This window comes from Tropicibacter oceani (genome assembly GCF_029958925.1).
GTDB lineage: Bacteria > Pseudomonadota > Alphaproteobacteria > Rhodobacterales > Rhodobacteraceae > Pacificoceanicola > Pacificoceanicola oceani.
Genome location: NZ_CP124616.1, coordinates 961,570 through 1,016,284, shown reverse-complemented (window position 1 = coordinate 1,016,284; position 54,715 = coordinate 961,570). Strand labels below are relative to the sequence as shown.

At 64.5% G+C, this 54,715-nt stretch carries 60 protein-coding genes, 1 tRNA gene and 1 pseudogene (2 of these 62 running past the window's edge); 30 read left to right on the top strand and 32 right to left on the bottom strand.

The features are described 5' to 3' along the window. Window positions 1-260, bottom strand: the start of a protein-coding gene (locus QF118_RS04830) for an alpha/beta fold hydrolase (protein WP_282301511.1). 562 nt of this gene lie to the left of the window's left edge; only the first 260 of its 822 coding nucleotides appear in the window; its start codon is at window positions 258-260; its stop codon lies off the left edge, out of view. Beyond that, window positions 260-937: a haloacid dehalogenase type II gene (locus tag QF118_RS04825; RefSeq protein WP_282301510.1), complete on the bottom strand. Its 678-nt coding sequence runs from the start codon at window positions 935-937 to the stop codon at window positions 260-262. Before QF118_RS04825 ends, QF118_RS04830 begins: the two co-directional genes overlap by 1 nt. Before the next feature lie 186 nt (window positions 938-1,123). Between QF118_RS04825 and QF118_RS04820 the strand changes: the two genes are divergently transcribed. Beyond that, the gene (locus QF118_RS04820; protein WP_282301509.1) at window positions 1,124-1,552 is read left to right on the top strand and encodes an FKBP-type peptidyl-prolyl cis-trans isomerase; all 429 of its coding nucleotides are present in this window, start codon (window positions 1,124-1,126) and stop codon (window positions 1,550-1,552) included. A 62-nt stretch (window positions 1,553-1,614) separates the two neighbouring features. Here QF118_RS04820 and QF118_RS04815 read toward each other — a convergent pair whose 3' ends face one another. Then, entirely contained in the window at window positions 1,615-2,877 is a 1,263-nt protein-coding gene (locus QF118_RS04815) for a SulP family inorganic anion transporter (protein WP_282301508.1), read from the bottom strand. Between the two features lie 108 nt (window positions 2,878-2,985). On the opposite strand from QF118_RS04815, the gene pcaD reads away from it, so the two are divergent. The 7 genes from pcaD to QF118_RS04780 all read left to right on the top strand — a co-directional run bounded on the left by pcaD (window position 2,986) and on the right by QF118_RS04780 (window position 10,211). Continuing rightward, a complete protein-coding gene (pcaD, locus tag QF118_RS04810) occupies window positions 2,986-3,771 on the top strand; it encodes a 3-oxoadipate enol-lactonase (protein WP_282301507.1) in 786 nt (261 codons plus the stop codon). 5 nt (window positions 3,772-3,776) lie between these two features. Further along, window positions 3,777-4,487 carry an alpha/beta fold hydrolase gene (locus QF118_RS04805; RefSeq protein WP_282301506.1) on the top strand — a complete coding sequence of 237 codons (711 nt, stop codon included), beginning with the start codon at window positions 3,777-3,779 and terminating at the stop codon, window positions 4,485-4,487. Between the two features lie 27 nt (window positions 4,488-4,514). After that, the gene (locus tag QF118_RS04800; RefSeq protein ID WP_282301505.1) at window positions 4,515-5,840 is read left to right on the top strand and encodes a lyase family protein; all 1,326 of its coding nucleotides are present in this window, start codon (window positions 4,515-4,517) and stop codon (window positions 5,838-5,840) included. Window positions 5,841-5,941: 101 nt separating this feature from the next. Continuing rightward, the gene (locus tag QF118_RS04795; protein WP_282301504.1) at window positions 5,942-7,027 is read left to right on the top strand and encodes a Zn-dependent alcohol dehydrogenase; all 1,086 of its coding nucleotides are present in this window, start codon (window positions 5,942-5,944) and stop codon (window positions 7,025-7,027) included. Between the two features lie 145 nt (window positions 7,028-7,172). After that, a complete protein-coding gene (locus QF118_RS04790) occupies window positions 7,173-8,405 on the top strand; it encodes a mandelate racemase/muconate lactonizing enzyme family protein (RefSeq protein ID WP_282301503.1) in 1,233 nt (410 codons plus the stop codon). A gap of 98 nt (window positions 8,406-8,503) precedes the next feature. Continuing rightward, complete coding sequence (locus QF118_RS04785; RefSeq protein ID WP_282302409.1) at window positions 8,504-8,803, top strand: ArsR/SmtB family transcription factor; 300 nt, start codon at window positions 8,504-8,506, stop codon at window positions 8,801-8,803. Beyond that, on the top strand, window positions 8,787-10,211 hold the full coding sequence (locus QF118_RS04780) for an amidase (protein WP_282301502.1): 1,425 nt from the start codon (window positions 8,787-8,789) through the stop codon (window positions 10,209-10,211). Before QF118_RS04785 ends, QF118_RS04780 begins: the two co-directional genes overlap by 17 nt. Window positions 10,212-10,213: 2 nt before the next feature. Here the strand turns inward: QF118_RS04780 and rlmH are convergent, their stop codons facing one another. The 4 genes from rlmH to deoC all read right to left on the bottom strand — a co-directional run bounded on the left by rlmH (window position 10,214) and on the right by deoC (window position 14,725). Further along, window positions 10,214-10,684 (bottom strand): 23S rRNA (pseudouridine(1915)-N(3))-methyltransferase RlmH, encoded by a 471-nt coding sequence (rlmH, locus tag QF118_RS04775; protein ID WP_282301501.1) that lies wholly within the window; start codon window positions 10,682-10,684, stop codon window positions 10,214-10,216. Continuing rightward, the gene (gene rsfS, locus QF118_RS04770; RefSeq protein ID WP_282301500.1) at window positions 10,685-11,059 is read right to left on the bottom strand and encodes a ribosome silencing factor; all 375 of its coding nucleotides are present in this window, start codon (window positions 11,057-11,059) and stop codon (window positions 10,685-10,687) included. It lies immediately after the preceding gene. Between the two features lie 299 nt (window positions 11,060-11,358). Then, entirely contained in the window at window positions 11,359-13,695 is a 2,337-nt protein-coding gene (locus QF118_RS04765) for an aldehyde dehydrogenase family protein (RefSeq protein ID WP_282301499.1), read from the bottom strand. Window positions 13,696-13,729: 34 nt separating this feature from the next. Then, complete coding sequence (deoC, locus tag QF118_RS04760; protein ID WP_282301498.1) at window positions 13,730-14,725, bottom strand: deoxyribose-phosphate aldolase; 996 nt, start codon at window positions 14,723-14,725, stop codon at window positions 13,730-13,732. Between the two features lie 175 nt (window positions 14,726-14,900). On the opposite strand from deoC, the gene QF118_RS04755 reads away from it, so the two are divergent. The 6 genes and pseudogenes from QF118_RS04755 (at window position 14,901) to QF118_RS04730 (ending at window position 22,003) form a co-directional block, all read left to right on the top strand. Next, on the top strand, window positions 14,901-15,896 hold the full coding sequence (locus QF118_RS04755; RefSeq protein WP_394357073.1) for a metal ABC transporter solute-binding protein, Zn/Mn family: 996 nt from the start codon (window positions 14,901-14,903) through the stop codon (window positions 15,894-15,896). A gap of 1 nt (window position 15,897) precedes the next feature. Continuing rightward, on the top strand, window positions 15,898-16,668 hold the full coding sequence (locus tag QF118_RS04750; RefSeq protein ID WP_282302407.1) for a metal ABC transporter ATP-binding protein: 771 nt from the start codon (window positions 15,898-15,900) through the stop codon (window positions 16,666-16,668). A 2-nt stretch (window positions 16,669-16,670) separates the two neighbouring features. Beyond that, window positions 16,671-17,570, top strand: a pseudogene (locus tag QF118_RS04745) (metal ABC transporter permease); the annotation flags it as partial. A gap of 17 nt (window positions 17,571-17,587) precedes the next feature. After that, the gene (locus tag QF118_RS04740) at window positions 17,588-18,493 is read left to right on the top strand and encodes a metal ABC transporter permease (protein ID WP_282301497.1); all 906 of its coding nucleotides are present in this window, start codon (window positions 17,588-17,590) and stop codon (window positions 18,491-18,493) included. A gap of 129 nt (window positions 18,494-18,622) precedes the next feature. Next, window positions 18,623-21,571, top strand: a complete 2,949-nt coding sequence (locus QF118_RS04735) for an error-prone DNA polymerase (protein WP_282301496.1) — start codon at window positions 18,623-18,625, stop codon at window positions 21,569-21,571. An 87-nt stretch (window positions 21,572-21,658) separates the two neighbouring features. Continuing rightward, the gene (locus tag QF118_RS04730) at window positions 21,659-22,003 is read left to right on the top strand and encodes an antibiotic biosynthesis monooxygenase family protein (protein WP_282301495.1); all 345 of its coding nucleotides are present in this window, start codon (window positions 21,659-21,661) and stop codon (window positions 22,001-22,003) included. Window positions 22,004-22,095: 92 nt separating this feature from the next. Here the strand turns inward: QF118_RS04730 and QF118_RS04725 are convergent, their stop codons facing one another. The 5 genes from QF118_RS04725 to QF118_RS04705 all read right to left on the bottom strand — a co-directional run bounded on the left by QF118_RS04725 (window position 22,096) and on the right by QF118_RS04705 (window position 25,743). Next, entirely contained in the window at window positions 22,096-23,280 is a 1,185-nt protein-coding gene (locus QF118_RS04725) for an amino acid aminotransferase (protein ID WP_282301494.1), read from the bottom strand. Window positions 23,281-23,283: 3 nt separating this feature from the next. After that, complete coding sequence (gene sseA, locus QF118_RS04720; RefSeq protein WP_282302406.1) at window positions 23,284-24,135, bottom strand: 3-mercaptopyruvate sulfurtransferase; 852 nt, start codon at window positions 24,133-24,135, stop codon at window positions 23,284-23,286. Between the two features lie 112 nt (window positions 24,136-24,247). Then, window positions 24,248-24,538, bottom strand: a complete 291-nt coding sequence (locus QF118_RS04715) for a hypothetical protein (protein ID WP_282301493.1) — start codon at window positions 24,536-24,538, stop codon at window positions 24,248-24,250. Between the two features lie 96 nt (window positions 24,539-24,634). After that, window positions 24,635-25,111, bottom strand: a complete 477-nt coding sequence (smpB, locus tag QF118_RS04710; RefSeq protein WP_282302405.1) for an SsrA-binding protein SmpB — start codon at window positions 25,109-25,111, stop codon at window positions 24,635-24,637. 140 nt (window positions 25,112-25,251) lie between these two features. After that, complete coding sequence (locus QF118_RS04705; protein ID WP_282301492.1) at window positions 25,252-25,743, bottom strand: hypothetical protein; 492 nt, start codon at window positions 25,741-25,743, stop codon at window positions 25,252-25,254. Between the two features lie 175 nt (window positions 25,744-25,918). Between QF118_RS04705 and QF118_RS04700 the strand changes: the two genes are divergently transcribed. Both QF118_RS04700 and QF118_RS04695 read left to right on the top strand, forming a co-directional pair. Next, window positions 25,919-26,212, top strand: coding sequence for a hypothetical protein (locus tag QF118_RS04700; RefSeq protein WP_282301491.1), 294 nt, complete (start codon window positions 25,919-25,921; stop codon window positions 26,210-26,212). Further along, complete coding sequence (locus tag QF118_RS04695; protein ID WP_282301490.1) at window positions 26,184-26,888, top strand: winged helix-turn-helix domain-containing protein; 705 nt, start codon at window positions 26,184-26,186, stop codon at window positions 26,886-26,888. Before QF118_RS04700 ends, QF118_RS04695 begins: the two co-directional genes overlap by 29 nt. 2 nt (window positions 26,889-26,890) lie before the next feature. Here the strand turns inward: QF118_RS04695 and QF118_RS04690 are convergent, their stop codons facing one another. Further along, a complete protein-coding gene (locus QF118_RS04690) occupies window positions 26,891-28,090 on the bottom strand; it encodes a winged helix-turn-helix domain-containing protein (RefSeq protein ID WP_282301489.1) in 1,200 nt (399 codons plus the stop codon). Window position 28,091: 1 nt separating this feature from the next. Further along, the gene (locus QF118_RS04685) at window positions 28,092-29,117 is read right to left on the bottom strand and encodes a LacI family DNA-binding transcriptional regulator (protein ID WP_282301488.1); all 1,026 of its coding nucleotides are present in this window, start codon (window positions 29,115-29,117) and stop codon (window positions 28,092-28,094) included. 109 nt (window positions 29,118-29,226) lie between these two features. Between QF118_RS04685 and QF118_RS04680 the strand changes: the two genes are divergently transcribed. From QF118_RS04680 to QF118_RS04670, 3 genes are all read left to right on the top strand, one after another. After that, window positions 29,227-29,303 (top strand) — tRNA-Arg (locus QF118_RS04680). Window positions 29,304-29,420: 117 nt separating this feature from the next. Further along, complete coding sequence (locus QF118_RS04675) at window positions 29,421-30,116, top strand: DUF1045 domain-containing protein (RefSeq protein WP_282301487.1); 696 nt, start codon at window positions 29,421-29,423, stop codon at window positions 30,114-30,116. A gap of 274 nt (window positions 30,117-30,390) precedes the next feature. Further along, window positions 30,391-30,612, top strand: a complete 222-nt coding sequence (locus QF118_RS04670) for a DUF1127 domain-containing protein (RefSeq protein ID WP_282301486.1) — start codon at window positions 30,391-30,393, stop codon at window positions 30,610-30,612. A gap of 161 nt (window positions 30,613-30,773) precedes the next feature. On the opposite strand, the gene rpsD is transcribed toward QF118_RS04670, so the two are convergent. After that, on the bottom strand, window positions 30,774-31,394 hold the full coding sequence (gene rpsD / locus QF118_RS04665) for a 30S ribosomal protein S4 (protein ID WP_282301485.1): 621 nt from the start codon (window positions 31,392-31,394) through the stop codon (window positions 30,774-30,776). A 326-nt stretch (window positions 31,395-31,720) separates the two neighbouring features. Between rpsD and QF118_RS04660 the strand changes: the two genes are divergently transcribed. The 5 genes from QF118_RS04660 (at window position 31,721) to gcvA (ending at window position 37,004) form a co-directional block, all read left to right on the top strand. Next, the gene (locus tag QF118_RS04660) at window positions 31,721-32,467 is read left to right on the top strand and encodes an EAL domain-containing protein (RefSeq protein WP_282301484.1); all 747 of its coding nucleotides are present in this window, start codon (window positions 31,721-31,723) and stop codon (window positions 32,465-32,467) included. Window positions 32,468-32,607: 140 nt separating this feature from the next. Then, the gene (locus tag QF118_RS04655; protein WP_282301483.1) at window positions 32,608-33,783 is read left to right on the top strand and encodes an acetyl-CoA C-acetyltransferase; all 1,176 of its coding nucleotides are present in this window, start codon (window positions 32,608-32,610) and stop codon (window positions 33,781-33,783) included. Window positions 33,784-33,937: 154 nt separating this feature from the next. After that, a complete protein-coding gene (gene phbB, locus QF118_RS04650) occupies window positions 33,938-34,660 on the top strand; it encodes an acetoacetyl-CoA reductase (protein WP_282301482.1) in 723 nt (240 codons plus the stop codon). A 151-nt stretch (window positions 34,661-34,811) separates the two neighbouring features. Next, window positions 34,812-35,744 carry a VOC family protein gene (locus QF118_RS04645; protein WP_282301481.1) on the top strand — a complete coding sequence of 311 codons (933 nt, stop codon included), beginning with the start codon at window positions 34,812-34,814 and terminating at the stop codon, window positions 35,742-35,744. A 321-nt stretch (window positions 35,745-36,065) separates the two neighbouring features. Beyond that, window positions 36,066-37,004 carry a transcriptional regulator GcvA gene (gcvA, locus tag QF118_RS04640; protein WP_282301480.1) on the top strand — a complete coding sequence of 313 codons (939 nt, stop codon included), beginning with the start codon at window positions 36,066-36,068 and terminating at the stop codon, window positions 37,002-37,004. A gap of 59 nt (window positions 37,005-37,063) precedes the next feature. Here gcvA and QF118_RS04635 read toward each other — a convergent pair whose 3' ends face one another. From QF118_RS04635 to QF118_RS04625, 3 genes are all read right to left on the bottom strand, one after another. Next, window positions 37,064-37,240, bottom strand: a complete 177-nt coding sequence (locus QF118_RS04635; RefSeq protein WP_282301479.1) for a YdcH family protein — start codon at window positions 37,238-37,240, stop codon at window positions 37,064-37,066. A gap of 117 nt (window positions 37,241-37,357) precedes the next feature. Further along, complete coding sequence (locus QF118_RS04630) at window positions 37,358-38,128, bottom strand: tRNA1(Val) (adenine(37)-N6)-methyltransferase (protein ID WP_282301478.1); 771 nt, start codon at window positions 38,126-38,128, stop codon at window positions 37,358-37,360. Next, complete coding sequence (locus tag QF118_RS04625) at window positions 38,118-38,333, bottom strand: putative signal transducing protein (RefSeq protein ID WP_282301477.1); 216 nt, start codon at window positions 38,331-38,333, stop codon at window positions 38,118-38,120. The genes QF118_RS04630 and QF118_RS04625 overlap by 11 nt, the downstream gene beginning before the upstream one ends. A gap of 54 nt (window positions 38,334-38,387) precedes the next feature. On the opposite strand from QF118_RS04625, the gene QF118_RS04620 reads away from it, so the two are divergent. Beyond that, window positions 38,388-39,386, top strand: a complete 999-nt coding sequence (locus QF118_RS04620) for a polyprenyl synthetase family protein (protein WP_282301476.1) — start codon at window positions 38,388-38,390, stop codon at window positions 39,384-39,386. Window positions 39,387-39,412: 26 nt separating this feature from the next. Here QF118_RS04620 and QF118_RS04615 read toward each other — a convergent pair whose 3' ends face one another. From QF118_RS04615 to QF118_RS04600, 4 genes are all read right to left on the bottom strand, one after another. Further along, a complete protein-coding gene (locus QF118_RS04615) occupies window positions 39,413-40,237 on the bottom strand; it encodes a 4-(cytidine 5'-diphospho)-2-C-methyl-D-erythritol kinase (protein WP_282301475.1) in 825 nt (274 codons plus the stop codon). Then, on the bottom strand, window positions 40,221-41,927 hold the full coding sequence (locus QF118_RS04610; RefSeq protein WP_282301474.1) for a tetratricopeptide repeat protein: 1,707 nt from the start codon (window positions 41,925-41,927) through the stop codon (window positions 40,221-40,223). The genes QF118_RS04615 and QF118_RS04610 overlap by 17 nt, the downstream gene beginning before the upstream one ends. Before the next feature lie 106 nt (window positions 41,928-42,033). Then, the gene (locus tag QF118_RS04605; protein ID WP_282301473.1) at window positions 42,034-42,345 is read right to left on the bottom strand and encodes a PilZ domain-containing protein; all 312 of its coding nucleotides are present in this window, start codon (window positions 42,343-42,345) and stop codon (window positions 42,034-42,036) included. A gap of 59 nt (window positions 42,346-42,404) precedes the next feature. Next, on the bottom strand, window positions 42,405-44,051 hold the full coding sequence (locus tag QF118_RS04600) for an electron transfer flavoprotein-ubiquinone oxidoreductase (protein ID WP_282301472.1): 1,647 nt from the start codon (window positions 44,049-44,051) through the stop codon (window positions 42,405-42,407). 329 nt (window positions 44,052-44,380) lie between these two features. On the opposite strand from QF118_RS04600, the gene greA reads away from it, so the two are divergent. After that, window positions 44,381-44,851, top strand: coding sequence for a transcription elongation factor GreA (gene greA, locus QF118_RS04595; protein WP_282302404.1), 471 nt, complete (start codon window positions 44,381-44,383; stop codon window positions 44,849-44,851). 6 nt (window positions 44,852-44,857) lie between these two features. After that, the gene (locus QF118_RS04590; RefSeq protein ID WP_282301471.1) at window positions 44,858-45,859 is read left to right on the top strand and encodes a hypothetical protein; all 1,002 of its coding nucleotides are present in this window, start codon (window positions 44,858-44,860) and stop codon (window positions 45,857-45,859) included. Between the two features lie 60 nt (window positions 45,860-45,919). On the opposite strand, the gene QF118_RS04585 is transcribed toward QF118_RS04590, so the two are convergent. The 5 genes from QF118_RS04585 to QF118_RS04565 all read right to left on the bottom strand — a co-directional run bounded on the left by QF118_RS04585 (window position 45,920) and on the right by QF118_RS04565 (window position 50,486). Beyond that, a complete protein-coding gene (locus QF118_RS04585) occupies window positions 45,920-47,986 on the bottom strand; it encodes a molybdenum cofactor synthesis domain-containing protein (protein ID WP_282302403.1) in 2,067 nt (688 codons plus the stop codon). Between the two features lie 20 nt (window positions 47,987-48,006). Continuing rightward, complete coding sequence (gene mobB, locus QF118_RS04580) at window positions 48,007-48,498, bottom strand: molybdopterin-guanine dinucleotide biosynthesis protein B (RefSeq protein ID WP_282301470.1); 492 nt, start codon at window positions 48,496-48,498, stop codon at window positions 48,007-48,009. Further along, window positions 48,495-49,124, bottom strand: a complete 630-nt coding sequence (gene mobA, locus QF118_RS04575) for a molybdenum cofactor guanylyltransferase MobA (protein ID WP_282301469.1) — start codon at window positions 49,122-49,124, stop codon at window positions 48,495-48,497. The genes mobB and mobA overlap by 4 nt, the downstream gene beginning before the upstream one ends. Then, entirely contained in the window at window positions 49,121-49,537 is a 417-nt protein-coding gene (locus QF118_RS04570; RefSeq protein ID WP_282301468.1) for a cytidine/deoxycytidylate deaminase family protein, read from the bottom strand. Before QF118_RS04570 ends, mobA begins: the two co-directional genes overlap by 4 nt. Before the next feature lie 76 nt (window positions 49,538-49,613). Further along, window positions 49,614-50,486, bottom strand: a complete 873-nt coding sequence (locus QF118_RS04565; RefSeq protein WP_282301467.1) for a formate dehydrogenase accessory sulfurtransferase FdhD — start codon at window positions 50,484-50,486, stop codon at window positions 49,614-49,616. A 49-nt stretch (window positions 50,487-50,535) separates the two neighbouring features. Between QF118_RS04565 and QF118_RS04560 the strand changes: the two genes are divergently transcribed. Both QF118_RS04560 and QF118_RS04555 read left to right on the top strand, forming a co-directional pair. Next, complete coding sequence (locus QF118_RS04560; RefSeq protein WP_282301466.1) at window positions 50,536-51,234, top strand: AzlC family ABC transporter permease; 699 nt, start codon at window positions 50,536-50,538, stop codon at window positions 51,232-51,234. Beyond that, complete coding sequence (locus QF118_RS04555) at window positions 51,231-51,557, top strand: AzlD domain-containing protein (protein ID WP_282301465.1); 327 nt, start codon at window positions 51,231-51,233, stop codon at window positions 51,555-51,557. Before QF118_RS04560 ends, QF118_RS04555 begins: the two co-directional genes overlap by 4 nt. Here the strand turns inward: QF118_RS04555 and QF118_RS04550 are convergent. The 4 genes from QF118_RS04550 to QF118_RS04535 all read right to left on the bottom strand — a co-directional run bounded on the left by QF118_RS04550 (window position 51,542) and on the right by QF118_RS04535 (window position 53,391). Next, window positions 51,542-52,192: a hypothetical protein gene (locus QF118_RS04550; RefSeq protein WP_282301464.1), complete on the bottom strand. Its 651-nt coding sequence runs from the start codon at window positions 52,190-52,192 to the stop codon at window positions 51,542-51,544. The genes QF118_RS04555 and QF118_RS04550 overlap by 16 nt on opposite strands. A 47-nt stretch (window positions 52,193-52,239) precedes the next feature. Next, on the bottom strand, window positions 52,240-52,374 hold the full coding sequence (locus QF118_RS04545) for an aa3-type cytochrome c oxidase subunit IV (RefSeq protein WP_282301463.1): 135 nt from the start codon (window positions 52,372-52,374) through the stop codon (window positions 52,240-52,242). A 90-nt stretch (window positions 52,375-52,464) separates the two neighbouring features. Continuing rightward, the gene (locus QF118_RS04540; protein ID WP_282301462.1) at window positions 52,465-52,917 is read right to left on the bottom strand and encodes a DUF6173 family protein; all 453 of its coding nucleotides are present in this window, start codon (window positions 52,915-52,917) and stop codon (window positions 52,465-52,467) included. A 12-nt stretch (window positions 52,918-52,929) separates the two neighbouring features. Further along, the gene (locus tag QF118_RS04535) at window positions 52,930-53,391 is read right to left on the bottom strand and encodes an Lrp/AsnC family transcriptional regulator (RefSeq protein WP_282301461.1); all 462 of its coding nucleotides are present in this window, start codon (window positions 53,389-53,391) and stop codon (window positions 52,930-52,932) included. Window positions 53,392-53,495: 104 nt separating this feature from the next. Between QF118_RS04535 and QF118_RS04530 the strand changes: the two genes are divergently transcribed. Continuing rightward, window positions 53,496-53,735 (top strand): DUF6356 family protein, encoded by a 240-nt coding sequence (locus tag QF118_RS04530; protein WP_282301460.1) that lies wholly within the window; start codon window positions 53,496-53,498, stop codon window positions 53,733-53,735. A 3-nt stretch (window positions 53,736-53,738) separates the two neighbouring features. Here QF118_RS04530 and QF118_RS04525 read toward each other — a convergent pair whose 3' ends face one another. After that, window positions 53,739-54,715: the 3' portion of an MBL fold metallo-hydrolase gene (locus QF118_RS04525; RefSeq protein WP_282301459.1), read on the bottom strand. 64 nt of this gene lie beyond the right edge of the window; only the last 977 of its 1,041 coding nucleotides appear in the window; the start codon falls outside the window, past its right edge; the stop codon is at window positions 53,739-53,741.

The window sequence follows — 54,715 nt, the reverse complement described above, 5'->3', positions numbered from 1 at the left end:
TTGTCGATCCCCAGATGGTTCAGCAGCTCGACCGCATCGCGCCCCTCGACCGGGATCTGGTAACTCTGATGCGGGGCCCAGTCCGATTGCCCCCGCCCGCGATAATCCATCCGGATCAGCCGCACGCCCTTCAGGTGCGGCGCGACATAGTCGAAATCATGGGTGTCCCGCGTCAACCCGGCAAGGCACAGCACCGGCAGTCCTTCGCCTTCGTCCAGATAGTGCAGGGCAACCCCGTCAGAGGCAAAGAAACGCGGCATCAGACAAGCTCCGGAATGGTGGTCAGATCAGAAAGTACATGGGCGGGTTGCGCCATCAGCCGATCCATCGGCAGGCCCGCCCGGTTCACCCAGACGGTTTGAAACCCATAGCCCGCAGCACCCGCCGCATCCCAGCCGTTGGACGACACGAACAGCACTTCGTCCGGGGTACAGCCAAAGCGCGCCCCGACCATGTCGTACACCGCGCGCGCCGGTTTGAAGATGCCGACCTCTTCGACCGACAAAACCGCGTCCAGATACAGGCCCACGCCCGAATGATCCACGGCCCCCTCCAACATGTCCTTTGACCCGTTTGACAGGATCGCGCAGGCCAGCCCGCGCGCCTTGAGCGTGGCCAGCATCATCGGCACTTCCTTGTAGGCGGCCAATTCCCAGTACAGCGCCAGCAGGCGTTCGCGCAGTTCCGGATCATCAAGGCCCGACCGCTCCATCGCCCAGTCCAGCCCGTCCATGGTGACCTGCCAGAACGGCACGTAATCCCCGGTGACCGCCCGCAGCCAGCTGTATTCCAGCTGCTTGCGCCGCCAGTCCTCGGCCAGGTCCGGCCAGACCTTGGCCAGGGCCTCGCGCCCCGGCTCGGCGGCGGCGATGCGGGCCGCTGCCGCCACGTCGAACAACGTGCCATAGGCGTCGAAAACACAGACCTTGATTGCCATCCGCTTGCCCCATTCCCTTGCGCAACTTTGCGCCAACCTGACACGCGGCACCGCCCGCGAAAACCCCCCTTTGCCGCCTGTTTGCAATCACCGGCCACAGGCATTACCTTACAACCAACCGCACAAGAGCACCCGGTAAGCCCCGGCCTCTTACATGAACCCCCCAAACAATTCGGAGCATTCCCTATGACGCAGGCTAAATCCGGCGACACCGTTCGCATTCACTACACCGGCACCCTGAACGACGGCAGCACCTTTGACAGCTCGGCCGGCCGTGACCCGCTGGAATTCCAGATCGGCTCGGGTCAGGTCATTCCCGGCTTTGACAGCGCCGTTTCCGGCATGACCGTCGGCGAGAAAAAGCAGGTCGAAATCCCCGCCGATCAGGCCTATGGCCAGCCCAACCCGCAGGCCATGCAGGCGGTGCCGCGCGCGGAAATCCCGGCCGACATCCCGCTCGAGGTCGGCACCCAGCTTCAGGTTCAGACACCCACCGGTCAGGTCATGCCCGTGACCGTCACCGAAGTGACCGAAACCGAAGTCACGCTTGACGCCAACCACCCGCTGGCTGGCAAGGACCTGACGTTTGACATCGAACTGGTCGAAATCGCCTGATCCCATCTGGCCCCTCAGGGCCGACATACCATGACGCAGGGCGGGGGTTTCCCCCGCCCTTTTCATTTGTCGCGCGGCGTCCAGTCCGCCGCATGGGCCCCGCGCCTGCGCAATCGCAGCGCCAACCCCAGCGCCACGCCGACACCGATCGCCACGGTCAGATCGGCCACCACCGTCAGCACCATGGTCAGCGCCAACAGGCCCAGATCGGCGCGATCCATCCGCAGGTAGCTGGCCCATTTGTCCGGCTCGCTCATGTTCCAGGCGGTCAGGATCAGCAGCCCGGCCAGCGCGGGCATCGCCAGGTATCCGGCCAGGGGCGCCGCCACCAGCATCACGATCAGGATCACCAGCGCATGCACGATCCCCGCCACCGGGGTGCGCCCCCCGGCGCGCACATTGGTGGCCGTCCGGGCAATCGCTCCGGTCGCGGGCAACCCGCCGAACAGGGCCGACCCGATGTTCGCCGCGCCCTGCGCCAGCACCTCGGCGTTGGGTCTGTGCCTGCCGCCGATCATCCGGTCCGCAACCATGGCCGACAACAGCGATTCGACCCCTGCCAGAAAGGCGATCACAAAGGCCGAGGGCAGCAATTCGATCACCCGCGCCCATGTCACCTGCGGCAGCATGGGGCGCGGCAGCGTCGCGGGCAAATCGCCAAAGCGCGACTGGATCGTATCCACCGGCAACCCCAGCGCCGCGACCATGGCCGAGGTCACTCCGACCGCCACGATCAACCCCGGCAGCCGTGGAAAGGCCCGGCGCAACACGACGATGCACACCATCGTGGCCAGACCAATGCCCAGCGCAGACAGGTTCAGACCGCCGCGCGCCGCCCACAGCGCCCCGATCTTGGCAAAGAACTCGGCAGGCAGACCTGCGCCCCCCAGCCCCATCAGATCCCCCAGCTGACTGGTCGCGATGATCACCGCGATCCCGATGGTAAAGCCGTTGATCACCGGTTCGGGCACATAGGACACAAGGTTGCCCGCACGCAGCCAACCCGCCACCAGCAGGATGATCCCCGCCATCAGCGTCGCCAGCACCAGCCCGTCATAGCCATGCGCCTGAATGACGCCAAAGACCACGACGATGAATGCCCCAGTCGGCCCGCCGATCTGCACCCGGCAGCCGCCCAGCAACGAGATCAGGAAACCGCCGACAATCGCCGTGACCAGCCCCTTGGCCGGATCGGCCCCCGAGGCAATGGCGATGGCCAGACTCAAAGGCAGGGCCACCATGGCAACACTGATCCCCGCCAGCGCATCGGCCAGCAAGGCGCGCCCTGAATAACCGGGCAAAGTTTCCAGAATCTGGGGTTTCATGCCCCAGCGTTACGCCCGCCAAAACCGCCGCGCAAAGGAAAACCGCATCGGCTCTTTCCGCGCTGGGTCCAACCCGCTAGTTTGGCCAAAAATCAGGGAGGATCGCACATGCATATGGCAAATCTGGACGGGTTGCGCCTGCACTACCGCATCGACGGACCAAAGGACGGCACGCCGGTGGTCTTTGCCAACTCGCTTGGCACCGATTTCCGGCTGTGGGATCAGATCCTGCCGCTGCTGCCGCAAGGCCTGCGCATCCTGCGCTTTGACAAGCGCGGCCATGGCCTGTCGGACTGCCCCAAGGGCCCCTATTCCATGGGCCAATTGATCAGCGACACCGAAAAGCTGATGGATCACACTGGCTTCAAGGACGCGATCTTTGTCGGCCTGTCGATCGGCGGGATGATCGCGCAGGGGCTGGCGACCAAGCGGCTGGATCTGGTGCGCGCCGTGGTGCTGTCGAACACCGGCGCCAAGATCGGCACGCGCGAGATGTGGGCCGAACGCATCGACGCGGTGAACGCCGGAGGCCTTGCGGCCGTCGTTGACCCGACCATGCAGCGCTGGTTTTCCGCGCCCTTCCACAAGACCGACCAATTCCACGCCTGGCGCAACATGTTCCTGAACTGCCCGGCCGAGGGCTGGACCGGCTGCGGCGCGGCCATCGCGGGCACCGATTTCTACAGCACCACCGCCTCTCTGCGCCTGCCCGCGCTGGGGATCGCGGGCACCGAAGACGGTTCGACCCCGCCCGATCTGGTGCGTGAAACCACTGATCTGATCCCCGGCTCGGACACCAAGGTGATCCGCGGCGCAGGCCATCTGCCCTGCGTGGAAAAGCCCGAGGAATACGCCGCCATCCTGACCGAGTTCCTCAAGGCACAGGGCGTCTGAGGCACGTGGCGCGTTTTCTTTTGATCCATGGCGCCTGCCACGGCGCATGGGCCTGGCGCGACGTGATCCCGGCGCTTGCCGCGCTGGGGCATGACGCCCGCGCAATCGACCTGCCCAGCCACGGGCAGGACGACACGCCCCCGGATCAGGTCACGCTGGACCTTTATGCGCAGGCGATCCTTGATGCGCTGGACGGCCCGACAATCATCGTCGGCCATTCCATGGGCGGCTACCCGATCAGCCGCGCGGCGCAGATCGACCCTGCGCACATCACGCGCCTTGTCTATGTCTGCGCCTATACCCCCTGGCCCGGCCTGACGCTGGCCGACATGCGCCGCCTGTCGGATCACCAGCCGCTGGTGCCCGCCATCCGCAAGGCCCCGGACGGCGTGACCATGACGTTTGATCCAGCCATGTCACCGGACCTGTTCTACCACGACTGCCCGCCCGAAACCGTCGCCTTTGCGCTGGGCCACCTGTCGCCGCAGCCGATCAAGCCGATGGAAACCGTGCTGCCGGACGATGCCCGTGTCACCCCGCCGCGCAGCTACATCCTTTGCCGCGACGACCGCGCCATTCCGCCCGAATTGCAGGACAGGATGGCCGCCAAGCTGCCACCGCAGGACGTTTATGAAATGCCAACCTCGCATTCGCCCTTCTTCGCTGACCCGGCGGGGCTGGCGCAAAGGCTCGACATGATCGCCCGCGCCACCTAAACCCGCGGCAACCAGACGAGGACCCCCATGCCTGCCACCCCCTTCGACAGCGCCCATTTGCACCCGCTTTTCCCAACCGGCGATGTCGCGCGCCTGTTCTCGGACACCGCCGAGGTCCGCGCCATGATGCTGGTCGAAGGCACGTTGGCGCAGGTTCAGGCGGCCCATGGCGTGATCCCCGAAGTGTCGGCCAAGGCGATCCACCGCGCCAGCCTCGAACTGCAGATCGACCCCGGCGGGCTGGCGCAGGCCACCGGCGAAAACGGCGTGTCCACCCCCGCCCTTGTCGCCGCCTTCCGCAGCCTGATGCAGGCGCCGGAACACGCGCAATACCTGCACTGGGGCGCGACCTCGCAGGACATTCAGGACACCGCGCTGATGCTGCGGCTGCGGCAGGCCTTGGCACAGTTCGAAACCCTGTTGACCGGCACCCTGACCGGACTTGGCGCGCTGGCCAAGGCCCATGCGGAAACGCCCATGGCCGCCCGCACCTATGGCCAGCACGCCACGCCGACCACCTTTGGCGCGCAGGTCGCACAATGGGGCTGGCCCCTGCTGACCGCCCGAAACACCCTGCCCGAGTTGAAGCAAACCTGCCTTCTGGTCTCGTTGTCCGGCGCGGCGGGCACGGCGTCGGCGCTAGGCCCCGACCCGGCCGCGATCCGCGCCGATCTGGCCGCGAAACTGGCCCTGCACGATCCCGGCCATAGCTGGCACGGCGACCGCACCCCGATCCTGCGCCTTGCTGACTGGATGACCCGCGCCACGCTGGCGGCAGGCAAGATGGGGCAGGACCTGATCCTTGCCACCCAATCGGGCATCGGCGAAATCACTCTCGGCGGCACCGGCGCCTCCTCGACCATGCCGCAGAAACAGAACCCCGTGGCCCCTTCGGTGCTGGTCGCGCTGGCGCGCCACGCGCAGGGCCTGAACGCCACGCTTCAGGGCGCGGCCATTCATGCCCAGCAACGCGACGGTGCCGCCTGGTTCACCGAATGGCTGACCCTGCCGCAACTGGTCCTGACCTGCGCTGCCGCGCTGACCCATGCCCAAACCCTGGCCCAAAGCATCGAAGCCGACGCCCAAGCCATGCGCACAACCCTCGACGCCACCGGCGGTCTCATCCTGGCCGAGGCGCTGTCCTTCGCCCTTGCCACGCAGATGCCCCGCCCCGCGGCCCAAACCGCCGCCAAGGACCTGTGCAACACGGCCCGCGATACCGGACAACCGCTGGAACAGATCGCCCGCGCCGCCTATCCCGACCTGCCCGCCGACCTCTTCGACACCGCCCGCCAGACCGGACAGGCCCCGGCCGAGGCGCGCGGCTTTGCCAAGGCTGTGACCGAAAGCTGATCCGCGCAAGGGCGCGCGCCGCCACGTCACTGTCGTTTTCCGGCTTGCAAGCCCCCCTTGCCCGGCGCACCCTGCCCGCAAAAGATCAGGGAGGGAATGGCATGACCACAGTAAAGGCCGCCGTGTGCACCGGTTTCGGCGCACCGCTTGAAATCGAGGACCTGCACCTGCGCGCGCCGACAAGGGGCGAGGTCGAAGTCACCCTCGAAGCGGTGGCCATCTGCCATTCCGACATTTCCTATGCGGACGGCGCCTGGGGCGGCGACCTGCCCGCCGTCTACGGCCACGAGGCCGCCGGCCGCATCTCGGCCCTTGGCGATGGCGTCACCGGCTTTGCCAAAGGCGACCGCGTCGTCGTCACCCTGATCAAGTCCTGCGGCAGCTGCGCCAATTGCGCCACCGGCAAACCCACGATCTGCGAAGGCGCACAGCCCGAACCCTCGCCCCTGACACGCGCCGACGGAACGCAAGTGGTCAAGGCGATGAACTGCGGCGCCTTCGCCGAACGCGTCGTCGTGGACAGCACCCAGATCGTCAAGATGCCCGACGACATGCCCGCCGAAAGCGTCGCCCTGATGGCCTGCGGCGTGATCACCGGCATCGGCGCGGTGCTGAACGCAGGCCGCCTGCGCCCGGGCGAAGACGTGGTTGTCATCGGTGCCGGCGGTGTCGGCCTGAACGCCATTCAGGGCGCGCGCATCGGCGGCGCCCGCCGCATCGTCGCCGTCGACATGAGCCCGGAAAAACTCGACGACGCCATGGAATTCGGCGCCACCCACGGTGTCCTTGCCACCTCGGGCGAACCATGGAAACAGGCGTTCAAGGCACTGGGGCGCGGCGCGGACATCGTCGCCGTCACCGTCGGCGCGATCCCGGCCTACAACGACTCGCTGCGCTATCTGGGCTGGGGCGGCCGCATGGTCATGGTCGGCATGCCCGCCTCTGGCGCCATGGCCGAATACGAACCGGTCGTGCCCGCCTACATGAGCCAACAGATGATCGGGTCGAAAATGGGAGACGTGGTGATCCAGCGCGACATCCCCTGGATGGCCGACCTCTACCGGCAGGGCCGCCTGAAGCTCGACGAACTGGTCTCGAACCGCTGGCGGCTCGACCAGATCAACGAGGCCATCGCCGACACCAAAACCGGCAAGGCCCGCCGCAACGTGATCCTCTTCGACAAATAGCATCGCGGCTGTTTCCGTTTGCCCGAAATATCCCGGGGGGTCCGGGGGGCCGAGCCCCCCGGCCGGGGGGGGGGGGGGGGGGGCCGCGCCGCCCCCCCCCCCCCCCCAAGCGATCCGAAAACCCCACCCCAAAGGAGCGCACGACATGAAACTGCAAGACCTCGACATCATCGTCACCGCCCCACCCGCGCCGGGTTGGGGCGGGCGCTACTGGATCCTCGTCAAACTCACCACCGCCTGCGGCATCACCGGCTGGGGCGAATGCTACGCCGCCTCTGTCGGCCCCACCGCCATGCAGGCCGTGATCCGCGACGTGTTCGAACGGTATTTCCTGAACGAAAACCCCGAAAACGTCGAACGCATGTTCCGCCGCACCTATTCGAGCGGCTTCACCCAGCGCCCCGACCTGACGGTCATGGGCGCTTTCTCGGGCCTCGAAATCGCCTGCTGGGACATCCTTGGCAAACAGCGCGACCGCCCCGTCTGGGCGCTGATCGGCGGGCTGATGAACGAGCGTATCCGCGCCTACACCTACCTTTACCCGCTGCCCAAACATAAAATGGCCGATTTCTGGACCAGCGCCGATCAGGCCGCCGAGGCCGCCGCCGATTGCGTGGCGCGCGGCTACACCGCCGTGAAATTCGACCCCGCAGGCCCCTACACCATGCGCGGTGGCCACCAGCCCGCCATGTCCGACATCACCCGCTCTGTCGCTTTTTGCAAAGCCATCCGCGAAGCGGTGGGCGACCGCGCCGACCTGCTCTTTGGCACCCACGGCCAGTTCACCACCTCAGGCGCCATCCGCCTTGGCCAGGCGATCGAGCCCTATAGCCCGCTGTGGTTCGAAGAACCCATTCCACCAGACAACCTGCTGGAATTCCAGCACGTCGCCCAGGCTGTCCGCATTCCCGTCGCCACCGGCGAACGCATGACCACCCGCGCCGAATTCGCTACCGTCCTGCGCAGCGGCGGCGCCAAGATCCTGCAACCCGCCCTTGGCCGCGCCGGTGGCATCTGGGAGGCCCGCAAACTGGCCGCCCTTGCCGAAAGCTTCAACGCCGAAATGGCCCCGCATCTGTACGCAGGTCCCATCGAATGGGCCGCCAACATCCAGCTGGCCGCCGCCATTCCCAACCTGCTGATTGCCGAAACCATCGAAACCCCGTTCCACGACGCGCTGATCAAAAGCACGATCAAGGTCGAAAACGGCTATGTCACCGCCCCGCAGGCCCCCGGCCTTGGCATCGACGTCGACGAAGCCCTGGCCCGCGCCCATCCTTACACCGGCACCGGGTTGCACCTTGAAATGCAGGATGCGCCCTGCAATTACGCCGAAGGCAATGATTTCCAGGGCGGCGCGCCGGCCAGCGATCCGTGATCTCGCCTTTTGCCTTTCGCCCTGATATAGTTGCTGCAATCGGAATTTGAGTGACAAGAGCCGTGAACGTACAACAGCCACCCGCACCGCCCAATGAAATGGCCGCAAACGCGCAAAACGCGGCGTCCTTTCTCAAGACGCTGGCCCACGAAGGCCGCCTGATGATCCTGTGCCACCTCGGCTCGGGTGAAAAGTCCGTGGGCGAATTGGAAGAGCTGCTTGGCATCCGTCAGGCCGCCGTCAGCCAGATGCTGGCCCGCCTGCGCGAAGAAGGGCTGGTGCAGACCCGGCGCGACGGCAAGACGATCTACTATTCCCTGGCCAACGAAAACACGAGCCGGGTGATCGGCCTGCTGTATGAAATGTTCTGTGCGGGGGACGATGGCGCCTGCGCCTGAAACCACCTTTACCGGCCCCGAGCTGTGCCGCCTGACCGCCCGGCAGGCCATCGCCGCGCTCAAGGCGGGCGATGTCACACCCGCCGAGTTGATCGAGGCCAGCCTGACCCGCATCGCGCAGACCAGCCCGGCGATCAACGCCATGGTCGCCACCTGCGCCGAACGCGCCCATGAGGCCGCCAAGACCGCCGACCCCAGCAGCCTGCTTGCGGGCCTGCCCATCGGCATCAAGGACCTGACCCCGGTCAAAGGCGTGCGCACCACATGGGGCACCCCGGCGCTGGCGGATTTCATCCCCGACGCCTCGGACCCGCTGGTGCTGCGGCTCGAATCGCGTGGCGGTGTGGTGATCGGCAAGACGAACACACCCGAAATGGGCGCGGGCGCGAACACCTTCAACCCGGTCTATGGCCCCACGCTGAACCCCTGGAACACGGCGATGAACGCGGGCGGATCGTCTGGCGGTGCGGCGGTGGGGCTGGCGACCGGGGAAACCTGGCTCAGCCACGGCTCTGACCTTGGCGGCAGCCTGCGCACCCCGGCCAGCTTTTGCGGCATCGTCGGCCTGCGCCCCTCGCCCGGCGTGGCCCTTGGCGGCGGGCCGGACAGTTTCGACCCCATGCCCGTTCAGGGACCGATGGCCCGCAACGTCGCGGACTGCGCGCTGTTCCTTGACGCCATGGCGGGCTACGACCCGGTCTCGGCCCTGTCCTACCCGGCCCCGGCGCAAAGCTATCTGGATGCCTGCCTTGCCCCGTCCGGCGCGATCCGCATCGGCTTTTCCGCCGACCTCGGCGGGTTGGCCCCGGTGACCCCGGAAATGGAGCGTATCCTGCGCGCTGGCCTTGCCGCCCTTAGCGGCGAAGGTGTCACGCTGCAGGACTGCAGGCCGCCCCTGAAAGGCGCCGACACCTGTTTTCGCACCTTGCGCGCGCTGGGTTTCTGGGCGCAGGCCCGCAAGACCCCGGATCGGATCACCCGCCAATACAAACCGACGCTGCAACAAAACATCGCCGATGGCCGCGCCCTGACCACCGAAGACGTGGCCGAGGCGATCACCACCCGCACCCGCATCTACCACGACATGCGCGGTTTCCTTTCGGGCTTTGACGTGCTCGCCTGCCCGGTCAGCGGCTTGCCGCCCCTGCCGCAGTCGGTCGAATACCCGACCGAGGTCGCCGGCGTGCCCTGCCGCGATTATCTGGATTGGTTGGTTTTTGCCTATCCCGCAACGCTTTGCGGTCTACCCGCCCTGTCGTTGCCGCTGGGCTTTACCGACACCGGTCTGCCCGTCGGCATCCAGTTGATCGGCCAACCAAGGGGCGAGGCGCGTCTGCTGCAAGTCGCCCGTGTCTTGGAAGAGCGGATCGGCTTTGCCCAAAGGCCCATTGATCCGATTCCGGGCTGATTTCAGACCCTGTGATAGGGACTTCCCGCCAGAATGCTGGCCGCGCGGTACAGCTGCTCGCTCAGCATCACCCGCACCAGCATATGCGGCCAGACCATCTGCCCAAAGGACAGCGCCATGTCCGCCTCGGCGCGCAGGCCCGGGTCGATCCCGTCCGCTCCGCCGATAACAAAGGCCAGATCACCCGCCCCATCGTCGCGCACCTGTGCCATCCAGTCCGCGAACTGCGGCGATGTCATCAGCTTGCCGCGTTCGTCCAGACAGCACAGCTTGGCCCCCGCCGGGATCGCCCGGCGCAGCAGGTCAGCCTCGGCCGCCATGCCGCCGCCCTTGCGGTCGTCGACCTCGTGTACCGTCACCGGGCCAAGGCTCAGCGCCCGCCCGGTCCGGTCGAATCGTTTGATGTAATCGTCGATCAGCGTGCGTTCAGGCCCCGCCCGCAGGCGGCCCACCACGCATAGATGGAGGCGCACCTAGTCGCCCTTGGGCGCCATCCCCTGGGACATCGGCACCCACATCTTTTCCAGCTGGTAGAACTCGCGCACTTCCGGACGGAAGACATGGACAACCACGTCACCGCTGTCGATCAGCACCCAGTCGCCGGTTTCCTTGCCTTCGATCTTGGCATAGACGCCGCAGTCGGATTTCAGCACTTCCACCAGTTTTTCAGCCAGGGCCGAGACCTGACGGGACGAGCGCCCCGAACAGATCACCATGTGATCGCAGACAGACGTCTTGCCGCGCAGATCAATCTGCACGATGTCTTCGGCCTTGTTTTCATTAAGACTTTCAATAACGGCGGCCAGAATCTGATCGCTGGTCGCGTTGATCCGGGATGCGTCCGTCATCGGGGCTCCGGTATTTGCGGCATCGACCGCACCTGCATTCGGTGTCAGGACAGTGTCCTCCTTGACAATTCGCGCCGCATCAACGGCCCCGACGCCGGGCCACGTGTCAAAGATAACACCCCGGACGCCATTTCTCAACGTTTCGGCGCTTATGAAGCGGGTTTCGGCCAGTGACCAGCCCGGATTTGCGGCGCTGCTTCAAACGGGCGCAGGCCAGCGGACCGCCGCCTACCCGGCCGGAACCGCCCGCCGACAGGGCGCAAAATGCCCGTAAGGCGGGGCTGTGCCCCGTACTCCGCTCAGGCGCCGTAGGGCACCCAGACCGTCTTGACCTCGGTCGCGGCGTCCAGAAACGCGCGGCCCTCGCCCTCTGGCCCCATCCAGTCGCGCGCCATGCCGTGATTGACCCAGGTCCGTTTCAGGTTGCCCGCCGCGCCCTGTTCGATCACCCCGGACAGATCCGACGACGAGAATGACCAGACCGCCTCGACATCCGCATGCGCCGCCAGCGTCGGGGCCAGTTCCGCGTGCGATCCGGTCACGATGTTGACCACGCCCCCCGGTACGTCCGAGGTGTCCAGCACCTGATAGAAATCCGTCGCCACCAGCGGAAACGGCTCGGACGCCACCAGCACCACACGGTTGCCCATGGCAATCGCCGGGGCCATGACCGACACCAGCCCCAGCAACGGCAGATCATCGGCGCAGAACGCCCCGATCACGCCGCAGGCCTCGCGCATCGCCAGGGCCACGCCGCGCATCGGTACGCTGCGCACATCGCCGTCGAACTTGTCCGCCCAGGCGGCATAGGTGAACAGCCGATCGACCGAGGCCTCGACCTCTTTCGCGCCTGTCTTGCCGCCGGTCATCCGGTCGATCTGCGCGGCAAACTCATCGCCGCGCGCTGCCAGGTTTTCAGCGATGAAATACAGCACCTGCGCCCGCAGATGCGCTGTGGCATTGGTCCAGCCCGACGCCCCGCGCGCCGCCTCGACAGCGTTGCGGATATCCTTGCGGCTGCCGATGGGCGCCTGCCCGATCAGCTTGCCGCGCTTGTCAAAGACATTGCGGGCATAGCCGCCGTCCGGGCGCGTCTGCTTGCCGCCGATGTACAGCTTGGCCGTCCGGTCCACCGGTTGCGGCTCGCTCTCGTCCCCGGCGAACGGGACCACGGATTTGATCGGTTTGCCCTTGCCCGCGTCCTTGGTATAGGCGGCCAGCCCTTCCCAGCCGCCTTCGCGCCCAAAGCCGCTTTCGCGCACGCCGCCAAAGCCCGCCGCCGCGTCAAACATGTTGGTGCCGTTCACCCAGACCACGCCCGCCGCCAGTTTCGGTGCGACATCCAGCGCCGTGTTGATGTTCTCGGACCAGACCGAGGCCGCGAGGCCATAGCGCGTGTTGTTCGCCAGTTGCACCGCCTCATCCGGAGTGCGGAAGGTGGTCGACACCAGCACCGGGCCAAAGATTTCTTCTTGCATCAGATGCGAGGCCTGCGAGAGCCCGGAAATCAGCGTCGGCGGATAGAAACAGCCGTTCGGCAGGGCGCATTGCGCCTGATAAATCTCGCCCTCGCTGCCCGCGACCAGTTCCACGATCCGGTCGCGCTGGACCGGGTCCACGATGGCGCCGACGTCGATGCATTTGTCCAACGGATCACCAATGCGCAGCTTGTCCATGCGTGTGCGAAGGCGGTCATGGAACCTCTCTGCGATCCCCTCCTGCACCAGCAGGCGCGACCCGGCGCAGCAGACTTGCCCCTGATTGAACCAGATGGCGTCGACCAGCCCTTCGATGGTCGAATCGATATCCGCATCCTCGAACACGATGTAGGGCGACTTGCCGCCCAGTTCGAGCGTCAGCGCCTTGCCGCTGCCCGCCGTGGCGGCGCGGATCTTGCGCCCGACCTCGGTGCTGCCGGTAAAGGCGATCTTGTCGACCTGCGCCGCAACGATCATCTCGCCGACCGCGCCGTCGCCGGTGACGATGTTCACCACGCCTTTGGGCAGCCCCGCCTGACGGCAGATATCGGCGAACAACAGCGCCGTCAGCGATGTCCACTCCGCCGGTTTCAACACCACCGTGTTGCCCGTCGCCAGCGCAGGCGCGACCTTCCACGCCAGCATCAACAGCGGGAAATTCCACGGAATGATCTGCCCACACACGCCCAGCGCAGCGCGATCCGGCATTTCGCTTCCCATCAGCTGGGCCATCCCGGCGTGATAATAGAAATGCCGCTGCGCCAGGGGGATGTCTATGTCGCGCGATTCGCGGATCGGCTTGCCGTTGTCCAGCGTCTCAAGCACCGCGAACAGCCGCGAATGTTTCTGCAAAAGGCGCGCCAGGGCGTACAGATAGCGCGCGCGCCCCTTGCCGCCCAGCTTTTCCCAACCCGGCTGCGCCTTTCGCGCCGCCGCCACCGCCGCGTCCACGTCGCCTTGCGTGGCCTGCGTCAGCGTCGCCAGCACCTCGCCCGTTGCCGGATTGCGACTGTCGAACCCCGCCCCCGGCGCGGTATAACCGCCGTCGATGAAATGCCCGAACCGGCTGCCCTGATCCACCAGCCAGGCCAGCGCATCGCCTGCGCCCTCGGGCGAGGGACCATAATCCATGCTTTCGAAGATGTCCTTGACGCTCATGGCTTTGTCTCTTTCAAAAATCGCAAATCCGGGCTTATCCAGCCGCGTGCCGCCACGATGCCGAATAAGCCCCGGTGACGTGATGTTCCAACTGCCGCTCGATATCGCCCAGCAGCGACGACGCGCCAAAGCGGAACAGGTCGGGCCGCAGCCAGCGATCCCCCAGCTCTTCCTTGATCAGCGCAAGGTAGTTCAGCGAATCCTTGGCTTTGGAAATACCGCCGGCGGGTTTGTACCCCACCCGGAACCCCGTCCGCTGATGGTACTCGCGGATCGCCCGGATCATCACCAGCGACACCGGCAGCGTGGCATTCACGCTTTCCTTGCCGGTCGAGGTCTTGATGAAATCAGCCCCCGCCATCATGCACACCAGCGACGCCCGTGCCACGTTCTGCAAGGTGCCCAATTCGCCGGTGGCCAGGATCGCCTTGACATGGGCCTCGCCGCAGGCGGCGCGGAACGCCCGCATTTCATTGTACAGCCCCTGCCAATCCCCGGTCAGAACCAACCGGCGGGAAATCACGATGTCGATCTCGGCCGCGCCTGCCTTGACGCTTTCCTCTATCTCGGCCAGCCGCAGGTGAAAGGGCGACAACCCCGCCGGAAACCCGGTGGATACCGCCGCCACCGGAATGCCCGACCCGTCCAGCGCCGCCACCGCAGGCGCGATCATGTCGTGATAGACGCAGACCGCACCGACGTTCAGCCCCTCAAGGCCCAGCGCCTCCAGCAGGTCGGCGCGCACTGGCTGGCGCGCCTTGGCGCACAGCCGTGCCACGCGCCCCGGCGTGTCATCGCCCGCCAGCGTCGTCAGGTCGATGCAGGACACCGCCCGCGCCAACCACGCCGCTTGAAAATCCTTCTTGACGCTGCGCCGCCCCGGCAGCGTCGCCGCGCGCCGTTCGATGGCAGACCGATTGGCCCGGGCGTGCATCACCCAGTCCATGTCCAACTCCATCCCCGGATTGCGCGCCTCGTGCACCTGCGGAAGCTGCACGCTGCCCGTGGCTGCCTTTTCGGACGTGATCATCCTGTCCTCCCTGCGGCTGCGTCTGATCAGGGATACAGAGTGGCCCCGCGCAGACGGGATTACAAGCCGCCGCAAAACCCCGTGACCGCAGGGAACTTGCACAAATCACGAGCATTCCCCGCGCCACCCCCAATCTTACATGCGAATAATTCGCAAAAGCATTGACCTTCTGAGAATGACTCGCATATACACCCAGAGAAGGAGTCCATTCGTGAACCCGAACCGCCGCCATATTCTGACCGGGCTGCTGGCCAGCCCCCTGCTGGCCCGCCCCGCATTTGCCGCCACACCGCTGAACGTGGTGGCCACCACCGGCATGATCGCCGACGCCGCCCGCGCTGTGGGCGGTGATCTGGTCGAGGTGCGCGCCCTGATGGGCCCCGGCGTCGATCCGCACGGCTATCGCCAGACCCGGTCCGACATCGTCGCGATGACCCGCGCCGATCTGGTGCTGTGGAACGGCCTGTATCTCGAAGCCCAGCTTGAGGAATTCCTGCAGGGCCTGTCGCGCCGTGTTCCCACCCGCGCCGTGGCCGAAACCCTGCCCCCAGACCTGCGCCTGACCCACAGCCAGTACGAAGGCCGCGCCGACCCGCACGTCTGGATGGCCCCGCGCCTCTGGCGTCACGCGGTCGTAGGCACCCGCGACGCCCTGAGCGAACAGCGCCCGGACGATGCCGCGCGCTTTGCCGCCAATGCCGACGCCTATCTGGCGCAGCTGGACGCGCTGCACGTCTATGCCACCGAAACCCTTGCCAAACTCCCGCCCGAGGCGCGCGTGCTGGTCACCGCCCACGACGCCTTTGGCTATTTTGGCCGCGAATACGATTTCCAGGTCGAAGGCATTCAGGGCATCTCCACCGAATCCGAGGCAGGCCTGCAACGCATCGGCGCATTGGTCGATCTGCTGGTCGACCGTCAGATCAGCGCCGCCTTTGTCGAAAGCTCGGTCTCTGATCGCAACATCCGCGCTCTGATCGAGGGCGCCGCCGCGCGCGGCCATAGCGTTCAGATCGGGGGCGAGCTGTTCTCTGACGCCATGGGCCAGCCCGGCACCTACGAAGGCACCTATGTTGGCATGTTCGATCACAACGTGACCACCATCGCCGCCGCCCTTGGCGCCGATGTGCCCAATGGCGGCATGTCCGGCAAACTGAACGCCGGTGGCTGACATGAGTCCGCGCGACATGACCCAGGAGGCCGGACAAAGCGCCCTGTCCACCAGCCCCTTTGCCCTGCGCCACCTGACCGTCGCCTATGACGCGGACCCGGTGGTGCGCGACATCGACATGACCGTGCCACAGGCCACCATGACGGCGATCATCGGCCCCAACGGCGCCGGCAAATCGACCCTGCTCAAGGCCGCGCTTGGCCTCGTGAAACCGCTTGGCGGCCAGGCCACAGCCTGGGGCCAACCCATCGACACCCAGCGCCAGCGCATCGCCTATGTGCCCCAGCGCGCCAGCGTTGACTGGGATTTCCCGACCCGAGTGATCGACGTGGTGATGATGGGCCTCTACCATCAGCTTGGCCTGCTGCGCCGCATCCGCGCCCCGCACCGCGCGCAGGCGCAGGCCTGCCTTGAACGCGTCGGCATGCAGGACTTTGCCAGCCGCCAGATCGGCCAGCTGTCCGGCGGCCAGCAACAGCGCGTGTTTCTGGCCCGCGCCCTCGCGCAGGGCGCTGACCTCTACCTGCTCGACGAACCCTTTGCCGGGGTCGATGCCGCGACCGAGGCCGCGATCATCGCCGTCCTGAAATCCCTGCGCGACGAAGGCCGCACCGTCGTCGCCGTGCACCACGACCTGTCCACCGTGCAGGACTATTTCGACCGCGTTTTCCTGATCAACCGTGCCCGCATCGCCGAAGGCCCGGTGGAAACCGCCTTTACCCAACAGACCCTCGACGCCGCCTATGGCGGCCGCGTGCTACTGAAGGCCTGAGCATGCTGCTGGACGCCCTGACCCTGCAACTGGGCTACAACGCCGTGCTTGTGGCGCTTGGCTCAACCGCGCTTGGCATCGCGGCGGGGGTTGTCGGGGCCTTCCTCTACCTGCGCAAACGCTCGCTTGTCTCTGATGCGGTCAGCCATTCCACCCTGCCCGGCCTGGCCTTGGCTTTCCTCGTGCTCGTGGCCTTGGGCGGCGAGGGCCGTTCTCTGCCCGGATTGCTGGCCGGATCCGCCGCTTCGGCTTGGGTCGGGCTGCTGGTCGTCGGCTGGCTGACCCGCCGCACAAGACTGCGCGAAGACGCGGCCATCGGCGCGGTACTCTCGGTCTTCTTCGGCTTTGGTATCGTGCTGCTGACGGTGATCCAGACCATGACCGCCGGGCGGCAGGCGGGGCTTGACAGTTTCCTGCTGGGATCGACCGCCGGGATGCTGCGCAGCGACGCCCTGCTGATCGCCGCCGGCGGCGTGCTGGTCCTTCTGGCGGTCTGGCTGCTGCGCCGCCCGCTGCTGATCACCGCCTTCGACGAAGGCTTTGCCCAGGTGCAGGGGATCAACACCTACCGGCTTGACCTGGCCCTGATGACGCTGGTCCTTGCTGTCACCGTCGTGGGACTGAAAATCGTCGGGCTGATCCTGATCGTTGCGCTGCTGATCATCCCCGCCGCCGCTGCCCGCTTCTGGTCCGACAACGCCACCCGAGTCGTCCTGCTGTCCGGCGCCTTTGGCGGGCTGTCAGGCCACACCGGCGCCGCGCTCTCGGCCACCGCCCCCGACCTGCCCACCGGCCCGATCATCGTGCTGGTGTCCACGGCGCTGTTCACCGTCTCGCTGCTGCTCGCGCCGTCGCGCGGAGTGATCGCGGGCGCGCTGCGCCACCGCCGAAACGCCCGCCGCAGCGAAAGGGCCACGTGATGGGATATGAATTCGTCGCCCTGTCGCTTCCGCCCATGGTTATCGGCACGCTGGCCGCCATGGCCTGCGCCCTGCCGGGAAACTTCCTGCTGCTGCGCCGTCAGGCCCTGATCGGCGACGCCATCAGCCACGTGGTCCTGCCCGGCATCGTTGTGGCCTTCCTGATCACCGGCGCCGTCACCACCGCGCCGATGATGCTGGGCGCCGCCGCCGCCGCCCTGATCGCCGTCCTGCTGATCGAGGCGATCCGCCGCTTTGGCCGGGTCGAACCCGGCGCCGCCATGGGCGTGGTCTTTACCGCCATGTTCGCAGGCGGCGTGCTGCTGCTGGAACAATCCGACACTTCCTCGGTGCACCTCGATGTCGAACACGCCCTTTATGGCAACCTCGAAAGCCTGATCTGGATCGACGCGCAGGGCTGGTCCTCGCTGACCGACCCGACCGCGCTTGCGCTGCTGCCCCCCGAACTGCTGCGCATGGCCGCCACCTTTGCCGCCATCGCCCTCACCATCGCGGCCCTCTGGCGCCCGATGAAGCTGACCACCTTCGACGAAGGCTTTGCCCGCTCGCTGGGCCTGCCCACCACGCTGATCGGCCTAGGCATCGTCGCCATGGCCGCGCTGGCCGCCGTCGCCGCCTTTGATGCGGTCGGCTCGATCATCGTGATCGCCATGTTCATCTGCCCCCCCGCCGCCGCGCGCCTGATGACCAACCGACTGGAACACCAGATCGCCTGGTCCCTCGCCTTCGCCGCTGCTTCGGCCATCCTCGGCTATGTCCTCGCAGGCTACGGCCCTCTCTGGCTCGGCGCCACCGCCTCGGTCTCGGCCGCCGGAATGATCGCCACGGTGTCAGGGCTGATTCTCGGCCTTGCCGCCGTCGCCGCCCCGCATAGACGCGCCTAGCAGCTTCTTCTTGGTCCAAATACTCAAATGGCGATGACCTTGGCCAACAGCGGGACATTTTGAGTATTTTCACCAAGAAGAAGCACAAGAGACTCGAAAAGAACAAAATGCGAACATAAACTCCCCCGCATGTTCGCCGAGCTTTGCATCACCTCCAACTTCACCTTCCTCACCGGGGCCTCCCACCCCGAGGAGTACATGGAGCGCGCCGCGTTTCTGGGGCTGTCGGCCATCGCCATCGCGGACGTGAATTCGGTTGCCGGGATCGTCCGCGCCCACACCCGGGCGAAAGAGATCAAGCACCAGATCGCCGAGCGCACCCGCGCCGAGTCGTGCGATGGCCCTATCGGTCCGCCGGCGCCCAAGCACCTGCCCAAACCGCCCTCGCTTCATATCCGCAATGTCCCGCGGCTGGTCCCCGCCGCACGCCTGTGCCTGCGCGAAGGGATCGAGATCACCGCGCTTGCCGCCACCCGGTCTGGCTGGGCCACCCTTTGCCGGTTGATCTCGAAGGGGCGGCTTGGCGCCCCCAAAGGGCAATGCGACATCGGCCTTTCGGATCTGCCGCCCGACGCGTCAGGGCTCCGGCTGATCCTGCACCCGTCGCCACAAGCGCCATCGCTGCCGCCCGGCGCGGACCCGTGGCTGACGCAGGCGCAACAGCTGTCGCGCCGCTATGCCGGGGATATCCACCTTGCTCTTGCTCCGGAGTACGACGGACAGGACAGCGACCGCTTTGACCGGCTGGCCCGACTGGCGGACACCCTGGGCCTTCCCACCGTCGCGACGGCGGGGCCACGCATGCACCATGGCCGCCGCCGCCGCCTTGCCGATGTGTTGACCGCCATTCGCACCGGCCAGCGCGTCGGTGACCTTGGCCGCGCCGCGCTGGCCAATGGCGAACAGCGCCTGCGCTCCGAGGTGGAAATGCGCGGCATCCTTGGCCGACACCAGGGCGCCGTGACCCGGGCTGCCGACCTGGCGGACAGTTGCCGGTTCGATCTGTCGGAACTGCGCTACGAATACCCCTCCGAGATCGCGCAGGGGGAAACCGCGGCCCAGCGTCTTGCCCGCCTCGCCCACAAGGGCCTGCAATGGCGCTACCCCCAGGGCGCGCCCGACAAGGTCCGCGCCATGCTGGAGCACGAGCTGACCCTGATCGGCAAGCTGAACTATGAACCCTACTTTCTGACCGTCCGCGATATCGTCGCCTTTGCCCGGTCGCGCGACATCCTGTGCCAGGGCCGTGGCAGCGCCGCCAATTCGGTGGTCTGCTACGCCCTTGGCGTCACCTCGGTCAGCCCCGAAATCGGCACCATGGTCTTTGAACGCTTTGTCAGCGAGGCGCGGGACGAGCCGCCCGACATCGACGTCGATTTCGAACACGAACGCCGCGAAGAGGTGATCCAGCACATCTATGACCGCTACGGCCGCCACCGCGCGGGGCTCTGCGCCACCGTCATCCACTATCGCGGCAAACGCGCCATCCGCGAGGTCGGCCGCGCCATGGGCCTGTCCCAGGACACCATCGGCGCTCTGTCCTCGCAGCTTTGGGGGTTCTTTTCGTCCAATGGGCTCGAGGCGCAGCGCATGCGCGAGATCGGCCTTGACCCCGAGGACCATCAGCTGCGCCTGACCATGGAGATGATCCACGAAATCATCGGCTTTCCCCGCCACCTGTCGCAGCACGTCGGCGGGTTCATCATCACCGAAGGGCGGCTGGACGAACTGGTGCCCATCGAAAACGCCAGCATGGCCGAACGCACCGTCATCTGCTGGGACAAGGACGACATCGACGCGCTTGGCATCCTCAAGGTCGATGTGCTCAGCCTTGGTATGTTGACCTGCATCCGCAAGGCCTTTGACCTGATGGCGCAACACCACGGCGCGAAACACAGCCTTGCGACGCTGCCGCCCGAGGATGCGCGCGTCTACGACATGATGTGCCGCGCCGACACCATCGGCGTCTTTCAGGTCGAATCCCGCGCGCAGATGAACTTTCTGCCGCGCATGAAGCCGCGCTGTTTCTACGACCTGGTGATCGAGGTCGCCATCATCCGCCCCGGCCCCATCCAGGGCGACATGGTCCACCCCTACATCCGCCGCCGCAACGGCGAGGAACAGGTGCAATTCCCCTCGGACGAATTGGGTAAGGTCCTGGGCAAGACCCTGGGCGTGCCGCTGTTCCAGGAACAGGCCATGCAGATTGCCATCATCGGCGCCGGCTTCAGCCCCGAAGAAGCCGACCGCCTGCGTCGCAGCCTTGCCACCTTCAAGAAACACGGCAACGTGTCCGAATTCCGCGCGCGCTTTCTGAAAGGCATGGCCCGCAACGGCTATGATCAGGAATTCGCCGAACGCTGCTTTTCCCAGATCGAGGGCTTTGGCTCATACGGCTTTCCCGAAAGCCATGCCGCCAGCTTTGCCCTGCTGGTCTATGCCAGCGCCTGGATCAAGTTCCACCACCCCGGCATCTTTGCCTGCGCCCTGCTGAACGCGCAGCCCATGGGCTTTTACGCCCCGGCCCAGATCGTCCGCGACGCGCGCGAACATGGGGTAACCGTGCGCCCGGTCTGCATCAACGCCAGCCTCTGGGACAACCGGATGGAACCCGACGACGATGGCCGCCTTGCCCTGCGGCTGGGGTTCCGCCAGATCAAAGGCCTGAGCGAAGAGGACGCCAACTGGATTTGCGCCGCGCGCGGCAATGGCTATCAAACGGTCCGCGACGTCTGGCGCCGCGCCGGGCTGGGGCCGAAACTGATCACCCGGCTGGCCGAATCAGACGCCTTTGCCGCCCTTGGCCTGAACCGCCGCGCCGCCCTGTGGGAAGCAAAGGCCCTGACCAACGGCCCCGAACTGCCGCTGTTCGCCCGCGACCTGGATGGCGAAGCAATTGCCGAGGCCCCGGCGAACCTGCCCCTGATGACCCTCGGTGAAGAGGTGGTCGAAGATTACGTCGCCCTGCGCCTGTCCCTGCGCGCACACCCCGTTGCCCTGCTGCGCCACATCCTGACGCCGCAAGGGGGGGGCGGCACCGGCAAGGGGGCTCTGCCCCCGCCCCGCGCAAGCGCGTGACTCCCCCGGGATATTTCAGGCAAATGGAAACCGCAGACGCTTGCGCCTGATCTGGTGGCACGCCACCCTGCCCCAAAGGAGGACCCCATGATCGCCATCATCTTCGAAGTCATTCCCGCACAGGGCCGCAAGGACGCCTACCTGGACATCGCCGCGCAGATGCGGCCGCTTGTCCAAGAGGTCGAAGGGTTCATCAGCGTGGAGCGCTTCCAGAGCCTGACCAACCCGGACAAACTGCTGTCGATCAGCTTTTTCGAGGACGAGGCCGCCGTCGCGCGCTGGCGCAAGCTGGCCGCGCACCGCAACGCCCAGTCAAAGGGGCGCGCAGGGCTGTTTGCCGACTACAGGCTCAAGGTCTGCCATGTGCTGCGCGACTACGGACCCACCGACCGGGATCAGGCCCCCAAAGACAGCCGCGCCGAACACGGCTAACCCCTTCTTCTTGGCAAAAATACTCAAAAAATGCGACGCCCGCACAGGCGCCGCCTTTCGTTATCACGTAGGGCGGGTTTTCCCCGTCCCCCTCAGATGCCGGCTTTGATGATCGCCGCCGCCAGAATCGGCACAGTCGTCTTGTTCAGGCCCGCGATGTTCAGGCGCGAATCGCCGACCATATAGATGCCATGATCGGCGCGCAGCTTTTCCACCAACTCGGGCGTGGTGCCCAACCGCGAGAACATGCCGCGGTGCTGCGCGATAAAGCCAAAGCGATCCGACCCGGACAGGCGCTGCAATTCCGAGGCCAGCTGCTCACGCAGGCCCAGCATGGAATTGCGCACCTCTTCCAGCTCGGCCATCCAGTCGGCGCGCAGCGCCGGATCGGTCAGCACCATGGTCACCAGACGCGCACCGTGATCCGGCGGAAAGCTGAAGTTCTGACGGTTCAGGTAGTTCAGCGTGCCCTGGTTCATCTTCTGCCGCGACGCATCGTTCGACACCGCCATCAGCAGGCCGGTGCGTTCGCGGTAGATGCCGAAGTTCTTGGAACAGGACGCCGCGATCAGGACCTCGGGGCAGGACTTGGCGATCAGTCGCACCGCCTGCGCGTCTTCCTCAAGCCCGTCACCAAAGCCCTGATAGGCGATGTCGACCATCGGGGTCGCGCCCTTTTTCAGCAGCAGAGCCACCAGTTCTTTCCACTGGCCCATGTTCAGGTTGGCGCCCGTCGGATTGTGGCAGCAGCCATGCACCAGCACCACGTCGCCCGCGCGCACCTGATCAAGATCAGCCATCATGCCGTCGAAATCCACGCCGCGCGTTTCATTGTCGAAATAGCGGTACATGACCGTTTCGATCTGCATGTGCTTGAGGATCGACAGGTGGTTCGGCCAGGTCGGATCGGACACAAAGACCCGCGCCGCAGGATTGGCCATCTTGATCATGTCAAAGGCCTGGCGCACCGCACCGGTGCCGCCCGGCGTTGCCGCCGCCGCCACGTTGGCGCGCGGCACCGCGTCGCCCAGAACCAGCGCGATCATTGCGTCGCCATAGGCCGGATCACCCGCCAGCCCGGTATAGGCCTTGGTTGTCTCGACCTCCCACAGCTGCTTTTCCGCGGCCTTGATCGCCCGCATCACCGGCGTGTTGCCGGTCGCATCCTTGTAGACACCCACGCCCAGGTCGATCTTGTCCTCGCGCGGGTCTTCCTTGAAGGCCTGCATCAGCATCAGGATCTTGTCTGCGGGTTGTTCCTTGAGGGTCTCGAACATCGGTCAGTCCTCTGTGGTGGCGACGGGAAGCGTGGGGAACTGCCCCCATTCGCTCCAGCTTCCGTCATAAAGGGAATGGTCGCTCTTGCCGATGCGCTGCAGGGCAAGGCTGAGGATCGCGGCGGTCACGCCCGATCCACATGTGGTGATCGCGGGTTTCGACAGGTCGACCCCGGCGCCCTCGAAGATCGCGCGCAGGGTGTCAGGGGCCTTCATCGTGCCATCGGCGTTCAGCAAGGTATCGAAAGGCACGTTCCGCGACCCGGGAATATGCCCGCTGCGCAGCCCTTCGCGCGGCTCGGGCGCTTCGCCCCGGAACCGGGCGGCAGAGCGGGCGTCGATGATTTCCGTATCGCGCAGCTTGGAGGCGGCAGACACCTGCGTGACATCTCGCACCAGATGCGCCTGACGCTGCACAGTCATGTGGCGGTCGCGTACCATGGGCGGCAGGTCCTCGACCTCGCGGCCCTCGGCGACCCATTTCGGCAGGCCCCCGTCCAGCACCGCGACATCGTCCTTGCCCATCAGCTTGAAGGTCCACCAGACGCGCGCCGCCGAAAACAGGCCCATGCCGTCATAGACCACGATCTGATGGCCGTCACCGACGCCCATCGCGCGCATCCGCGACATGAATTTTTCAACCGTCGGCGCCATATGCGGCAGCTCGGACCGGGCATCGGAGATTTCGTCGATATCGAAAAAGCGTGCGCCGGGAATATGAACGGCGTCATATTCGGCCTTGGGGTCGCGCCCCATCGCAGGCATGTACCAACTGGCATCGAGGATGCGCAGATCGGGATCTTTCAGGTGGCGCGCCAGCCATTCGGTCGAGACCAGCGTCTTGGGATCATCCATGGCCATGGGCTTCCCCCCGGGGCGTTGAAAAGACACCCCGTCCTTAGTGCCGGTTGCGCACACTGGCAAGGGCGCGCCCCGTTTCCAAAGGTCGCGCCCTGCTGTTTTTGGCTTATTTGCCCATCGCGTTGCGCACCATGCCGACAATCGCCAGCAATGCGCCGCCGCCAACGCCGCCGCCAGCCACCTGGCCGATGATCGCGCCCAGGTCCAGACCGCCCGCTTCGCCTGCGGCACCCGCCATGTCCGGGGCACCCAGCATGCCAAGGATCGTGCCGCCAAGGCCGCCACCGACGATCCCGGCAAGCGAGTTGATCAGCGTTCCCTGATCGAATTTCTTCAGCAATCCACCAGCAACGTTGCCACCAACGGCGCCGGACAGCAGACCAATAATCAATTCCATTCGCGTTTCTCCCTCACTCCTGCCCAAGTCGGGCAGGACGCAAGGTGACAGGCTTACCTTGGCCGTACCAAGGGAAACTCGGGGCGTTTCTCCCCGTCAGTTCTGCTTGAGCAGACGCTGTTTCTGGCGACCCCAGTCGCGCTTGGCCTCGGTTTCGCGCTTGTCGTGGTTCTTCTTGCCCTTGGCGATGCCCAGCTTGATCTTCACGATGCCCTTGTGGTTGAAATACAGCACCAGCGGCACCAGCGTCATGCCCTTGCGCTGGGTTTCATTCCACAGCCGCGACAGTTCCTTTTTCGACACCAGCAGCTTGCGACGACGGCGTTCCTCGTGCTTGAACATCGCGCGTTCGTAGGGCGCGATATACGAGTTCACCAACCACAATTCGCCCTCTTCCACCGCCGCATAGCTTTCGGCGATGTTCGAGGCGTTCTCGCGCAGTGATTTGACCTCGGAGCCGGTCAGGATGATGCCGCATTCGATATCGTCCTCGATGGCATAGTCAAAGCGCGCGCGCCGGTTTTCGGCGATCACCTTGTAATTCGGGTCAGAGCTTTTGGGTTTCTTGGCCATGACTGCCCAGATAGTCACTCTGCCCGCCCCTGTCCATAAGCAGCCCTGACGCGACACGTGAAAAGGGCCCCGGATCGCGGGGCCCTTTTGCCTGTCACTGCTCGGGTCGGTCCGGCCTGCCTGCCGGCTCTGGCGCCCGCTCAGCGGCTGCGCGCGATCTGGTATCCGTTGCGCTTGAGACAGCTCAGCGCATAACCGCTGCGCGGACCGCGGTTGGTGCGCCAGTTGACTTGGCAGCGCTGCGGCAGCTGGCGCAGGGAAACATGGCTTTGACGCAAGCAGTAGCTGGACAGCACATAGTTGGTGTGGCGCATCTGGACACGGCGCACACAATGGGCCGGCACCGTCTTGCGGTGGCGCGGCTTGTCCCAGCGTCCTCCGCGATCGCCATAGCGCCCGTCGTTACCGCCATAGCGGCGGCCATCATAGCCGTTGCGCCCGCCGGGGCCGTGCACCTGGGTAACCTTGTTGTCGGCCAGCTCTTCGATCAGACGGCCCGCGATATAAAGGGTGGCCACCCCGGCGACGACCTTGGCGATCTTTTCGCTGTTGTCGGCCCGGGCAGGCAGGGCGGAAAAGGCGGCGATGGTGGCAGCAACGGCGAGAACACCGGTAATGAATTTGGCAGACATGAGTCTTTCCTCCAAAAGGGTTTGGGTCCAAGGCGCCAGAAGGTCAGGCGTCCCTGCATCAACCCTGCGAGCGATGCGCAAATTCAGGCAATAACGGCCGCGGGCTATCGAATAACACCGCGTCAAAACCCCATGGTTATTGAATTTCCGCCCTGCTCGGCGCAACGTGACAAACATGAAAAACACATTCGCCCCCCTTCTGATCGCCCTCGCGATGCTGGCCCTGCCAGCCGCCGCCCAGGCCGATTGCTTCGTGGAATACAAGGCCAAGCAGGACAGCCCGCTGCGCCTGCACTATGGCATTCTGGCCATAGGCGGCAGCTGCCCCTCTGGCTCTCAGGCCGCCAGCATGGCACAGGATCGCCTGTCCGCCGGGGGCTGGGTCTTGCTGAACGTGCTTGGCCTGTCCGAAACCACGCCCAGCGCAAAGATGAAGGCCAATGCCGGTGACTACTATCTCCGTTACTGATACCCGCCGCTCTGGCGCCCGCATCGTCACCGTGGGAATCGCGGCCATCGTCATGCTGTTCGTGCTGGTCGGCACGGTGCTGATGCTGACCCTTCCCGACGCCAACGCCTTTAACGCGCGGGTAGAGCGGATCTTTGTCGAAAACGATACGCTGACATCGCAGGCCGAAATCAAGCTGTTGGAAATCCTGGCGCAAAGCGGGACGACCTTTGCCGATACGCTGACCAGCTATCGCATGGTGATCTTCATCCTGCTTCTGTTCGCTGCCGCCATGCTGGTCGCGGCATTGGTGTTCCTTGTCATGCTGGTCGGCCTGAACCGCCGCATGGCCCAGATCGAACGGTCGGGGATCGAGGTGAATTCGCTGGTCATCTCGCGCGAGGAAAACACCGTCTACCTCAACTCGACCGGCTTCAAACTGACCGAGGCGCTGATGGAAACCCTTGCCGTCCTGGCCGAAGCCCGGATGGACGACGACATTCTGACCGGCGCCCAGATCGAGGCGATGATATCCGGAAAACGTGACGTGGATTGCGACGAAAGCGCCGGGGCGATGCGGATCAAACGACTGCGCGACGGACTGGGCAACCAGTTGGTCAGCGCGCTGCTGGTCAAGAACGTGGCGCGGCGCGGCTATGTGCTGTCGATCGACAAATCGGTGATCGAGGTTCTTTGACCCTAGCGCGGTGCGCGCAGCCACCCATCGGCCCAGCGCAGCCCCTCAAGCCCGGTGAACCGCGCCATGCGCGCCAACTCGGCCTCAAGCCGCGCCTGACGGCCTGCGCCCCATTGCACGCCGTGTTCTGGCCAAAGGGCGGTAATGTCCAGCACGCCGTCACCGCGATGCGCGGTCATGTCGATCCGCCCGACCAGCCGATCCCCTTCCAGCAAGGGAAAGACATAGTAGCCATAGATCCGCTTTGGCGCGGGCACGAAAATCTCGATCCGGTAGTGAAATCCGAACAGCCGCTCGGCGCGTTTGCGATCGCGCAGCGCCGGATCAAAGGGCGACAGAACCCGCAGCCGCCCGGTTGGATCAGGTGCGGCAAGCGCCTGTTCCCGCACATCGGGAAAACTCATGCATTTGCGCCATGTGCCATCCGCGCCCTGCACCTCGATCGGGACGATCTCGCCTTGGGTCAGGGCCGCATCGGACCAGGCCTTGACCTCGGCGGGGCGCAGCGTGTCCCAGAAGGCCGCGATTTCGCCCGGTGTGCCAAACCCCAGCCGATCCAGAGCCTGCCGGCACAGCCAATCCACCGTCTCGGCCTCGTCTGGCCGGTGTTGCAGAAGATCGGCGGCAATCACCCGTTCCGTCAGGTCATAGATCTTGCGAAAGCTGTCGCGCCGCACGACCGACAGCACCCCGGTGCGCCACAGATATTCCAGCGCCGTTTTCGAGGGATGCCAATCCCACCAACCGCCCGAACTGCGTTCTTCGTCGCCGCCCACATCCGCCGACCCGCAGGCGCCGTTGTCGCGAATATGACCAAGGACTTCGTCGAACTTTTCGGCAAACCCGTTGCGCTGCCACTTTTCCCAACGCGTCCGCATCCGGTCGCGATCGCGGGCAAAACGCAGCTGCCAATGTGGGTAAAAGTCGGTCGGAATGACCGAGGCATCATGCGTCCAGTGTTCGAACAACCCCTTGCCTGGCTCCAGCACCGGGTCAAGGTGCGCAGGCCGGTAAGACGCCCGGCGCGCGAACAGGATCATGTGATGCGCCCGTTCCACCGTGCGCACGCTGTCGACCTGGACAAACCCGATCCGCTGGATCAACTCCAGCAGATCCGCCCCTTTCGACGGCCCGGTCGGGGCCTCGGACAGCGCGTGTTTGTGCAGGAAAAGCCGCCGCGCCAGTGCGTTCTCCAGCCGCACCTCAGCGCCGTTTGAGGGTATCGCCAAAGGACAGCTTGGGCGTCAGCTCGATCACCTTTTCGGTGGCCTCCGCGCCGCCCGCGACGCGGTCCGCGATGATCTGCGCCGCCTTTGTGCCGATCTCGGTCCGACAGGCGTCCATCGTGGCAAGCTGCCGGGGCAGACCTTGCAGCAGTTCCACCCCGTTGAACCCGGCGATTCCGACCTGTCCGGGAATGTCGATGCCCTGGTCCAGCAATTCCAACATGCCGCCCGCAGCGATCATGTCGTTCGAATAATACAGGAAATCCAGCTCGGGGTCGCGTTTGAGCATGGCGCGCGTCAACTCGCGCCCCTTGGCCAGCGCCGACCCGCCCGAATAGAATTCCTGATCCGCGATTTCGACACCTTCCTTGGCCAGCGCCTCGGTAAAGCCTTCGAACCGTTTGCGCGCCCGGTGATCCAACGGCATCTTGGTGCCCATGAAGCCGATGCGCTGATACCCCTGCTTGAGGATCGCCTTGGCCATTTCGCGGCCCGCGCGGCGGTGGCTGATGCCCACGGCGCTGTCGATGGGCGTACCGTCGGTATCCATGATCTCGACCACCGGAATGCCGCTGGCTTTCAGCATCGCCTTCGAGGCCTCGGAATGCTCAAGCCCGGCGATGATCACGCCCGAAGGCCGCCAGGACAGCATTTCGTACAGCACCCTTTCTTCCTTTTCGGGAAGATAGTCAGTGACGCCCACCACGGGCTGCAGATCGGTTTCCTCCAGAACGGCGGAAATGCCGGACATGACCTCGGGAAAGACCATGTTGCGCAAGGACGGGATGATGACCGCGACCAGGTTCACCCGCTGGCTGGCCAGCGCCCCGGCGATCTTGTTGGGCACATACCCCAGCGCCTTGGCCGCCTCCAGGACCTTTTCCCGCGTTGCCTGGCTGACATCGCCGCGGTTTCGCAAAACGCGGCTTACGGTCATTTCCGAAACGCCAGAGGCTTCGGACACATCTCGAAGGGTCAGCGGGCGGGTATCGTCGTTGGACAAGGGCAGTATCCTTTTCAAGCTGGGACAATCGTTACCGCAAACGCAGCGGGGCGCAAGGTGAGTTGCGGGATGACAAGCCCCGGCCAGCACGTTATGAGCAGTTTCGGACGGTCCCGTGGCTCAACTGGATAGAGCAGCCCCCTCCTAAGGGGCAGGTTGCAGGTTCGAATCCTGCCGGGATCACCATCTTTTGCCCGATCCCCGACCGCTTTCCGCAGCCTCCCCGCGCACCTCTTGCAACAGCTTGGCCAATAACGAATTTTCTGGCACACTGCGGAGGAATGCCAAGCCAAGGTCGCGCCGATGCCCTTTGCCCGATACGCCCTGTTCCATACCGCACCAAAGGGGCCGCTGGCCGATTTCGGCGCCGCCTGGCTTGGCTGGAACCTTGCCACGGGCGAACGGCCCGACGCGCCGGTGATCGATGCCCTGCCCGCCCCGGCGCGCGAATTGACCAAGGCGCCACGCAAATACGGATTCCATGGCACGATCAAACCACCTTTCCGACTGGCCCGGGACACGTCTGTCACGGCATTGACCCAGGCGCTGGCCGAGTTCTGCGCGCAAACCCCGCCGGTCTCGCTGCAAGGTTTGGAGCTGACCCGGCTTGGCCGTTTTCTTGCCCTGACCGTCATCGGCGACACGGCCCCGCTGGACGCGCTGGCCGCCCAGGTGGTGACCAGTTTTGACCGGTTCCGCGCGCCCCTGACCGCCAGCGAACAAGAGCGTCGGCGCGGCAGGCCGCTGACCCCGGCACAAGAGGCGCTTTTGCAGCGCTGGGGCTATCCCTTTGTTCTGGACGAATTCAAGTTCCACATGACCCTGACCGACCGCCTGCCCCGGGCTGCGGCGAAACAATGCGAGGCCGCCTTGCTGCCCGTTCTGCAACCGCTGCTGCCCCGGCCTTTTGTCCTGGATGCCCTGAGCCTGTGCGGAGAGGATCCCGATGGCATGTTCCATGTCCTGTCACGGCATCCGCTGTCAGGCGCGGCGTCGTAAAACCGTCATGCATCTGCGGTATCGCTGGTCTTGTGAGTGTGACCGCAAGGCCCGCGCCAGGATTGGGCGCAGTCGGCTTTATTGAACCCGAGTAACCAGTATTTGCAGCAGCCAGCCGGGGCGGCCTGACGGTCGCCTCGGTCTTTTTGGTTAACCCTATGTTACCTATGCATTTTGCAAAGGGCGGCTATTCGATAAAGGGCATAGCTTGATGCTGCGCTGCGGCATAAATTGGGTATCAGATACTGACCCAATAGGTAAAACGAGGCACAAAATGGCACATATCAACGCCCCCTACACGGCAGCCCCCACCACCTCTCCGCTGGCCGGCCTTGGCTCGCGGATCCTGAATGCTCTGGCCGCAATTGCCGAAGCAAACCCGCGCCTGCGCGAGATGGAGCGGCTGAACGCCAAGACGGACGACCAGCTGGCGGCAATGGGGCTAAAGCGTCAGGATATCGCCCGTTACGTCTTGCGCGACACGCTGTATCTCTGACCGGCACTGAAATTCCCAAGGCAAAGGCCGCGTCCCGCAAGGACGCGGCTTTTTCTTTGCCCGGCCGTTTCCTGCCGGCCTGCCACAACCGCCGCCACGGGGCGCCAAAGCAAAAGGCCGCCCCAAGAGGACGGCCTTCGCAAATTCGGTAAACGCCGAACTTAGTTCTGAGCGTAGTATTCGATCACGAGGTTCGGTTCCATCACGACCGGGTAGGGCACATCGGCCAGACCGGGCGCGCGAACGAAGGTCGCGGTCATCTTGGAGTGGTCGGCCTCGATGTAATCGGGGACGTCACGCTCGGCCAGCTGGACAGCTTCGAGCAGGGCAACCATCTGACGCGACTTTTCGCGCACTTCGATGACGTCGCCTTCCTTGACGCGGTACGAGGGGATGTTCACCCGCTTGCCGTTCACCAGAACGTGGCCGTGGTTCACGAACTGACGCGCAGCGAAGACGGTCGGCACGAACTTGGCACGGTAGACGACGGCGTCCAGGCGGCGCTCGAGCAGGCCGATCAGGTTCTCGCCGGTGTCACCCTTCACACGGGCGGCTTCGGTGTAGATGCGCTTGAACTGCTTTTCGGTCAGGTCGCCGTAGTAACCCTTCAGCTTCTGCTTGGCGCGCAGCTGCAGGCCAAAGTCGGACATCTTGCCCTTGCGGCGCTGACCGTGCTGGCCGGGGCCGTATTCACGACGGTTGACGGGGGATTTCGGACGACCCCAGATGTTTTCACCCATCCGGCGGTCAATTTTGTACTTGGCAGCGGTGCGTTTGGTCACGGCTGATCTCCTTCGTATGCGGTTTCGAAGGGCGTTGTCCTCTCCCTGGATTTTGCCAGGTCGACAGGCATCCCCTTGCGGGGGCCACCAACACCAATGAAGCCGCGCTTATACGGGCTGCGCGGGCGGAGTCAAGCAGCCGTGAAGGTCATGATCAGTTGTGTCAAATTCGCACATTAAGAACTGTTTAAAACCTGAGGCGCAAAACAGACACAGCAGCTTTGACGGAGACGAACGTGGCTCGGGAAAACAGGCAGTTTGAAACCATCGACCGGGGGCCTTTGAATGCCCTTGATCACGCCATCAGACAACGGGATGCAAATACCATGGACATGGTACGCCGTGCGATCGAACATCGCCAGACCATGCTGGCCTTTCAGCCGGTCGTTCAAGCCAGCGACCCCGGTCGCGTCGCCTTTTACGAGGGGCTGATCCGCGTGCTGGACGAAACCGGCCGGGTGATCCCCGCGGCCGAGTTCATCACCACGGTCGAGGATACGGAATACGGCCGGCTTCTGGATTGCATTTCGTTGGAAAAGGGCATTGCCGAACTGTCCCGCGTGCCTGACCTGCGGCTGTCCATCAACATGTCCGCGCGGTCGATCGGCTACAAGAAATGGATGCGGACCCTGACGCGCGGGCTGAATGGCGACCCCACGGTGGCCGAACGGCTGATCCTGGAGATCACGGAAACCTCGGCCATGATGGTGCCCGAACTTGTCGTCACCTTCATGCGCGACCTTCAGACCAAGGGCATTTCCTTTGCCATGGACGATTTCGGGGCAGGATTCACGGCGCTGCGCCACTTCAAGGACTTCAGCTTTGACATTCTAAAACTGGACGGCCAGTTTACCAGCAACATCGCCTCGGACCCCGACAACCAGGTGCTGGTTGCCGCAATGCAGTCCATCGCCGAACAATTCGACATGTTCACCGTGGCCGAACGCGTCGAAAACGCCGCCGACGCCGCCTGCCTGACCCAACTGGGGATCGATTGCCTTCAAGGGTATTACTTTGCCGCGCCGACGGTCCGCCCCGCCTGGCGCCAGGAAAACCAGCGTCGCCACGCCTGACCCGGCCTGAGACAGATCGTCCGCTTACGCTGCGTCGCAGAATGCGATAACTCCTCGCCCATAACGCGAAAATGCTGAGGTTCCCACGCTTGTGGAATCACTGTATGCCTTCGCATACTCGCTTGGCTGGAGGAAATCACATGACCAATGTCGTAATCGCTAGCGCCGCCCGTACGGCCGTCGGTAGTTTCGGTGGCTCGTTTGCCAATACCCCCGCTCATGATCTTGGCGCTGCCGTGCTCGAAGCACTGGTTGCCCGCGCCGGCATCGACAAATCCGAGGTTTCGGAAACCATCCTTGGCCAGGTGCTGACCGCTGCGCAGGGTCAGAACCCCGCCCGTCAGGCCCACATCAACGCCGGTCTGCCGATCGAATCGGCCGCGTGGAGCCTTAACCAGGTTTGCGGGTCGGGCCTGCGTGCCGTCGCCCTGGGCGCACAGCACATTCAGCTGGGCGATGCCGACATCATCTGCGCCGGTGGCCAGGAAAACATGACCCTGTCGCCCCACGCCGCACACCTGCGCGCCGGGCACAAGATGGGCGATGTGTCTTACATCGACACCATGATCCGCGACGGCCTGTGGGATGCCTTCAACGGCTACCACATGGGTCAGACTGCCGAAAACGTGGCCGACCAGTGGCAGATCACCCGCGACATGCAGGATGAATTCGCCGTCGCCAGCCAGAACAAGGCCGAGGCCGCCCAGAAGGCCGGCAAGTTCGACGACGAAGTGATCGCCTACACCATCAAGACCCGCAAAGGCGACATCGTGGTCGACAAGGATGAATACATCCGTCACGGCGCCACCATGGAAGCCATGCAGAAACTGCGCCCCGCCTTCACCAAGGACGGTTCGGTCACGGCGGCCAACGCCTCGGGCCTGAACGACGGCGCGGCCGGTGTGCTGCTGATGTCCGCCGAAAACGCCGAAAAGCGCGGGATCGAGCCGCTGGCGCGCATCGCATCCTATGCCACCGCCGGTCTGGACCCCAAGATCATGGGCGTCGGCCCGATCTATGCGTCGCGCAAGGCACTGGACAAGGCCGGCTGGTCGGTTGGCGATCTGGACCTGGTCGAAGCGAACGAAGCCTTTGCCGCGCAGGCCTGCGCCGTGAACAAGGAAATGGGCTGGGATCCGGCCATCGTGAACGTCAACGGCGGCGCCATCGCCATCGGTCACCCCATCGGTGCCTCGGGCGCGCGCGTCCTGAACACCCTGCTGTTCGAAATGAAGCGCCGCGGCGCCAAGAAGGGCCTTGCCACGCTGTGCATCGGCGGCGGCATGGGCGTAGCCCTGTGCGTGGAGCGTCCGTAATCGGCGCCCCACGGGTCATGCAAAGGGGCGCCGCTGTGCGCCCCTTTTTCTTGGCCCACAAAATATCGACGGGCTGATAGCGCAATAATGTTGCGCGTCAATTACCCCCAAGATAATAACCTTACCTAAGATTTGATAAACTGGAGGACATCCCATGGCACGAGTTGCACTAGTCACCGGCGGCAGCCGCGGTATCGGCGAAGCCATTTCAAAACGCCTGAAGGCCGAAGGCTATGAGGTCGCAGCGACCTATGCAGGCAATGACGAGGCCGCGGCCAAGTTCACCGCCGAAACCGGCATCAAAACCTACAAGTGGAACGTGGCCGACTACGATTCGTCCAAGGCCGGCATCGCCCAGGTCGAGGCCGATCTGGGCCCGATCGACGTGGTTGTCGCCAACGCCGGCATCACCCGCGACGCCCCCTTCCACAAGATGACCCCCGAGCAGTGGAAAGAAGTGATCGACACCAACCTGACCGGCGTTTTCAACACCGTGCACCCGGTTTGGCCCGGCATGCGTGAACGCAAGTTCGGCCGCGTCATCGTGATTTCCTCGATCAACGGTCAAAAGGGCCAGTTCGCGCAGGTGAACTATGCCGCGACCAAGGCGGGCGATCTGGGCATCATCAAGTCGCTGGCCCAGGAAGGCGCGCGCGCAGGCATCACCGCCAACGCCATCTGCCCCGGCTACATCGCGACCGAAATGGTCATGGCGATCCCGGAAAAGGTCCGCGATTCCATCGTGGCAGGCATCCCCGCTGGCCGCCTGGGCGAGCCCGAGGAAATCGCACGCTGCGTGGCTTTCCTTGCTTCGGACGATGCCGGTTTCATCAACGGCTCGACGATCTCGGCCAACGGCGCGCAATTCTTCGTCTGATATCGCTTTCGCGACATGGCCCTGAAGGGCCTGCAAGCGTCCCCAATCGGGGGCGCTTTTTTGTGCAAATGCGCACCAAACCCGCGCGACAACCGGGATTTCTTTGCACCAAAGCGCACTATATCAAGGATCAAAGCAAAGGAGACACCCCATGCTGAACCAGATCAACGGCCTGCACCACGTCACCTCGATCGCCAGCGGCGCGCAGGAAAACAATGCCTTCTTTACCAAGGCGCTTGGCCTGCGACGGGTCAAGAAAACCGTGAACTTTGACGCGCCCGACGTCTATCACCTGTATTACGGCGACGAATTGGGCACGCCCGGGACGGTCATGACCTATTTCCCGTTCCACAACGCGCGCCGTGGCCGTTCGGGCACCGGCGAGGTTGCCACCACCGCCTTTACCGTGCCCCGGGGCGCCCTGCCCTTTTGGGAAAAGCGGCTGGCGGATCACGGCGTTGGCGGGTTGGAAAGCGCGACTCGTCTGGGTGAAAACCGGCTGATGTTTCGCGGCCCGGACGGCGACGGCTTTGCCCTGATCGAGGGTGAGGACAGCCGCACCCCTTGGGCAACCGACGATGTTCCGCAAGACGTGGCACTCCGCGGGTTTCATTCCGCCGACATGCGCCTGACCCCGCGTGACGCCGACGCCAGCGCCGAATTGCTGCGCTTCATGGGCTATGAACAGGGCGACACGCAGGGCGGCACCACGCGGTTTCATGTGCCCGGCGGCAACGCCGCCAATATCATCGACATCACCCGGACCGAGGCCCCGCGCGCCGATCAGGGGGCGGGCAGCGTCCACCACATCGCCTTTTCCGTCGACAACCGGGACAAGCAGCTAGAGGTGCGCAAGGCGCTGTTGGACACCGGGTACCAGGTAACGCCAGTCATCGACCGCGATTATTTCTGGGCGATCTATTTCCGCACGCCCGGCGGTGTGCTGTTCGAGGTCGCCACGAACGAGCCCGGCTTTGACCGTGACGAGGACACCGCCCATTTGGGCGAGGCCCTGAAACTGCCCAGCCAGCACGAACACCTGCGGGCCAAACTGGAACAGTTGCTGGAACCGATCACCGACTGACCCCGCACAGCGCCGCCCCCGCAGCCCCGATGCGCTTGACCAGTGCAAGGGGTTCGGGGGTGGGCCTTGCTTCCGGCCAGACCGGCGGGGGGACCTGCGGTCAGGGGCGGCGCGGAAAGAATGCCTGGATGAAATCGGCGAAAGCACGGCCGCGCGCCGCGTGGGCGGCCCGAAAGGCATCACGGTGTTGGCGGTCTTGGGCAGCTTCGAACATGGTGGACCCTCAGAACTGATTTTCTTGATGACCCAGACCTAAAGCCCCACTACAAAAGCGACAAACGAGACTTTGCAGACCTTCGGTCAAGTGATACTTGTCTGAATATGTCCGACAGACTTCCCCCCTTGACCGCCCTGCGCGCCTTCGAGGCCGCCGTTCGCCACATGTCCTTTGCCAAGGCGGCTGAGGAATTGCACGTCACCCCCGCCGCCCTGTCCTTTCAGATCAAAAGCCTTGAGGAGCATCTGGGCCAGCCTGTCTTTCGCCGGCTCAACCGCGCGATTGAACTGACGGATGCCGGGCGCAGCCTTGCCCCCGGAACCCGCGAAGGCTTCGACCGGCTGAACGCCGCCTGGAGCGCGGCCAAACGGTTGCAGGATACCCGCACCCTGTCCGTCACCGCCGGCCCCGCCTTTACGGCCAAATGGCTTGCACCGCGCCTGTTCGGATTTGCGACCGAACATCCTGAAATCGAGCTGCGCTTTGCCGCCACCCTGCGGCAACTGGATTTCGACCGCGATGGAATCGACGTGGCAATCCGCTATGGATTTGGCCCCGACGTGGATCTTTATAGCGAACATTTGATCGACGAAGCGGTGATGCCCTTGATGCACCCGGATCTGAGGGCGCGCTTTTCATCGCCCGACAGCCTGACCACCGCGCCGCTGCTGCACGACGAATCGCTGGATTTCATGGTGCCGCGCCCGGATTGGGAACTGTGGTTCAAGGCCTGCGGCATCGACCACAAACCCGTTTCGGTGGCGCGGTTTTCCCAGGCGGATCACGCGTTGGACGCAGCGCTGGCCGGTGGCGGCGTGGTTCTGGCGCGATCCTCGCTGGCGGTGCAATATTTGGCGACCGGCCGGCTGGTCGCCCCCTTCCCGCTGGCCCTGACCAGTGCCGCGCGATTCCGCATCCTGTGTGCACCGGGCACCGAAACCCGCCCGCAAATCGCGGCCTTCTTGCAATGGCTCAGGGCCGAGGTTGCGCAATTCCCCAATGGGCTTGGCGACAAGACGCTGCGCGATGTCACCGATATATGAAAGGCCTGCCCATGACGGGCAGGCCCAAGTGGCGTCCCCCAAAGGGGTCACCGAAATTCTTAATGAGCGGGCTGCGCTTCGATTTTCGAAATCTCTTCCTTGAGACGCAGCTTTTGCTTTTTCAGTTCGGCGACGCGCAGGTCATCGATACCGGGCGAGGCCTGCGCCTTTTCCACGGCATCGGACAGCGATTGATGCTTCTTTTTCAGTTCCTGCAGGTGCGAACTCAAGCTCATGGCATCCTCCTATGTTGCTCAGACTTTCAGTGCAGCACAACTTGCTTCGCAAGTCACGCCGCAACTGCATCATAATATGTAAGATTCATGACGCTGCCCGAGTGGAGGGCAAAAGGTTTAACCGAAGGTTAAAGCCGTGCCATGCCTTAGAATTCCGGCCACGGTTTCAGTATAGCTGTCCCAGTCACCTTCGTGGTGCGTGCCGCGGTGCAGAACCAGGCCGGAATGAAAGCGGAAATCCGCTCGCCCGCCCTTGCGGCCGCGCAGCAGAACCAGCCGCGGCGCGCGCCCTTCGCGCGGCAAAAGCGGCAACAGTTCGATTGATCCAAGATGCTGGCGCATGGCCGCCAACAGTTCGGGCAGGCGTTCCGCGCGCTGGATGAAACTGGCGGTGCCGCGCGGTGCCAACCGGCGCGCGGCGGTCTGGACCCAGGCCTCCATCGGGGTTGGCCCGGCCAGCGCCATTTCGCGCCCGCTGTCATCGGCACCGCGCCGCCGCTCGGCCTCGAAATAGGGGGGATTCGCCATGACGTGATCAAAGCTGCGCTGCCGCATCTGCGCCGGGGGATCGGCCAGGTCGCCGTCCCAGATCACCGCATCGTGACCGTTTTCGCGCAGGTTCCGCCGGGCAAGATCGGCATAGCCGGCCTGCAACTCCAACCCCGCCAGCGCCAACCCCGGCACACGCGCCCCCAGGCAACACAGCGCCGGCCCCGCGCCGCAGCCCAGTTCCAGCACCGACTGGCCGGGCCTTGCGGGAATGGACGCGGCCAGCAAAACCGGGTCGACACCGGCGCGATAGCCGTCCCTTGGCTGCCAAAGCCTTACCTGGCCACCCAGAAAATCGTCGCAGACCAGCGCCGCCGGTTCAAAGGGGTCAGCCCTCAAACTTGACCCCGTTCTCGCGCAGGACCCGCCGGGCCTGGTCCAAGTCGCCCGTGCGCACCATCAGCCGCCGTGGCAATATGCCGATGGACCCTTCGAGGACGCTCATGTTTACGTCCAATTCAAAGCTGGCTATACCCTCAGCGTCCAGAAGGGTTTTCGCCAGCGGGATCAGTGTGATGTCAGTTGTGCGCAAAAGCTCTTCCATGTTGGGGATTTAAGGACAAGGCTGCCGGAATGTCGAGCCTTGCACGGGAGTGTGATGAACGTGATGAACTCCGTGACCAAGCCGCATGAACGGTTGGCTGACCTGCTCAAGGACGAGTTGGCCGATGTAAACGCCCTGATCCGCGACCGGATGGCGTCAGACCATGCGCCGCGCATCCCCGAAGTCACCGCCCATCTGGTCGAAGCGGGCGGCAAGCGCCTGCGCCCGATGCTGACCCTGGCGGCGGCAAAGATGTGCGGCTATGCGGGCCCCTATCACATCCACCTGGCCGCCACGGTCGAATTCATCCACACCGCGACGCTGCTGCATGACGATGTGGTCGACGAAAGCGCGAAACGCCGCGGGCGCCCCACCGCGAACCTGCTGTGGGATAACAAATCCAGCGTGCTGGTCGGCGACTACCTGTTCGCGCGGTCCTTTCAGTTGATGACGGAAACCGGCAACCTTCGGGTTCTGCGCATCCTGTCCAACGCCGCCGCCACCATCGCCGAGGGTGAAGTGCTGCAACTGACCGCCGCGCAGGATCTGACCACGACCGAGGCGATCTATCTGCAGGTCGTGCGCGGCAAGACCGCCGCGCTGTTTTCCGCCGCGACCGAGGTGGGCGGCGTGATCGCCGACCGTCCCGAGCCCGAGATCAAGGCGCTGTTCGACTATGGCGACGCCCTTGGCATTGCCTTTCAGATTGTCGACGATCTGCTGGATTACTGGGGCGGCGACGCCACGGGCAAGAACATCGGTGACGATTTCCGCGAACGCAAGCTGACGCTGCCGCTGATCAAGGCCTATGCCGCCGCGAACGACGAAGAGCGTGCCTTTTGGAAACGCGTGATCGAAAAGGGCGACCAGCGCGACGGCGACCTGGAGCGCGCGCTGGAATTGCTGAACACCCACGGCGCCTTGGAGGCCACCCGGCAAGAAGCACTGTCCTGGGCAGCCAAGGCCAAAACCGCGATGCAGTCCCTGCCGCAAAGCGAAATGCGCGATCTTCTGATCGACCTCAATGATTACGTGGTGGCGCGGGTCAACTGACCCCTCGCGCTGCGCCGCATGGCGGCTCAGGTCAATTCACAGTGCTCGATCCACCAATCCGGGTTGTTGGCGCGCAGGTCCCTGGCCCCCAGTTCGGCCTGCCCGGCCGTTTCGAACAGGGCAAAACAGGTGGCGCCGGACCCGGACATGCGCGTCAGCCATTGCCCCTCCAGAAAAGACAGCTGTTTCAGCAGCTCTTCTATGACGGGCTGCAAGCTGATCGCCGGTGCCTCCAGGTCGTTGCGTTGATCCTGCAGCCAGCGAAGACTGTCGCGGGCGCTGGAAAAGGCAGGCAAGGCCGCCATTGGCGGATTGTTCTTCCCGGGCAAAGCCTTGAAAACCGCCGAGGTAGGAACCGCGACCCGCGGATTGGCCAGAACCGCGTGCAGCGGTGGCAGATCCGCTGGCGCCACCTGCTCGCCCACGCCCGACATTCTTGCCGCCCGGGCAAGCATGCAAACGGGCAGATCCGCGCCCAAGTCCATGGGGTCGAAGGGCACGGGGGCATCATACATCTGTTGCAGGCCACGCAGCACAGCAGCCGCATCCGACGACCCACCGCCGATCCCCGCCGCTGCCGGCAGATGTTTTTCAAGCGTGATCGCAACAGTCGCGCCAAAGGCCTGCGCCGCGCGCCAGCACAGGTTGCGCGCGTCCTCTGGCACCCCCTCGGCCATCGGGCCTGTCACACGCAGCGACAGCTTGGACGCGGGTTCCAGGATCACCCGATCCCCGACATCGGCAAATCCAACCAGCGAGTCGAGCAGGTGATACCCGTCCGACCGCAGGCCGGTCACATGCAGGGTCAGGTTGATCTTTGCGGGGGCAAAGACCTCAATCGGCGTCTTCATTGGCAACCTGAAGCGGCGGCGCGCCTTCTTCGGCAAGGACCACATCCAGACCGACCTCGATCTTGCGCTTGATCCGCTCTGGGTCCGCCTCTTCTGCGGCGTCTTCCCAATCTACAAAGGACAACGCCCGTTTCCACATGAAGCGCGCCTCCATCTCGCGGCCGACGGCCCAAAAGACATCACCCAGGTGATCGTTGACGATGGGGTCGATCGGCATCAGTTCAGCGGCGCGCACCATCGGGGCGACCGCCTCTTCGTAGCGGCCAAGCCGGTACAGCACCCAGCCAAGGCTGTCGACGATATATCCCGAGTTGGGCTGGGCGGCGACCGCGCGTTCGATCATGTCCAGCGCTTCGTCCAGCTTGATCTTTTTCTCGACAAGCGAATAGCCCAGATAATTCAGAACGTTGGGTTGTTCCGGGCTCAGTTCCAGCGCCTTGCGGAAATCGGCCTCGGCCTTGTCCCACTGGTCACTGCGCTCAAAGCAGATGCCGCGCGCATAGTACAGGAACCACTGGCGCTCTGTGACCTCGGTGAACAGGTCAAGGGCGCGGGTATAGGCGGCAGCGGCCTTGTCGAACTGTTCCATCTGGCGCATCAGATCGGCATAGGCCGAATGCACCACGGGCAAATCGCCATGGGTCTGGGTCAGCGCCTCCAGCACGGCGGCGGCCTCTTCGGGGCGGTCCTGAGCGCGCAGCGCCTCGGCCCGGCCCAATTCGGCCGCATGATAGGCCGGCGCGTCCGCGGGAACGTGGCCATAGGCCTCGACCGCCAGTTCGTACTGCCCCATGTCGTCCAACTGTTCGGCGATCAAAAGCACCGCATCGACATGCTCGGGGCGCAGGTATTCTGCAAGGCGCGAATAGACCAGGGTCAGATCCCCGCCCGATTCCGCCGCCAAGGCGCTGCCAAGGGTATACATCACCTCGGCCAGACCATCGCGCGCCGACCGGACATGGGTGAAGGTCAGCGTCTCGCCCTTTTCCAGCGCCGCGCGCATCGTCGAAAGGCCGGGGTCCAGATCGCGGCCAAAGGCGGTGTCCAACAGGTCGATCGCATCCTTGTTGCGATCCAGCTGGCTCAGGATTTCCGCCCGGGCCATGACACCGCGCCGGGTCATGCCCATGCCGCCGGGACTGTCGGCGGCGAACAGCGCCTCGGCGCTTTCGAAATCACCGACCGACGCCAGCGCCAGCGCCTTGTGATAGATGGCCAGCGGCCCCAGCCCCTGCACGCCCGACACAACGTCAAAGGCGACAAGCGCGGCGGTCATGTCGCCCTGCCCCAGTTGCGCCCATGCCTTGGCCAGCCCATCCGACAGCGGACCAAAGCCCTTGTTTTCGTTGATGGCCTTCAGAACGGCGATGTAGTTTTCGGCCTTGGCGTCCCGCGCCACCTGCGCCATCTGCGCCAACTGGCTGGCGATGCCATCCTGCGAAAGCTTGTCGGCCAGGCCCGCCGCGATTTCGATTTCACCCAGCGCGATATTGGCCAGGATGGCCCTTTCCAGCAGCTCGGGCTTGCCCGGGTCGAACAGGATCGCCCGCCCGTAATAGCGCGCGGCCGCCTTGTAATCGCTGTCAAAGCTGGCCTGCCGTGCGGCCAGGTAATCGCCCGCCACACCGTTCGCAAATGCCCCCTGGGGTGCAACCAGCGCTGCGGCCAGCACCCCCGCACGGATCGCCATTGTCCAAACCATAACCCTGCTGCTCTCCGTTTCGGTTTTGCGTTGGGTAAAGGGTAGGGCCTGCAGCAATGACTGACAAGGACTTGGAAGGGCTTGCCCCTCACGTTCAGGCGATTGGACGTCCACCGACAGCTGAAAGCGGAAGATCGCGGTATTGCCGCAGATTCGACAGCTGCGCCGCGGATATCATTGAGTCGAAGGCAAGCGCGCCGCCGGTTTTTTCGCGCCGCACCACGCGCGCCCGAACAACCTGCCCCATGGCGCTGAACTGGACGGGTTCGCCGATGGTCGGCGGGGTCGGCCCGACAAAGCGCAGGCCCGATTGGCTGACGTTCGTGACACGGACGACAACCGGGCCGCTATCGGTCGAAAGCTGCATGGCCCAGGCACTGGGCCAACGGTCATTTCGGGTTTTCATGGCTTCCCCGGCGCAAGTGGTTCGGCCGGGGAGTATCGCCTGAAATCTCTAACGAAGCCTTACATGTTGGGATAATTCGGCCCGTCGCCACCCTGCGGAACCGTCCAGTTGATGTTCTGGCTGGGGTCCTTGATATCGCAGGTCTTGCAATGCACGCAGTTCTGGAAGTTCACGACGAATTCCTTGCCGCCGTCCTTTTCCACCACTTCGTAAACGCCCGCCGGGCAATAGCGCTGCGCGGGTTCGGCGTATTTCGGCAGGTTCACAGCGATCGGAACATGCGGGTCCTTCAGCTGCAAATGCGCGGGCTGACTTTCTTCGTGGTTGGTAAAGCTGAAGCTGACGTTGGTCAGGCGGTCAAAGGACAGCTTGCCATCGGGCTTGGGGTAGTCGATCGGCTCGAACCGCGCGGCCTGCCCTGTCGCCTCGGCATCGGTCTTGCCATGCTTGAGCGTACCCAGCAGCGAAAAGCCCAGCGTGTTGGTCCACATGTCGACCCCGCCCAGCATCAGCGATGCGGTCAGGCCATACTTGGACCACAGGGGTTTGACGTTGCGGACCTTTTTCAGGTCCTTGCCGATGGCGCCCTGGCGCACCTCGACCTCGTAATCGTGCAGCTCGTCCTGTGCGCGGCCTGCCTTGATCGCCTTGGCCGCCGCCTCGGCCGCCGCGATGCCCGACAGCATGGCGTTGTGGTTGCCTTTGATGCGCGGCACGTTGACCATGCCGACGGAACAACCCAGCATCGCCACACCCGGCGCCACCATCTGCGGCATCGACTGATAGCCGCCTTCAGAAATGGCGCGCGCGCCATAGGCCACGCGCTTGCCGCCTTCCAGCAGCTCGGCCACCATCGGATGGTGCTTGAAGCGCTGGAATTCCATGTAGGGGTACAGATAGGGGTTTTCATAGTTCAGGTGGACGACAAATCCGACGTAAACCTGATTGTTCTCAAGGTGATAGATGAACGACCCGCCCCCGGCATTCGACCCAAGCGGCCAGCCCATGGTATGGGTCACGCGGCCTTCGTGGTGCTTGGCCGGGTCAATCTCCCAGATTTCCTTCATGCCAAGGCCGAATTTCTGCGGCTCCTTGCCCTCGGACAGGCCATAGCGTTCGATCACCTGCTTGGACAGGCTGCCCCGCACGCCTTCGCCAAGGAACACATACTTGCCCAGCAGTTCCATCCCGGGCTCATAGCCGTCGCCCGGCGTGCCATCGGGGTTCTTGCCAAACTCACCGGCGACGACACCGCGAATGGTGCCCTCTTCGCCCCAGACCAGTTCCGAACAGGCCATGCCGGGGAAAATCTCGACGCCCAGTTCCTCGGCCTGCTCGGCCATCCAGCGGCAGACATTGCCCATCGAGACAATATAGTTGCCGTGGTTGTTCATCAGCGGCGGCATCGGAAAGTTCGGGATCTTCAGCTGCCCGGCTTCGCCCAGCATGTAAAAATTGTCCTCGCGGACCGGCACATTCAGCGGTGCGCCCTTGGCTTTCCAGTCGGGGATCAGCTTGTCCAACCCGCAAGGGTCCAGAACCGCACCCGAAAGAATGTGTGCGCCAACCTCAGAGCCCTTTTCCAGAACCACCACCTGCAGGTCGGGATCGATCTGTTTCAGACGGATCGCAGCAGACAGGCCCGCCGGGCCCGCGCCCACGATCACAACATCATATTCCATCGACTCGCGTGTCACGTCGCTCATTGTGGCTCCTTCCCGAGGGGCTTTGAAATAATCTTTCGCAGGTTGGTAGCGCGGCAGCGCAGCATGGGTCAATCGCGACACGGCGTTATTCGCGTGAAATGCGACCATTCGCTGCCCCCACGGCCCCTCTCGGGGCTGGTTTTGCGCGGCCCGCTTGGGCCCCGCGCAATGCAGACCGGCGGAAATCGACTGATCCCCGAAGATCACAAATACTAGACTTTTGCGCGCCCATGTTGCACTGCATGACCGCGATTGCCATTCTGACCTGAAACATGCAGCAGCTGCGCGGCTTGGTCGGCCAAAGCACGACAAAAAACTGGAACGACCCCATGGACAAGATACTGATCACCCGCGCGGGTTTCACCGCGCTCGAAGCCGAATTGAAAAAGCTCAAGTCTGTTGAGCGTCCCTCCGTGATTCAGGCCATCGCCGAAGCGCGCGAACTGGGCGACCTCAAGGAAAACGCCGAGTATCATTCGGCCCGCGAAAAGCAGGGCTTTATCGAAGGCCGCATCCAGGAACTCGAAGGCATCATCGGCCTGGCCGAGGTGATCGACCCCAAAACCCTGTCCGGAACCGTCAAGTTCGGCGCCACCGTGACGGTCGTCGACGAAGACACCGACGAGGAAAAGACCTGGCAGATCGTTGGCGAACACGAGGCCAACATCGAAAAGGGCCTGCTGAACGTCAAATCGCCCATCGCCCGCGCCTTGATCGGCAAGGACGAAGGCGACAGCGTCGAGGTCCGCACCCCCGGCGGTGAAAAAAGCTACGAGATCCTGACCATCGAATACAAGTGAAGCCAAATGGCCGACGAAAAGCAATCTCGCCCGACCCCTCCGGGACTTTATGACCGCACGGACGCCAGCGCCGTGACCGGGGTCGAAATCGCGGCCATCGGCGCGACGGTGGTCTGGGTCCTGCTGTCAGGGGCCTATTTCCTGTTCGGCCAACCGACCGAAGGGGCGGGTATCCGCTTTTTGCTTGCACTGATGGTGATTGTCCTGCCCGTCGCCCTGATCTGGGTCGCTGCCCTGTCGGCCCGCTCGGCCCGCATGATGCGCGGCGAAAGCGCCCGCCTGCAGGCCGCCATCGACGCGATCCGCCAGGCCTATGTCAACCAGGCCCAGAAAGGCCGCAATGAACCGCCCCATCCCGGCCTGATGAAACGCCTGGACGAAATCGCATCCGGCCAGAAGAACCTCGAAGCGACGCTGGCCATGATCGGCTCGACCCGTATGGCCGAAGCCAGCCAGAACGCCGTGGCCGCAAATGCCGCAACCAGCGATGACCAACCGGCGCTGTCCCTTGGCACCCCGGCCGAAGCCCTGCAGCCACCGCTCTCCAACGCCGACTTCATCCGCGCGCTGAACTTCCCGGAAACCGCCGAAGACAAGGAAGGCTTCAACGCCCTGCGCCGCGCCCTCAAGGATCGCGCCGCAGCCCAGTTGATCCAGGCCGCACAGGACATCCTGACCCTGCTCAGCCAGGACGGCATCTACATGGATGACCTGCGCCCCGATCTCGCCCGCCCCGAAGTCTGGCGCACCTTCGCCAAGGGCACCCGCGGCCGCGCCATCGCCCCCCTTGGCGGCGTGCGCGACCGCTCGTCGCTGGCTCTCGCCGCAGGCCGCATGAAACAGGACCCGATCTTCCGCGATGCCGCGCACCACTTCCTGCGCCGCTTCGACCGCAGCTTTGCCGGTTTCGAACCCAATGCCTCGGACGCCGAGATAACCGAATTCGCCGGAACCCGCTCGGCCCGCGCCTTCATGCTTCTGGGCCGCGTCGCCGGCACCTTCGACTAAGGCCAGCCTCTTCTTCTTGGTGAAAATACTCCGGGGGTCCGGGGGCAGCGCCCCCGGCGCTCACAACCCGAAACTGCCGAACGGGATATAGCGCACCCTGTCCCCGGGCTGGATCAATGCCGCACCATCAGGCAGCTCGACCAAGCCCTCAGCCCAGCTCAGCCCCGACACCCGGCCCGACCCTTCGGATTTGAACACCTCTACCCGGCCATCGCGGATACGCGCCCGCAAATACTCGCGCCGCCCCAGCTTCTTGGACTTCGAAAACCCGGCAGGCATGTCAAAGCCCTGCGGCACGCTCCACCCTGCCCCCGCCAAAAGCCCCATCGCCGGGCGCGCAAAGATCAGTGTGCAGACAAAGGCCGCCACGGGATTGCCCGGCAGGCCGAACACCGGCACGCCCTCCCACAGCCCCAGCGCAAGGGGCCGCCCGGGCTTCAACGCGATTCGCCATTCCTGCATCGCCCCCGCTTCGCGCAGCAGGGCCGAAACATGGTCCTCATCCCCGGCCGAGGCCCCGCCCGAAGTCAGCACCAGATGCACCCTTTGCGATGCCTCGTCCAGGCGCGCGCGCAAAGCGCTGCGGTCATCGGGCACGCGCCCCAGATCGACCGGCTCAAACCCAAAGCGCGCGATCATGGTCAGCAGCATCGCGCGATTGGCGTCGAATATCTGGCCCGGCCCCGCCTCGGCCCCCGGCTCCACGACCTCGTCCCCGGTCGACAGCACGCCGACGCGAAGGCGTTCGAACACGGGCACGCGCCCCAGCCCGACTGCGGCCGCAAGGGCCAGATCGGCGGGCGTCATCAACTGCCCCACCTGCAACGCCACCGCGCCTTTTGTCACGTCCTCTCCGGCGCGGCGGGTATTGGCCCCGGGCTTCACGCCGCCGCGAAACGCAACATGCCCGCCGTCAACGGCGCAATCCTCGTCCAGAACAACGGTATCCACACCCTTGGGTAGCGCTGCCCCAGTCAGAACGCGCACGGCATGGCCCGCCGGCACCGCGCCCTGAAACGGGACGCCCGCCGCCGATCGGCCCTGAACCAAGGGCAGGACGACGTCCCCCTCAGGCAAGGACGCCGCAGCAAAGCCATAGCCATCCACCGCCGTGTTGGCCTGTGGCGGATTCGACCGCAGCGCCACCAGATCGCCCGCCAGAACTCGCCCTGCAGCCTGCATCAACGGAACCTCTTCGATACCGACCACCGGGGTCAGCCTGTCCTGCAGCATCCCCAAGGCCTGATCCACAGGCGTCCAGTCGACGCCCGGCGGCAAGGCAAAACAATCGTTGCGCAGTGGCGGCGGCTTCAGGGACACGGGTGCAGTCAACTCCTGTTCTAACCCCAGACCAAATATCCATCCTTCCTCTGGGGCGTTCACCGCCAGCATGGCAGCCAGACGATCAGGTGCAAGCCCCGCAAGCACGCGGGCCATCATGTCAACCTGCACGGCATCGCGGATTTGGCCGTTGCCCGTTGCGGCACGCACCGCAGCGTTGATCAAACCAGGCCAAATCTCGACGAACGCCACGGGGGCCGTCAAGGGATCGAACGGCCAGATTGCCACCTGCCCTGCAAACCGCTGCCGCAGGCGATTGAGGACCGGCAAGCCCATCAAGACCTGTGACCCCACAGCCCCCGCCCCGGCCAGTTGCCAACAGGTAAAACTGCCCCGGGCGCGCGTTTCGCAGGCGCGCTTGTCCGCAAAGGGGTTGGCATAGCCCGCCTTTGTCCGCGCCAGACCGTCAATCTCGCGTTTCAGAGGATTGCCCCAGAACGGCCCCGATGCGCCGCCAAACCCGCGATTGATCGCGCCCGCCACGTCAAAGCGGTTGTTGGCCGCCGGCGCATCCTCGATCCGCGCGGTCAGCCAGTCCCAGACGGCCATGGGATCGGCCTGCCCGGTCAGCGCCCTGGCAAAACCCGCAGGGTAGCCGAACGGGAAATCGAACCCGATCAGCATCCGTTCGCCTTTGGTCAGGCTGGTCTCGATCTGCTCGGCCAGGTCTTCTTCGGCCAACAGGCGGTTGCGCAGATAGCGTGGTGACTGCCCCGCCTCACCGATCCAGATCGCATCCTTGCGCGGGGTCGGCCCGGTGTCATTGCCCCCGGACCAATCGACCATCACAAAGCGATCCCATGCGATCAAAGCCCGACCTCGGACAGGATGAAATCGGCAATCGCCTTGGTGTCGTCCAGATCGAACACAGGGCGATCCATGTCCAGCGGCACATCGCTGGCCACCGCCCGGATCGTCGGATCGCCGGGCGCGATAAGGGTGTTGCCGGTGACCGCCCTGAAGGCCTCGACCTTGGGGTGACTGTCGCGCTTGTAGCCTTCGATCAGCACCAGATCGACCGGGGCAAGACGCGGCAAAAGATCGGAGAGTTTGGGCTCATCCTCGCCGCGCAGTTCGGTCATGTGGGCGACTCGATTGCGCGAAGCCAGGATAACCTCGGACGCGCCCGCGACGCGGTGCCGGTGACTGTCCTTGCCGGGGTGGTCCACGTCAAAACTGTGATGCGCGTGTTTGACCGTCGACACGCTGAACCCTCGCCCGGTTATTTCGGTCACAAGGCGTTCCATCAGCCCGGTCTTGCCCGCGTTCTTCCACCCGGTGACGCCATAGAGTTTCATAGCAATTCCTCTGCCCGGGCCAGATCCTCGGGCGTGTTGACGTTGAAAAAGGGATCAAACGGATCACTCGGGAACAGGCATTCGCGGCCGCCATGTTTGTCGGTCCACAGCACGACCTTTTTCAAGCCGTCCTGCAAGGCCGCGCGCAGGTCATCGCGCAGGGCCACGGGCCAAAGCCCGAATGTCGGATGCCGGATCAGCCCTGATTTCGATTTCGACTTGGTCTGTGCATCGCCCTTGGTCGCGGCCAGAACCAGGGGGTGCACCTGCCCTTCGGAGGCCAGCAGCAGGCGCGGCACCAGATCGCAGGGAAAGAACGGCGTATCGGCGGCGACGGTCACGATGGTGTCCGCGCCCTGTTCCGCCGCCCAGTCCAGCCCGGCCAGAACCCCCGCCAGCGGCCCGGCAAAGCCGGGAATGCTGTCGGCGATCACCGGTAGGCCAGTATCCTTGAACCGCCCGGCATCGCCATTGGCGTTCAGCGCCAAAGCGGCCACCTGCGGCCCGAGGCGATCGCTCACATGATCCAACAGGCTGCGCCCGCCCAAAGACAACAGCGCCTTGTCGCCGCCGCCCATCCGCGTGGCCAAACCGCCGGCAAGGATCACGCCAAGGGGTTGTTTCACGGCTTTCGCCTCCCTTGTTTGTAGGCGGTGGGCATCAGATCCGCCATGGGTTTGAAGGCCATACCCTCGCCGTCCGGCACCGCCACAAAGGCGTTCGGGGCGTAATCCAGCATCAATTCCCGACAGGGCCCGCAGGGTGGAAGCACCTCGCCCCGCCGGTTCACGGCACCACAGAAGAGGACGGTATCGTCGGGGTCCGCGGCCATCGCCATACCAATCGCCACGGGCTCGGCGCAGACACTGGCACGCGGCAGCGTACTGTCGAGATTCATGCCAATATAACGCGCACCCGACGAGGTCAGAACCACGGACGCCACCGAATGCCAATCGCCGCGTTGGCGGTGCTTGATGAAATCCCGCGCGGCACTCATGGCTTCGCGCATCCGAGCATCAAGACTCACGCTTTCCTTCATGCCTGACCTCGCCGCACGCGGCCAAATTCCTTTGAAGGAATTTTCAAAAATCTTCCCAGATTTTTGGGCGCCCGGTTCATGCCGAGCCCTTCCGTCCCGAGCCTTTCGACTCGTCCGGCACGCTGTCTGGATCTGCGTCCCAGTCCAGCCGCTCCTCACCTGACAGACAGACAAACCGCTTGCCACGCATCCGGCCGATGCAGGTCAACCCGACCTGACGGGCGATTTCGACGCCCCAGGCGGTGAACCCCGAGCGTGATGCCAGCACCGGGATGCCCATCAGCGCCGTCTTGATCACCATTTCCGAGGTAAGCCGCCCGGTCGTATACAGGATCTTGTCCTCGGCGCTGACACCGTTCAGGAACATCCACCCGGCGATCTTGTCAACCGCGTTGTGGCGGCCCACGTCTTCCATATAGACCAGCGGGCGGTCGCCCTGACACAGGACCGAGCCGTGGATCGCCCCCGCCTGCAAATACAGCGAAGGCGTCGTGTTGATCTTGTGCGCCAAGGCATAAAGCCACGAGGTTTTGACAGGCGTTTCCGGCAGGGTCAGCCCCTCAAGCCCCTCCATCATGTCGCCAAAGACAGTGCCAACAGCGCAGCCCGAGGTGCGGGTCTTTTTCTTGACCTTCTCCTCGTAGGTGGTCCGGGACGCGGTGCGCACCACGGCCACTTCAAGATCGTCGTCGTAATCGACGCCGGTGATCACATCGTCATCCCGCAGCATTCCCTGATTGCGCAGGAAACCAACCGCCAGATACTCGGGGTAGTCCCCGATGGTCATGGCGGTCACGACCTCCTGCGAGTTCAGGAAAATCGTCAGCGGACGTTCCTCGACCACCGAGATCTCCGTCAAGGCGCCGGTGTGGTCCGTGCCGGTCACCTTGCGGGTCAGGCGCGGTGCCTCGGGGTCAGGGGCGATGATATAGTCGTTGGGCAATTGCATCTGACCTTTGGCTTGGGTAGGGCGGTGAACGGGTTGCAGGGGACAAGTCATGGCGCAGCAGGATGTGATGTCAAGCTATTGGCGCGGGGCGCGGGATGCCACGCCCTTTCTTTTGGTGGTCATACCCTTTGCCATGCTGTTTGGCGTCATCGCCACCGAGGCGGGCTTGACCGTCTTTGAAACGCTCAGCTTTTCCGTGGTCGTGATCGCGGGCGCGGCGCAGTTCACTGCCGTGCACCTGATGTCGGACCATGCGCCCACCGTGGTCGTGCTGGTTTCGGCGCTTGCGGTGAACCTGCGCATGGCGATGTATTCGGCCTCGATCACCCCGCACCTTGGGCCGCTGCCCTTCTGGAAGCGCGCGCTGGTGGGGTATTTCCTCGTCGATCAGACCTATGCCGCCTGCATGCTGGAATACGAACGGCGCGACATGACGCTGGCGGAAAAGTTCGCCTATTTCATGGGGGTCACCACGCCGATCTGCCCACCTTGGTACCTGGCGACACTGGCCGGGGCCTGGATGGGCAATGCGATCCCGGCGAACCTGGGGCTGGACATGGTGCTGCCTATCGCCTTTATCGCCATGCTTGGTCCGGCGCTGCGCACCCGCGCGCATATCTTTGCAGCATTGGCCGCCACCGCGCTGGCGCTGCTGTTCGCCTGGGTGCCCTATAACCTTGGCCTGATCATCGCCGGGGTCGGCGGCATGATCACCGGTGCCGAAGTCGAACGGAGGACAGGGGCATGATCGACAAATCAGACCTGTGGATCGTGATCATAGGGCTTGGCATCGGCTCGTTCGGGCTGCGTTTCGTGTTCCTGGGGATCATCGGGGACCGGGCCATGCCGGAATGGCTGCTGCGCCACCTGCGTTATACCGCCGTGGCCATCATGCCCGCGCTGGTCGCGCCGCTGGTGCTGTGGCCCGCCGCCACGCAGGGCAACACCGATCCATTGCGCCTGGCCGCGGCGCTGCTGGCCCTTGCCGGGGCCTATCTGACGAAAAGCGTATACGGCGGCATGGGCGCGGGTGCGCTGGTCATGCTGCTGGGGGCCTACTGGCCCGTCTGAGCCATCTGCCCGTTGCCTGCCTGACGGGCTTCGAACTCGGCGATGGCGATGGCCTTGTCGTCCTCGTCGTTCTCGTACAGCTTGCGGTCGGTCACGCCGGGCAGCTTGGCGAACTGGTCGGCAAGGTTGTTCGGGTACCAGGTGCTCTTGATCGATTCGAAACCCGGCAGTTTCGACAGCAGCTCAGAGGTCGAGGCCGAGCATTGCGCCGATGCCACCGGCCCGCGCGCTTCGGCCATGCGCAGCGCGGCCTCGGCCACCTGCGGGGAAACCTGAATGGTCTGGATGCGCACGTGATAGGTGCGGCGCGCATGCGCGCGTTCGTAGAAATCCTTGACCTGCGGCGTGATGCCATACAGCACGTCGCGCATTTCAGGCACAGCCCGCAAACGCACGGACCCGGCCGGGTCAAAGACCACCCGCTGGCTGGGTGCATTGATCAACAGGCTGGTATGCGCCCCGGAACCGGACCGGTTGTTGATCATCGTATAAAGCGTCAGCTCGGTGGGGCCCGGGTGCCGATAGGCTGCTGCGGCGATCTCTTCGGGGGTCGAATCGACGCCCGATGTGTTCGCCGCGCATCCGGCCAATGTTATTGCCGCGCAAACGGCCAAAGCTATGGCGCGAAAACCCATAGGCACCCCCCCCCTGAAATCAGTCTTGGTGGATCGCCGAAAAGCGATCAGGAATTGAAGATCGCCATGAAGATCACGAGGCAAAGAATGACAATCACCGTGCGGATGGTGAAAGTGATAAAGCCTTCAAAAGTCTTTTCCTGAGCGGAAATATCCATCGAGCCGTGCTTGTGTTCAGCCATGTCAGCCAGTCCTGTATTTGCGTTTCGGATTGGATTTAGCGCATTTCCGCCGCCCTGTCACGGCACCAATCATGATGAAATGTCGCGGGCCTAGGTGGCCCCCAGTTCCCGGGCCAGCCGAAAGCCGATGCGCCGGGGCTCTTCCTGCTCGGTCTCTTTGGGTTGCGCGCTCAGGATCACCGACAACTGGCTGACGTGCTGAATCAACTGGGTGCGCGCCCCGGTTTCGTCCGTGCCGTAAAAGGTCACGATGTCCGGGTCGAAATAGCCCAGCCCTTCGATCTGCAGCACGCCCGCCTCGCCGCCGGCGAATCCCATGGCGACCTCGTGCTCTTCGTCCAGCTGTTCCTCGAAGTTCTGGATATACAGGATCAGCCGTTCATAGGCCCATTCCGCCGGGCTTTTCTGCTCGAACGGGGTCTGGGTAACCGACTCGGGCAGCACGTCGCGGCGCGGGGCCGCATCATCCGTGTGCACGTCCTTGCGGCGCGGCAGTGCGTCGGCCTCGTGGGCCTCGGCGGCGGTTGCGATCTTGTCGTCCATCACGGCGCTCCTTCACAGCGGCAGGGCGGTGGTTTCCTTGATCTCTTCCATGACGAAACTGGCAGAGATGTCCAAGGCCGGAATGCGGGCGATCACGCGCTTGTAAAAGGCGTCATAGGCCGAAACATCCGCCACCCGGACCCTTAGAAGATAGTCCAGATCGCCGGTCATGCGATAGGCCCCGACCACTTCGGGCATGGCGCCGATCACCCTCTGGAACCGCTCCATCCAGTCGGGATCATGGGCATGGGTGCGCACCTGAACCACCACTTCGAGCGGGCAACCGACCTTGTCGGGGTCGGCCAGGACCACGCGGGCGCGGATCACCCCGGCCTCTTCCATCTGGCGCACGCGCCGCCAACAGGCGTTGCGCGACAGGCCGACCTGTTCGGCCAGTGCATCCATCGACAGACTGGCATCGCGTTGCAGCAACCCCAGAATACGCCGGTCAAATTCATCCAGTTTAGACGTCATTTGTGGATGCTATCCCAAAATACCGGAATTCTCAAAGAATTTCGAGATCCGCTTTCAGACCGCGCTGACTATTCTACCCACGACACGCAACAGGAGCCTACCGCATGAGCGATCAAAGCCAGCCCAACAGCACCCCCTTTGCCCGGATTTTTCTGGATCACCCCGCCTCGGTTCACGAAAGCTATTTCCAGCACATGGGCTTTGCCATGCGCTTTGCCTTCTGGCTGGCGGTTGCGGCCGTGGCGGCGCTGATCCATGCCATCATTCCCGTCGCTTGCGAAAAGACGGCCAGCACCATCATCCGGCGGCTGTACGCCCGGATCGAGAACCGCGGCGCGCGCTAACGCTCAGATCGCCTGAAAGGCATAGGCCCCGTCGGCGCGCAATTCGCGAGTCGCCCGCCCGATGTGCCAAAGATGCAGGCAATGCGCCATCGCCTCGACCAGCGCCAAACCGTATTCGGCATCGCCGATCTTGCGCTTGAACAGCGGGGCAAAGCATTCGCCCGCCGACATCGGATGCACAAGATGCGCGTGCAGACGGTCCAAAGCCGAGTGGTGGTTTTCGATCAACTGCCGCATGCGCGGGGCCAGCCCTGTAAAGGGCAGCTTGTGCCCGCCCAGCACCAGATGATCGGGCCGCGCCAGCGTCGACAGGCGTTCACAGGCCTCAAGCCATTCGGCCACGGGATCGGCCTGCGGTTCGGTGGCATAGACGCCAAGGTTGGAGCTGATCGACGGCAGGATCTGGTCCCCGGCGATCACCAGATCGCAATCGCGCGACCACAGGGTCGCGTGTTCCGGCGCGTGGCCGTTGCCGATATGCACGTCCCAGGTGCGCCCCCCGGCCTGCACCGTGTCGCCCTGCTTGATCCGGGTGAAGCCCAGCGGCATGGGATAGACGCAATCGGCAAAGTTGAAGGGACGTTCGGTCAGGCGCTGCTGCAGCACCTTTGGCGCCATGCCGCAGTGTTTCCAATAGCTGACGGTTTCCGGCGCGGGGCGGTCCTGCGCGTCCAGTTGCAGCATCCGGGCAAACAGCCAGGCGGTGCGCGTGGTGATCAGCTCGGCCCCGTGTTCACTCTGGAACCAGCCCGCCAGCCCGATGTGATCGGGGTGGTGGTGCGTGGCGATGACCCGTGTCACCGGCTTGCCCTTCAAGGGGCTTGCCATCACCTGTTCCCAGATCGCCCGGGACTTTTTCGTCGAAAAGCCAGTATCGACGATGGTCCAGCCATCGCCATCGTCCAGCGCATAGACGTTCACATGGTCCAGCTTCATCGGCAGCGGCTGGCGCAGCCACAGAACACCGTCCGCCACCTCGA

Coding starts and splice junctions, on each gene's coding strand:
- QF118_RS04825 (WP_282301510.1), bottom strand. CDS start 937: ATGGCAATCAAGGTCTGTGTTTTCGACGCCTATGGCACGTTGTTCGAC.
- QF118_RS04820 (WP_282301509.1), top strand. CDS start 1,124: ATGACGCAGGCTAAATCCGGCGACACCGTTCGCATTCACTACACCGGC.
- QF118_RS04815 (WP_282301508.1), bottom strand. CDS start 2,877: ATGAAACCCCAGATTCTGGAAACTTTGCCCGGTTATTCAGGGCGCGCC.
- pcaD (WP_282301507.1), top strand. CDS start 2,986: ATGCATATGGCAAATCTGGACGGGTTGCGCCTGCACTACCGCATCGAC.
- QF118_RS04800 (WP_282301505.1), top strand. CDS start 4,515: ATGCCTGCCACCCCCTTCGACAGCGCCCATTTGCACCCGCTTTTCCCA.
- QF118_RS04795 (WP_282301504.1), top strand. CDS start 5,942: ATGACCACAGTAAAGGCCGCCGTGTGCACCGGTTTCGGCGCACCGCTT.
- QF118_RS04790 (WP_282301503.1), top strand. CDS start 7,173: ATGAAACTGCAAGACCTCGACATCATCGTCACCGCCCCACCCGCGCCG.
- QF118_RS04785 (WP_282302409.1), top strand. CDS start 8,504: ATGGCCGCAAACGCGCAAAACGCGGCGTCCTTTCTCAAGACGCTGGCC.
- QF118_RS04780 (WP_282301502.1), top strand. CDS start 8,787: ATGGCGCCTGCGCCTGAAACCACCTTTACCGGCCCCGAGCTGTGCCGC.
- rsfS (WP_282301500.1), bottom strand. CDS start 11,059: ATGACGGACGCATCCCGGATCAACGCGACCAGCGATCAGATTCTGGCC.
- QF118_RS04765 (WP_282301499.1), bottom strand. CDS start 13,695: ATGAGCGTCAAGGACATCTTCGAAAGCATGGATTATGGTCCCTCGCCC.
- deoC (WP_282301498.1), bottom strand. CDS start 14,725: ATGATCACGTCCGAAAAGGCAGCCACGGGCAGCGTGCAGCTTCCGCAG.
- QF118_RS04755 (WP_394357073.1), top strand. CDS start 14,901: ATGACTCGCATATACACCCAGAGAAGGAGTCCATTCGTGAACCCGAAC.
- QF118_RS04750 (WP_282302407.1), top strand. CDS start 15,898: ATGAGTCCGCGCGACATGACCCAGGAGGCCGGACAAAGCGCCCTGTCC.
- QF118_RS04740 (WP_282301497.1), top strand. CDS start 17,588: ATGGGATATGAATTCGTCGCCCTGTCGCTTCCGCCCATGGTTATCGGC.
- QF118_RS04735 (WP_282301496.1), top strand. CDS start 18,623: ATGTTCGCCGAGCTTTGCATCACCTCCAACTTCACCTTCCTCACCGGG.
- QF118_RS04730 (WP_282301495.1), top strand. CDS start 21,659: ATGATCGCCATCATCTTCGAAGTCATTCCCGCACAGGGCCGCAAGGAC.
- QF118_RS04725 (WP_282301494.1), bottom strand. CDS start 23,280: ATGTTCGAGACCCTCAAGGAACAACCCGCAGACAAGATCCTGATGCTG.
- sseA (WP_282302406.1), bottom strand. CDS start 24,135: ATGGATGATCCCAAGACGCTGGTCTCGACCGAATGGCTGGCGCGCCAC.
- QF118_RS04715 (WP_282301493.1), bottom strand. CDS start 24,538: ATGGAATTGATTATTGGTCTGCTGTCCGGCGCCGTTGGTGGCAACGTT.
- smpB (WP_282302405.1), bottom strand. CDS start 25,111: ATGGCCAAGAAACCCAAAAGCTCTGACCCGAATTACAAGGTGATCGCC.
- QF118_RS04705 (WP_282301492.1), bottom strand. CDS start 25,743: ATGTCTGCCAAATTCATTACCGGTGTTCTCGCCGTTGCTGCCACCATC.
- QF118_RS04700 (WP_282301491.1), top strand. CDS start 25,919: ATGAAAAACACATTCGCCCCCCTTCTGATCGCCCTCGCGATGCTGGCC.
- QF118_RS04695 (WP_282301490.1), top strand. CDS start 26,184: ATGCCGGTGACTACTATCTCCGTTACTGATACCCGCCGCTCTGGCGCC.
- QF118_RS04675 (WP_282301487.1), top strand. CDS start 29,421: ATGCCCTTTGCCCGATACGCCCTGTTCCATACCGCACCAAAGGGGCCG.
- QF118_RS04670 (WP_282301486.1), top strand. CDS start 30,391: ATGGCACATATCAACGCCCCCTACACGGCAGCCCCCACCACCTCTCCG.
- QF118_RS04660 (WP_282301484.1), top strand. CDS start 31,721: ATGGACATGGTACGCCGTGCGATCGAACATCGCCAGACCATGCTGGCC.
- QF118_RS04655 (WP_282301483.1), top strand. CDS start 32,608: ATGACCAATGTCGTAATCGCTAGCGCCGCCCGTACGGCCGTCGGTAGT.
- phbB (WP_282301482.1), top strand. CDS start 33,938: ATGGCACGAGTTGCACTAGTCACCGGCGGCAGCCGCGGTATCGGCGAA.
- QF118_RS04645 (WP_282301481.1), top strand. CDS start 34,812: ATGCTGAACCAGATCAACGGCCTGCACCACGTCACCTCGATCGCCAGC.
- gcvA (WP_282301480.1), top strand. CDS start 36,066: ATGTCCGACAGACTTCCCCCCTTGACCGCCCTGCGCGCCTTCGAGGCC.
- QF118_RS04635 (WP_282301479.1), bottom strand. CDS start 37,240: ATGAGCTTGAGTTCGCACCTGCAGGAACTGAAAAAGAAGCATCAATCG.
- QF118_RS04625 (WP_282301477.1), bottom strand. CDS start 38,333: ATGGAAGAGCTTTTGCGCACAACTGACATCACACTGATCCCGCTGGCG.
- QF118_RS04620 (WP_282301476.1), top strand. CDS start 38,388: ATGAACGTGATGAACTCCGTGACCAAGCCGCATGAACGGTTGGCTGAC.
- QF118_RS04615 (WP_282301475.1), bottom strand. CDS start 40,237: ATGAAGACGCCGATTGAGGTCTTTGCCCCCGCAAAGATCAACCTGACC.
- QF118_RS04610 (WP_282301474.1), bottom strand. CDS start 41,927: ATGGCGATCCGTGCGGGGGTGCTGGCCGCAGCGCTGGTTGCACCCCAG.
- QF118_RS04605 (WP_282301473.1), bottom strand. CDS start 42,345: ATGAAAACCCGAAATGACCGTTGGCCCAGTGCCTGGGCCATGCAGCTT.
- QF118_RS04600 (WP_282301472.1), bottom strand. CDS start 44,051: ATGAGCGACGTGACACGCGAGTCGATGGAATATGATGTTGTGATCGTG.
- greA (WP_282302404.1), top strand. CDS start 44,381: ATGGACAAGATACTGATCACCCGCGCGGGTTTCACCGCGCTCGAAGCC.
- QF118_RS04590 (WP_282301471.1), top strand. CDS start 44,858: ATGGCCGACGAAAAGCAATCTCGCCCGACCCCTCCGGGACTTTATGAC.
- QF118_RS04585 (WP_282302403.1), bottom strand. CDS start 47,986: ATGGTCGATTGGTCCGGGGGCAATGACACCGGGCCGACCCCGCGCAAG.
- mobB (WP_282301470.1), bottom strand. CDS start 48,498: ATGAAACTCTATGGCGTCACCGGGTGGAAGAACGCGGGCAAGACCGGG.
- QF118_RS04570 (WP_282301468.1), bottom strand. CDS start 49,537: ATGAAGGAAAGCGTGAGTCTTGATGCTCGGATGCGCGAAGCCATGAGT.
- QF118_RS04565 (WP_282301467.1), bottom strand. CDS start 50,486: ATGCAATTGCCCAACGACTATATCATCGCCCCTGACCCCGAGGCACCG.
- QF118_RS04560 (WP_282301466.1), top strand. CDS start 50,536: ATGGCGCAGCAGGATGTGATGTCAAGCTATTGGCGCGGGGCGCGGGAT.
- QF118_RS04555 (WP_282301465.1), top strand. CDS start 51,231: ATGATCGACAAATCAGACCTGTGGATCGTGATCATAGGGCTTGGCATC.
- QF118_RS04550 (WP_282301464.1), bottom strand. CDS start 52,192: ATGGGTTTTCGCGCCATAGCTTTGGCCGTTTGCGCGGCAATAACATTG.
- QF118_RS04545 (WP_282301463.1), bottom strand. CDS start 52,374: ATGGCTGAACACAAGCACGGCTCGATGGATATTTCCGCTCAGGAAAAG.
- QF118_RS04540 (WP_282301462.1), bottom strand. CDS start 52,917: ATGGACGACAAGATCGCAACCGCCGCCGAGGCCCACGAGGCCGACGCA.
- QF118_RS04535 (WP_282301461.1), bottom strand. CDS start 53,391: ATGACGTCTAAACTGGATGAATTTGACCGGCGTATTCTGGGGTTGCTG.
- QF118_RS04530 (WP_282301460.1), top strand. CDS start 53,496: ATGAGCGATCAAAGCCAGCCCAACAGCACCCCCTTTGCCCGGATTTTT.